The following is a 57,671-nucleotide window of genomic DNA, read 5'->3' on the forward strand; positions in this document are numbered from 1 at the left end:
TCCGGCCTCAAATTAGCCGATATTGATGCCGTGGCATTCACTCAGGGCCCCGGATTGGCTGGCGCCCTCCTGGTAGGAAGCGCTTTTGCCAAATCTCTGGCCCAAGGCCTCAATTTACCGTCTATTGGGGTACATCACCTCGAAGGACACCTACTTTCCCCACTTTTAGGGCAAACCACCCCTCAATTCCCCTTTATCGCCCTGCTGGTATCTGGTGGCCATACGCAACTTATGAAGGTCTCAGGGATTGGTCAATACGAGCTGCTTGGCGAAACCTTGGATGATGCGGCGGGAGAAGCCTTTGATAAGACGGCCAAATTACTTGGCTTGGATTACCCAGGTGGGGCATCTATTTCTAAATTGGCAGAAGAAGGTCGCCCGGGTATTTTTGATTTACCTAAACCCATGCTGCACTCTGGCGATTTAGATTTTTCTTTCTCGGGATTAAAGACGGCCGTCCTCAATCAAGTGAAAAAGTTTGCAGAAAAAAATATTACGAATCCTTCAGAGGTCACACAATTTCATGCGGATCTTGCTAGAAGCTTTGTTGACTCCATCGTGGCAGTTCTTGTCAGTAAATCGGAGAAGGCTCTTAAACAATCAGCTTGCAAACATTTGGTGCTTGCAGGCGGTGTTGGCGCCAATTTGCAACTGCGTGCTGCGCTCAATGACAAAGCGCAACGAAATAGCTTTGAGGTGCATCACCCACCACTTGAACTCTGCACAGATAATGGCGTGATGATTGCCTTTGCTGGAGCGCTACGTATGATCGAAAAAAATAATGGCTCCACAACATTTGGAGCCTTTGATATCAAACCCCGCTGGGATTTGCAAAGCAATAATCTGAAATAGATTTATTGCTTGTTATTTCTGATGGCTGATTCTGGCAAATGCACTGTGGTTGTGAATAGATTCAAAATTCTCAGCCTCCACTACAAAAGAGCGAATACGCTGATCAGCCTTGAGATTGCCGGCCACATCACGCACTAAGTCTTCTACGAACTTCGGGTTGCTATAAGAATGCTCAGTCACCCATTTTTCGTCAGGGCGCTTGAGCAATCCCCATAACTCGCTAGAAGCTTCACTTTCAGCGGCGGCAACTAAATCTTCTACCGTCATCTGCGTTTTGGAATCTAACGCTACAGTCATAGTGACATGTGAGCGTTGATTATGCGCACCAAACTCAGAGATCTCTTTTGAGCAGGGGCATAAACTCATCACTGGAACTTGTGCACGTAAACCCAATTCAACATCAGCGCTGCCCGTTGAATTTTGCTTGACTGTTGCCATCCAAGTTACTTCGTAATCCATCAAGCTTTCTACACCAGAAACCGGTGCTGCTTTTTTAACGAAGTGCGTATAAGTAAATTGCACATGACCTTCTTTAGCATCGAGCAAAGGCAACATATCGCGTACTAAGGCAACAATGGTAGTGCTATCCACTGCCGCATCTTGTTTTTGGAGAAGCGCCATGAATCGAGACATGTGTGTACCCTTTACATGAGCAGGTAAAGCCACATCCATCTCAAAAGTTCCAACCGATGGAAAATTACCCGTCTTGCTGCGAATAGTCAGCGGGTGACGCACGCCACGAATACCAACTTGCTCAATAGGAAGTGCGCGCTCATCCAAGGTGGATTGCACGTCAGGCATAGCGCTGGCTTTCAGAAAGGCGGGATTCAAGTCATTCATCACTCTATTTTCAGGCAAAACGGGCTTATTTGCCTACCAGCGCTGAATTTACAGTCAATATTGCCGGAAAACGTTGTTTGATGGAGTTAGCAATACCCTCAACATCCAAGCCACACTTGGTCATCAGCAGGCTGTAGTCACCATGCTCGATAAATTGATCAGGAAGACCTAATTGCAAGAGGGGTTTCTGAATACCAAGATTCGAGAGCGCCTCTAAACAAGCGCTACCTGCGCCACCGGCAATAGCCCCATCCTCAATCGTCACAAAATAATCATGATCAGCCGCTAACGATTGGATGAGATCTACATCGAGCGGCTTTACAAAGCGCATATTGGCCACCGTTGCATTAATCCCTTCAGCCACTTCGAGTGCCGGGTAGAGCAAAGTGCCAAAAGCCAATATCACCACACGTTGACCAGCAGGCGCAGTGGATTTACGACGAATCTCACCTTTACCAAATGGCAGAGTACGCAATTCTTTAGATGGGATAGCGCCAATACCTGCACCACGCGGGTAGCGAACTGCGCTTGGGTGTGGCTGATGAAAGGCAGTAGTTAACAAGTCACGGCATTCAGACTCATCTGCCGGTGTCATCACCAGCATATTTGGAATGCAGCGCAAGAATGGAATGTCATAAGCACCTGCGTGGGTGGCGCCATCAGCACCAACGAGACCAGCGCGATCTAATGCAAACAACACCGGTAAGTCTTGTATCGCCACATCATGAATCAGTTGGTCATACGCGCGCTGCAAGAAAGTGGAGTAAATCGCCACCACTGGCTTCATACCTTCGCATGCCATGCCGGCTGCAAAAGTGACCGCGTGCTGTTCCGCAATACCGACATCGTAGTAACGCTTAGGGAAACTCTTCTCAAACTCAACTAGGCCGGAACCCTCTCGCATGGCTGGAGTAATGCCAACCAATAAAGGATCTGCGTGCGCCATATCGCATAACCACTCACCAAATACTTGGGTAAATGTTTTCTTGCTAGCAGCTGATTTTTTAACGCCCTCTTCAGGATTAAATTTGCTAGGGCCGTGATACAGAACAGGATCAGCCTCAGCCAACTCATAGCCCTGACCTTTTTTGGTCACGACGTGCAAGAACTGAGGTCCGCGACCCTCTAAGGCTAAGCGGCGTACGTTCTGCAGCATCGGAATCAAAGCATCTAAATCATGGCCATCAATCGGACCGAAATAATTAAAGCCAAACTCTTGGAAGATCGTAGATGGAGAAACCATGCCTTTGGCATGATCTTCAAGACGCTTAGCAAACTCACGTAAGGGTGGCGCAATTGATAAAACACTATCAATGCCTTTTTTAGTTGCTGAATAAATATTGCCGCTGAGTAATCTAGCCAGATGGCGATTAAGAGCGCCCACAGCAGGCGAGATCGACATGTCGTTATCATTCAAAATCACTACGAGTGGCAAGTCGTCATACACACCTGCATTGTTCATAGCTTCAAACGCCATCCCACCGGTCATAGCGCTATCGCCAATCACCGCTACAGCTACATGTCGCTCGCCTTTGGTCTGAAACGCGCGCGCCATACCCATCGCTGCAGAAATACTGGTTGATGAATGGCCGGTACCAAAAGCATCAAACTCACTTTCAGAGCGATGTGGAAAGCCTGATAGACCCTTGTGTTGACGCAAGGTACCCATACGTTCACGACGACCAGTCAAAATTTTATGCGGATAACTTTGATGGCCAACATCCCAAACGATACGATCGTCCGGGGTATCGAATACGTAGTGCAAGGCAATAGAGAGCTCCACCGTTCCCAGGTTGGACGAGAGATGGCCACCCGTCTTGGATACAGAATCCAAAACAAACTCGCGCAACTCATCAGCTAGAGCTGGTAGCTCTTCGCGGGAGAGTTTTTTGAGATCGTCGGGGGAGTTAATGGAATGTAAAGTCATTGAACCTAAATAATCTGTACTGATGAATTTCTCTTATTACTCTGATTGATCTCTTACTTGCCGCGATTGACAACCAAGAGAGCTAAATCTTTTAATGCTTGTGCAGCCGCACCAAAACTATCTAAGCTAGCGATTGCGGTTTCTTGTAACTCTTTAGCCTGCTTCTGTGCATAGTCTAAACCCATCAAGGTCACGTAGGTCGGCTTATTAGCAGCAGCGTCCTTGCCAGCTGTCTTACCCAAGGTGTGACTATCCGCAGTGGCGTCCAGCACGTCATCCACAATCTGAAACGCCAATCCTAGGGACTTTGAGTAATTTCCCAAATGCACCATTTGCGTTGGATTTAGGTGGGCAGCAATACCGCCTAATTCCACAGCGCATGACAACAAAGCTCCTGTTTTCATAGCATGCATTTGCTTTAGACCATTCAGGTCTAATTTCTTGCCAACACTTTCCAAATCAATTGCCTGACCACCCGCCATACCGCGTGAGCCAGAGGCAGCCGCTAATACAGAAATCATGTTGAGGCGAACTTGCGCATCACCATTTGCATTGGCCAAGATTTCAAAAGCGCGCGTTTGTAATGCATCCCCAACGAGTAATGCTGTTGCTTCATCAAAAGCTTTGTGCACTGTCGGACGACCGCGACGTAAGTCATCATCATCCATGCATGGCAAATCATCATGCACCAATGAATAAGCATGAATACATTCAATTGCTACAGCCGCAGCATCCAATGATTCGCTACTTTCGGCATTATTGCCAAGTTGACCTGCGGCATAAACTAATAGGGGGCGAATACGCTTGCCGCCACCTTGCGCTGCGTAACGCATAGCCTCATGTAAACGATGCGGCGTAGTTTGCGCGGAATCGAGCAAGCGATCTAACGCCAACTCAGTTCGCTCAGAGTGAGATGCAATCCACTCCTGAAATTGAAAAGCAGCGCCCAATTAAGCCTCGAACACTCGAACTTGTTGCTCAACCTGGGCCAGCATTCCCTGACAATGTTTAAGCAAGGCTGCGCCACGTTGATAGGCCAACAAGGTTTCTTCTAGGGAAAATTTGCCAGATTCCATATCCGAAATGAGCTTTTCAAGCTCCTTAACGGCTTGCTCATAGCGCAAATCGGGGTCAATTTGGACCTCAAGACCGGGTTTTTGACTCTCTGACTTCTTGGCTGGCATAAGCTGGATTCCTTGGTATTTCCCACACAGATAGCCCTACATATTAAAGCGAGAAGCGGTTTGGATGGGTATAATCCACCCCTTCCTTTCCAATATCGATCCGTCGATGGTTGGATTGGTTATTCCGCTTAGCTTCGGCTGACGTTTTCGGGGGTGGGGAGAATGACTAATCTGGCTACCGCGCAGAAGCTTGCGCCGTCCAATTTGCAATTGCCGGTTTCGGCATATTTTGACGCTGACCTGTATCAGCGGGAAATTGAACTGCTTTTTAAGCAGGGCCCCGGCTATGTTGGTCACGAATTGATGGTGCCTGAAATGGGCTCCTATCAAACTTTAAGCGCAGAAAACGAAGGTCGCATACTTGTTCGCAATGAGTCTGGCGTAGAACTTCTTTCCAATGTTTGTCGCCATCGTCAAGCATTGATGCTCAATGGTCGCGGTAAAGCCGACAATATTGTTTGCCCATTACATCGCTGGACCTATGACTTAGGCGGTAATTTATTGGGTGCCCCTCACTTTGAAGATAAGCCTTGTTTAAATCTTGGTAAGTCCCCTTTACAAAATTGGCAAGGCTTGTTATTTGAAGGTCCTCGCGATGTGCGCACTGATCTTGCCAAGCTGGGCGTTGCCGATGACCTCAAGTTTGAAGGTTACGTTCTTGACCATGTTGAAGTACATGAATGTAACTACAACTGGAAAACATTCATCGAGGTTTATCTCGAGGACTATCACGTTGTGCCATTTCATCCAGGTCTTGGAAAATTTGTTTCTTGCGAAGATCTACACTGGGAGTTCGGTGATTGGCATAGCGTTCAAACCGTTGGCATTCACAAAGATTTACAAATTCCAGGCTCACCAACCTATCGCAACTGGCATGAAGCTGTACTTCGCCAATTTGACGGTAAAGCCCCACGCCATGGTGCTATTTGGCTTACTTACTATCCCAATGTCATGGTGGAATGGTACCCAGGCGTTCTATGTGTATCAACACTGCACCCAATGGGTCCTGGTAAAACGCGCAATATTGTTGAGTTCTACTATCCAGAAGAAATTGCTTTGTTTGAGCGTGAATTTGTGGAAGCAGAACGTGCTGCTTATATGGAAACTTGCATCGAGGATGATGAAATTGCTGAGCGCATGGATCAGGGCCGAGCAGCCCTACTTGCCCGCGGCATTAATGAAGTAGGTCCATATCAAAGCCCAATGGAAGATGGCATGCAACATTTTCATGAGTGGTATCGCCGCGTCATGAACTTCGAAGGCGCATAATCAAAACAGACTTTACGGTTTTATTAATACCCTTTATTAATAACCCTCATCACTAAAAATAGGAAGCATCATGACTCCTCTAATCTCAGCTAACCAGTTAGAAGAAATCATTAATAGTGGTGAAAATGTATTGCTCTGTGACTGTCGCTTTGATTTAGTCGACCCACTGATCGGCAAAAAATCCTACGAAGAAAGTCATATTCCTGGTGCCATTTATGTAGACCTCGATAAAGATCTTTCAGGAAGCAAGACTGGCACGAACGGCAGACATCCCTTGCCCAGTCCAGAAGCCTGGGCTCAAACTAAAATGCGCTTGGGCATCAACCCCAATACCTTAGTAGTTGCCTATGACAAACAAGGCTCTGTGTATGCCAGCCGTTTGTGGTGGATGCTCAAGGCAACAGGGCACGCCAATGTTCGGGTGCTAGATGGCGGCTTAGATTCTTGGAATGGTCCTATGGGTTCTATTCCAAGAGCGCCTACCCCTTGCGCCGAAGCCATTGGAGTGATGCCTTATGCGGGGCTGGTTCTAGTTGATGAAGTGGTGGCTAATCTAGAGACAAAGAAAAACAAAATCATCGATGCACGAACTGAAGATCGCTTTCATGGTCAAAATGAAACACTGGATCCAGTTGGTGGACATATTCCGGGGGCGATGAATCGCTTCTTTAAAAATAATCTCAATGCGACTGCATTCAAAACTCCTGAGCAGTTATTCAAAGAATTTTCAGAATTCCTCGGGACTACTAAAGCCTCTGAAGTCATTCATCAGTGCGGATCTGGCGTCACTGCTTGCCATAATCTTCTGGGGATGGAGCTTGCTGGCTTTAAAGGCTCACGCCTGTATGCAGGTAGCTGGAGCGAATGGTGCGCAGACCCCAAAAGGCCTGTTGAACTGTAAAGCTTGTTAGTGCAGTAGAGACAGTAGGATCACAAACCCTACGCCACAAGCAATCAAGACCGTCTGACGTAAAGACTCGACCCAGTGTGGGCGACGGTGCATTTGCGGGATGAGATCACTCACCGCAATATAAATAAAACTGCTAGAAGCGACCACCAATAAATATGGCATCGCTGCATGCGCTTTTTCCAAGAAGAAATAAGCCAACACGCCACCCACTACCGCTGATAAACCGCAGATAAAGTTGTACAACAAGGCTCGTGTGCGGGAAAAGCCAGCATTTAACAGGACAATGAAATCGCCGATCTCTTGCGGGATTTCATGGGCAATGATGGCAATGGCAGTGAAGATACCCACTTGATAGTCGGCCATAAAGGCTGCAGCAATCAAGATGCCATCTACGAAGTTATGAATGCCATCCCCAACCAAAATCATCCAGCCACTACGCCCAGCATTTTCTGCATCATGCCCATGGTGGTGGTGGTGACCATCACCTTCGTGATGATGGTCGTGTCGCAATAATGCGATCTTCTCAAGCAAGAAGAAACCCAATAACCCAGCAAGCAAAGTAGCAAATAAGAACTGAGGTTTTGCACCTTCCATGCTAAATGCCTCAGGCAAGGAGTGGAGCAAAGCGGTTGCTAGCAAAATGCCGACCGATAGGCTCACCATATTGTTGACCATCTTGGAGAGCATGGCCAAAGAACAGCTTGCAGCCACCAAGACGCTAGCAGTTCCTGCTAACGCAGTCACTAGGAGGATGCTTTGTAAAACAGTCATCGCGCTTACACCACTCCGTTTTTCTTAAACCAGGCCAAACATTTTTCCCAACCATCTTTCGCAGGACCTTCACGATAGCTAGCGCGGTAATCAGCATGGAATGCATGGGGGGTATCTGGATAAACCACAAATTCACAAGCCTTGGCAACAGGATTCTTAGGAGCGGCCTGCGCCAAAGCGGCGCGCATTTGATCAATACTCTCCAAAGAAATTCCGGTATCAGCGGCGCCATACAAGCCGAGTACTGGCGCCTTTAAATCAGCAGCAATATCTATAGGATGGTGAGGATTGCCCTCAGTCTTCTCGCCGATCAGACGACCGTACCAAGCTACACCGGCACGCACCTGCGGCAAGGTTGCGGACAACCAAGTAATACGACCACCCCAACAGAAGCCAGTAACACCGACGCGCTTCAAGTCCCCGCCATTTTTGCCAGCCCACACTAAAGCAGCTTGTAGATCGTTCAAGACTTGAGCATCCGGAGTCTTCGCCACAATATTAGATTGAATTTCGGCAATGGTGCCGTAAGTATTGGGGTCGCCTGCGCGAGTAAAGAATTCTGGGGCAATCGCAAGATATCCCAACTTTGCAAAACGTCTGGTGACATCAGCAATGTATTCGTGCACACCAAAAATCTCGCTCGCCACAATAATGATGGGCAAAGAGCCTTTCGCTTTTTCAGGTCGAGAGACATACGCTGGTAACTGAAAGCTACCAACGGGGATCATCTGCTCACCAGCTTTAATGCCTTTGAAATCCGTTTCAATAGCTGCAGCCATCACAGGCTCAGAGGCCCCCACAAATCCAACCCCAATAGCAGTTGCGCCAATTGCAGATGTTTTTATAAAATTGCGTCGACTATTTTGAATGTCTTTACTCATTACCTTGTCTCCTGGCTTGCATTTCTCATTGAATAGTTAGTGCGCTTCTTCCCAATTATCGCCAATCCCAATACTAACCACCAAAGGCACCTTTAACTGGGCGACATTGCACATCAAACCAGGTAATTTAGCCTGTACTAGTTCAAGCTCATCAAAAGGCACATCTAGGACCAACTCATCATGAACCTGTAGTAGAAGCTTAGTCTTGAGCTGCTCTTTTTCAAGCCAATCCTCAACGGCGATCATGGCCAATTTGATTAAGTCAGCTGCGGTACCTTGCATTGGGGCATTAATTGCTGCCCGCTCAGCACCTTGGCGTCGCGGACCATTAGAGCCCTTGATCTCTGGCAGCCAAAGACGTCGCCCAAAAACTGTTTCTACGTAGCCATTCTCTCTTGCTTCAAGACGTGTGCGCTCCATATATTGAGCCACCCCTGGATAACGATCGAAGTATTTAGCGATGTAGTTTTGTGCAGCAGAACGCTCAATACCCAGATTACCGGCTAAGCCAAAAGCACTCATTCCGTAGATCAGCCCAAAGTTAATGACTTTGGCGTAACGACGCTGCTCAGAATTGACATCATCTAATGGGACACCAAAAATCTCTGCTGCAGTGGCTTGGTGAACGTCTTTACCTTCTTTAAATGCCGTTAAGAGATTTTCATCTTCGGCAATATGCGCCATGATGCGCAACTCAATTTGGGAGTAATCCGCCGACAACAACTTACATCCGTCTGCTGGAACAAAGGCCTCACGAATACGACGACCCTCTTCTGTGCGCACTGGAATATTTTGCAAGTTTGGATCGCTTGATGCCAGGCGACCTGTGACTGCAGTAGCTTGAGAAAAGTTCGTATGAACGCGACCCGTCTTGGGATCGGCCATGCGAGGAAGCTTCTCAATATATGTGGACATTAGCTTTGCCAAACTGCGGTAATCCAAAATGCGCGCAGGCAAGGGATAGTCTTCCGCTAACTTCTGCAACACTTCCTCATCGGTAGAGGGTGCACCTGAGGGCGTCTTTTTAATTACCGGAAGCTCAAGTTGTCCAAATAAAATTTCTGCGATCTGCTTAGGTGACTGAATATTAAAAGGCTGACCTGCTAGCTTGTGAATTTCGCCTTCTAACTCAAGCAAACGTTTGCCCACCTGCTGGCCTTGTCTGGACAACAATGCTGAATCAATCCGAATGCCGTTACGCTCCATGATGCCGAGCACACGCATAGCGGGCATCTCTACCTTTTCATAGATATAGAGCAGGCCTGAGTTTTCCTGAATCTGTGGCCACAACTCCAAATGCAGACGCAACGTAATGTCGGCATCTTCTGCCGCATAGTCTGTTGCAATTTGGAGATCGACTTGATCAAAACCAATCTGGTGGACACCTTTACCGCACACCTCTTCATAGCGAATGGTTTTCATGCCCAAATGACGTTCAGCCAAGCTATCCATATTGTGGGGCATGTGTGACTCAAGCACATAAGACTCCAGCAAGGTGTCAAATGCAACACCCTTTAGGGTAATGCCATAGTTTGCAAAGATATGGGCGTCGTACTTTAAGTTTTGACCTACTTTTAAATGCGTTGCGCCTTCCAACCAGGGCTTCATGCGCGCAAGCACTAAGTCACGATCAAGTTGTACTTCACCGTTGCGGTGAGCAACTGGAATGTAACAAGCTTCACCCGGCTTTACTGATAAAGAAATTCCAACCAGTTCTGCAGCAAGCGCATCAAGACTAGTAGTTTCCGTATCAACTGCTGTTAATTCAGATGCCTCAATCTTCTTTAGCCACTTCTCTAAACTTGCTTCGTCCACTACGCATTCGTAGTGACGCTCGACCGCATCTTGTGAATCTCGAGTTTCTTGTGACAAATCTCTAGTCGGCGAACTAGCAATCACGCGCGTCTTTTTTTCTTTATCTGCCCCGCCCTCAGAGGAAGAAATTGGGCCACCCGCCAAATCAAAGCTTGCTGGCTCAGCCTTACTATCCGGGCTTGTGAGCTGCTTTTCTACGTCACGCAACCAAGTCTTAAATGCATAGCGCTCAAATAATTCACGTAATAAAGGCGCGTCTTCAGACTTGGCATGCAAGTCATCTAAGCTTGGTAAATGGGGTGATAAATCACAATCGGTTTTTACCGTAATGAGTTGACGAGCTTGCGGCAACCAAGGAAGCGTAGCGCGCAAGTTTTCACCAACCACGCCTTTAACTTGATCGGCATTTGCCATCAAGTTATCGAGATTACCAAATTCCGCTAGCCATTTATTGGCCGTCTTTGGTCCCGCCTTTGGAACACCTGGCACGTTATCAACGGTATCGCCGATGATGGACAAATAATCCACAATCAATTCTGGTGGTACGCCAAACTTTTCTTTGACACCTTCAATATCTAACTTTTCATTTGTCATCGTATTGATGAGGGTGACTGAAGGATTGACTAATTGCGCCAAATCTTTATCACCCGTGGAGATGATGGTTTCCCAACCCGCTTGCGTAGCTTGGCAAGCTAAAGTCCCAATGACATCATCCGCCTCAACACCGGAGACCATCAATACGGGCCATCCTAAAGCCTTCACCATGGCATGAATTGGCTCAATCTGTTTAACCAAATCCTCAGGCATGGGAGAGCGATGCGCCTTGTATTCTGAGTACATTTCGTCGCGGAAGGTCTTCCCCTTGGCATCAAAAACACAGGCAATATGGTCGGCCTTGAGCTCAGATCGGGCCCGGCGCATCATATTCACCATGCCATAAATAGCCCCAGTAGGCTCTCCAGCCCCATTTCTGAGGTCTGGCATGGCGTGGAAGGCGCGATAGAGGTAGCTAGAACCGTCTACCAACAAGAGTCTATGTTTAGTCATACCGCAATCGTACAATCTAGTTGTGAATTGCCTACAGGTCTGGTTAAGGAACCGCCCGAGAGTAGGCTTAAAAAGGTGAAAAAATGCATTATTTAACGAACTTAATTAGCCACTCAATGAGTCAAAGCCTAACCCTAATGAGTTTTTTGGTGGTTTTTGGACTTTTTGGTACCACTTCAGCCCAAGCTCAGAATAACAGCCAGGCTCTGAGTCCATCGGAATTAAACCGCATCAATAGTCAGCCACTCGCACCTGCGGTGAGCGCAAGTGGCGCGACATCCAACCCTGAGCAACGCAAGCCAAACTATCAATACCGAGATAAAAACGGCACCACCGTTACCGAATACAAAGATGTCAATTCTCCAACACAGGTAGATGTAAAAACGCCGTATACCAGTTATGAAATGGCGCCACCCACATCCGTGATGCCAGGACCTCCAAAAGATACCGATCTGATCAGCGTTCCTAGCGTCAGCATTCCCTTTTAATTTAAAAAGTATTTACTGATTTATGGCTGTATTTACCCCGATCGAGCTTGAAGATATTTCTCAATGGATTACTCAAGACTTTGATATCGGCCAAGCCACTGAAATTCGTGGCATTCATGGTGGTATTGAAAACTCTAATTTTTTCTTAGATACCACCAAGGATGGCAAGAAGCAGGAATATGTTTTAACAATCTTTGAAAGGTTATCTGCGCAGCAACTGCCTTTCTATTTAGAGTTAATGCGCCACCTAGCAAACAAAGGTGTACCTGTTCCGAAGCCGATTGAGAACAAGCAGGGCAACATTCTGTTTACTCTCAAAGGCAAGCCGGCAGCCATTGTTACCAAGCTACCAGGCCTTTCCAGACTCCAACCAGAAGCCAATCATTGCGCTCTTGTTGGCGAGATGCTGGCGAAGATGCATTTGGCTGGAAAAGATTTTCCGAAGTCTCAAGAGAATCTTCGTAGCCTTGCTTGGTGGCAGAAAACAATACCTTCGGTATTGCCACACTTAAGCACGCCCCAGAAAGAACTCATTACTCATGAGTTAAAAACTCAAGAGGAATTTTTTGCCTCAGGCACCTATGATGGATTGCCGCAAGGGGCGAGTCATTGCGATCTCTTTCGCGACAATGTTTTATTTGATCCCAAAGGATCCGATATCTCTCAAGATCATTTGGGTGGCTTCTTTGATTTTTACTTTGCTGGCACTGATAAATGGCTATTTGATATCGCCGTGACTGCCAATGATTGGTGTCTTGCAGATAACAAGCAAGATTTAGATCCTGTTCGCTTAGATGCGTTCATGAAAGCCTATCAGTCGGTTCGCCCTCTCACCAAAGAAGAGCAAGCTAGCTGGCCACTCATGTTGCGTGCAGCAGCTTTACGCTTCTGGGTTTCAAGACTCTGGGACTTCTATTTGCCGCGTGATGCGCAGATGCTAACCCCGCATGACCCTACGCACTTTGAACGCATTCTTTTAAGTCGCCGCTCACTATGAAACTGAATTCCGTAGCACCCAAAGAAGGCTACACCTGGATTAGACAAGGCATTTGGCTCTTTAAACAAAATCCCTTGGGCTTTTTAATGCTGGTCTTTATGTACGTCTTTGCAGCGCAGCTAGCAGTCGTTATTCCAGTGATTGGCGTCTTTGCAGTTCTTCTGCTCACGCCAACTCTTTCTGTTGGATTCATGACCGCTTGCCGCCAAGGCATTCAAAAGGAGCGCATTAGGCCGATGGTCTATTTGATAGCCCTGCGGTCTAGCCCTATCGTGCGAAAAAGAATTCTGCAATTAGGCCTGGTGTATGCCGGCATGATTTTGTTGCTCAGCTTCATCTTGAGCCTTTTAGTTGACTTTGAATTGCTGCTGCCGCTAATGACTAGCGATAAACCCATCACCCCCGAAGCGCTGCGCCAGATTTACTTAGTGCTTTTCTTTGGCGCCATACTCTACATACCAGTAGCGATGTTGATGTGGTTCTCCCCAGTGCTAGTTGCTTGGGCAGATATGCCCGTCCCTCAAGCCCTCTTCTCAAGCTGCTTAGCATGCTGGGCTAATAAAGCAGCATTCTTTTTGTATCTATCTATTTGGGGTGCGATTCTGATTGCCATTCCGCTAACAGTAGGAATGATTTTTGATGCGCTTGATCTGGGGCAAGCAGCCTCATTTATCATCGCCCCTATTTCCATGGCGGGTTTGACGATAATGCACTGCTCTTTTTATGCGACTTGGAAAGCTTGCTTCACAGAAGATGAAGTGGTGTTGCCTGTTTAATTGATTTATCAGTCAATCGCAGCAAGCTTCGCAATACTCAGCTGTAACCACTTGATGCCATGACGCTTGAAATTAACCTGCGCCCTTGCATCAGCATCTACACCCTCTAAACCAGTCACGCGTCCTTCACCGAACTTCGTATGAAAGACATTCTGCCCAATGGTGAATGGGTAATTTCCACGAGGTGGGGAAGCTAGCCTTTTCACTTCCATAGAAGCTGAGCCAACTCGCTTCGCTGGTCTTTGGCGCTCAGAGCCTGAATCAAAAAAGTCATTCGACTCATATTCGCGTTGACGGGTATAACCATCTTGCCAAGTAGATCCTGATCTTGAGTTTCCGCCGCCCCAGCGTGCATCTCTTGCTTTGGGAGTAAGCCATTTCAATGAATCGGATGGAAGCTCCTCTAGGAAACGAGAAGGCATGTTGTAACGCACTTGGCCATGCAGCATCCGCGATTGAGTATGCGAGAGATAAAGCCGTTCCTTAGCCCGCGTGATCGCCACATACATCAAGCGACGCTCCTCCTCTAAGCCGTTTTGCTCATTCACACTGTTCTCATGCGGAAATAAACCTTCCTCAAGGCCGGTAATAAATACCGAGGTGAACTCTAAGCCTTTGGCTGAGTGCACTGTCATCAGCTGGACGGCATCTTGCCCCGCTTGGGCTTGATTGTCACCAGCCTCTAATGAAGCATGGGATAAAAAGGCTGCCAAAGGTGAAACTTCGACAACACCTGGAGCATTCTCACCTGGCAACATCGCAGCGGCGGTATCCTGACCATAGCCTTCCTCGGCAATAAATGCAGTGGCTGCGTTAATCAATTCTTGTAAGTTCTCGACGCGATCCTGTCCTTCGCGCTCAGAGAGGTAGTGTTGAATCAAGCCACTATTCTGAATTACAAATTCGACCGTTTCCGGCAAAGTGTTGTGACGCGTAGCTTCACGCATATGATCTACTAAACGCACAAATCCACTAAGTGCAGCGCCGGCTTTGCCCTCCAAAGTAGAGGCAGCTAAATATAAAGAGCATTGTTGCGCTCTGGCGGCATCTTGCAAGGCCTCAATTGATCTTGCTCCAATTCCACGGGTTGGAAAATTCACCACTCGAGAGAACGAAGTGTCGTCATTTGGATTCTCGAGCAAGCGTAGGTAAGCGAGTGCATGTTTAATTTCAGCACGTTCGAAGAAGCGCAAACCGCCATACACACGATACGGAATACCCGCAGAAAATAATGCGTGCTCAATAATGCGTGACTGTGCATTGCTGCGATAGAGTAAAGCTACTTCAGTGCGCTTGATGCCACTATTGACTAAAGCCTTGATCTCGTCCACCAGCCAAGCTGCCTCGGCATGATCACTAGGCGCCTCATAAATACGGACTGGCTCGCCATGACCAGCATCGGTTCGCAGGTTTTTACCAAGGCGCTCGGAGTTATTCGCAATGAGGTGATTAGCTGTATCTAGAATATGGCCGTGTGAGCGATAGTTCTGCTCTAACTTCACCATCAATGGGTGGTATTGCTTTTCATAGAGACGCATATTTTCAACATCGGCGCCACGGAATGCATAAATACTTTGATCATCATCGCCCACCGCAAAAACGGAACTACTACCCATGCCACTGACATTGATGCGACTTACGTCATGACCAGACAATAATTTAAGCCATGCATACTGCAAGGCGTTGGTATCTTGAAACTCATCAATCAAAATATGACGGAAGCGCTCTTGATAGTGAGTCCGAATCGCTTCGCTATGCTTGAGTAATTCATAGCTGCGCAATAAGAGTTCAGCAAAATCCACCACGCCTTCGCGTTGGCATTGTTCATCATAAGCCGCATACAGTTGCGCCATCTTGGCTTGGAAGTCATCGCCAAGCGCTAAATCTTTTGCGCGTTGACCGCGCTCCTTGGCGTGGGCAATAAAGTATTGCAACTGCTTTGCAGGATATTTTTCATCATCGACTTTTAAACCCTTCAACAGGCGCTTAATTGCCGATAGTTGATCTTGGGTATCTAAGATTTGGAAAGTCGACGGTAAACCCGCTTCCTTGTGATGAGCGCGCAATAAACGATTACAAAGACCATGAAAGGTACCAATCCACATCCCCCGCGTATTGATTGGCAGCATGGCACTGAGACGAAGCATCATCTCTTTGGCGGCCTTATTGGTGAAGGTCACCGCAAGGACGCCAATAGGGGATACCTGGCCGGTCTGAATCAACCAGGCTATACGGGTGGTGAGGACGCGGGTCTTGCCGCTCCCTGCCCCAGCCAAAATCAAGGCTGATTGGGCTTGGCCATTTTCGTGGACGGGCGGGAGGGTCACTGCCTCGCGCTGTTCTGGATTGAGGTTCGCGAGCAAGTCTGAGTACATCAGCCCAATTATAATTTGCCTCTTATGCCAAATGCCTCAAATACCCCTAATTCACCAGCGGCCAGCTCAGCGGACGAGCTCGCCAAATCCTACGAACCCGCCCCGATAGAGGCCTACTGGGGTCCAGAGTGGGAACGCCGAGGTATCGCCGACTCCACCATGGATGAGGGTAAGAGGGACTTTGCTATTCAGCTGCCACCGCCTAATGTGACCGGCACCCTGCATATGGGTCATGCATTCAATCAAACCATCATGGATGGCCTGGTACGTCATGCTCGTATGACAGGCAAAAATACCTTATGGGTACCTGGCACCGATCACGCCGGTATTGCGACTCAAATTGTTGTGGAGCGTCAACTCGATGCGCAAAAAGTGTCTCGCCACGATTTGGGCCGTGACAAGTTTTTAGAAAAAGTATGGGAGTGGAAAGAAACTTCCGGCAACACGATTACCCGTCAAATTCGTCGCCTAGGCGCTTCGATTGATTGGAGCAAAGAATATTTCACGATGGACAGCAAGATGTCCAAGGCAGTTGTCGAAGTCTTTGTCCGCCTACATGAACAAGGTTTGATTTACCGCGGTAAACGCTTGGTGAACTGGGATCCTGTTTTGGGTACGGCAGTTTCTGATTTAGAAGTAGTGAGTGAAGAAGAAGATGGATCAATGTGGCACATCCGCTATCCATTGACCGATGGCTCTGGCCACCTCACTGTTGCCACTACCCGCCCAGAAACCTTATTAGGCGACGTTGCTGTCATGGTGAACCCAGAAGACGAGCGCTACAAACACCTCATCGGCAAGTCGGTAAATTTACCTTTGTGCGATCGCCAGATCCCCGTGATTGCTGATGACTATGTTGATTTGAACTTTGGCACAGGCGTTGTGAAGGTAACTCCTGCGCATGACTTTAATGACTATGCAGTGGGTCAACGTCATCAACTACCCATGATCAACATCCTCACTTTAGATGCCAAGATTAATGAGAATGCTCCAGCTGCCTATCAAGGCATGGAAAGATTCACTGCACGTAAGCAAGTAGTTTCTGATTTAGAGGCTGCTGGTTTATTGGATAAAGTTCAGCCACATAAATTAATGGTGCCACGCGGTGATCGCACTCAAACCATTATTGAACCCATGCTCACTGACCAATGGTTTGTGGCGATGTCCAAACCTAGTCCAGATAATAAATATCAACCTGGCTCATCGATTGCAGGCGCAGCATTAGATGCTGTAACCAAGGGTGATATCAAACTCGTTCCAGAAAACTGGATCAATACCTATACTCAGTGGTTGGAGAATATTCAAGACTGGTGCATCTCCCGTCAACTCTGGTGGGGCCATCAAATCCCCGCTTGGTATGGCGATGATGGACAAATTTTTGTAGGGCGCTCTGAGGAAGAGGCTAAAACGAAAGCCGCTGCCGCTGGTTACACCGGCAAACTCAACCGTGACCCTGACGTTCTAGATACTTGGTTCAGCTCTGCGCTCGTACCATTTAGCTCTTTAGGCTGGCCTGAAGAAACGCCTGCCTTAAATCACTTCTTACCTTCATCTGTTTTGGTGACTGGCTTTGACATCATCTTCTTCTGGGTAGCACGCATGGTGATGATGACCTGCCACTTCACTGGAAAAGTACCATTCCACACTGTCTATGTGCATGGCCTAGTGCGCGATGCTGAAGGTCAGAAGATGAGCAAGTCCAAAGGCAACACTTTGGACCCAATCGATTTGATTGATGGCATCAAGATTGAGGAGTTGGTAGGCAAGAGAACTACCGGCCTCATGAATCCAAAACAAGCCGAGAGTATTAGCAAGAAAACAAAGAAAGAGTTTCCGGATGGTATTCCTGCGTTTGGAACTGATGCACTGCGCTTTACTTTTGCCTCTTTAGCTTCGCTGGGTCGCAATATTAATTTTGATCAAAAGCGTTGTGAAGGCTATCGTAATTTTTGCAACAAGCTTTGGAATGCCACTCGCTTTGTGCTCATGAATTGCTCTGGTGGCGATGAAGACAATGGCTTTGCGCCTTGTGATCATCAGTGCGGCCCTCATGGCTATTTGGATTTTTCGCCGGCTGATCGTTGGATAGTTTCTCAACTACAAAGGGCTGAAGCCGAGGTAGCTAAAGGCTTTGAAGCTTATCGCTTTGACAATATTGCCAGCAGCATTTACCAATTTGTTTGGGATGAGTATTGCGATTGGTATCTCGAGCTTGCTAAGGTGCAATTACAGACCGGTACGCCAGCACAGCAACGTGCCACTCGCCGTACCCTCTTGCGTGTCCTGGAAACCATTTTACGCATGGCACATCCTTTAATTCCATTCATTACCGAAACACTTTGGCAGACTGTTGGCCCTAAATCTGGAAAAGCTTTAGCACAGCAAGAAAAACAAACCATTGCGCTCCAACCTTATCCTGTTGCTCAGCCTGAAAAGATTGATGAGAAGAGTGAAGCCTGGGTTGCGCAGATCAAAGCAATCGTGGATGCCTGCAGAAATCTTCGTGGCGAGATGCAGGTTCCTCCCGGTCAAAAGGTGCCGCTCTGGATCTGCGGTCCAAAAGAGTTTCTGGAAAAAGCGACCCCTTATCTCATGGCGCTTGCTAAATTAACTGAGGTCAAAATCTACAGCGATGAATCTGCTTTAGAAAAAGATGCTCCAGGCGCGCCAATTGCCTTGGTGGGCGATATCAAGCTCTTACTCAAGATTGAAGTGGATGTTGGCGCCGAAAGAATCCGTCTAGGCAAGGAAATTGAGCGCTTAGCCATTGAAATCAATAAAGCCAAGGGCAAATTAACCAATGAAAGCTTTGTGGCACGCGCCCCAGCCGAGGTTGTTGCCCAAGAAAAGCAGCGTCTTGCAGGGTTTGAGCAAAATCATGAGAAGCTTGTTGCACAATTAGAGCGTCTTAAATAAAAACGGTAAGAACGGACCACCCATGTCAATCCATTTCGGCTCCAAAAAAGTAACTAAGGCTGTATTTCCTGTTGCGGGATTTGGTACGCGCTTTTTGCCCGCCACTAAAGCCAGCCCAAAAGAAATGCTCAATGTGGTGGACAAGCCGCTGATTCAGTACGCGGTAGATGAGGCTGTTGCGGCCGGTATTACAGAGCTCATTTTCGTGACGGGCCGTAGCAAACGCGCTATTGAAGATCACTTTGACAAAGCTTATGAATTAGAGGCGGCGCTAGAAGCCAAAGATAAACAGGATCTACTCCGATTGGTTCGTAGCGTTAAACCCGATAATGTTGACTGCATCTACATTAGACAAGCTGAACCATTGGGCTTGGGTCATGCGGTTTTATGTGCCGCCAGAGTAGTTGGTGATGAACCATTTGCAGTGATATTGGCCGACGACCTTTTGGATGGTCAGCCACCAGTACTTTCACAAATGCTCAAAGTATATGAAGAGCAAGAAGGATCGGTATTGGCTGTAGAAAAAATCGACCCCACCAAAAGTAGCTCATATGGAATTGTCTCGGGGGATGAGGTTAGCAAAGGTATTTATCGCCTCAATGGCATTGTCGAGAAACCGAAGCCAATAGATGCGCCTTCTGACCTGGCGGTAGTTGGGCGCTATGTGCTCTCAGCAAAGATTTTTGATCACATTCGTAATGTGAAGCCTGGCGCCGGCGGAGAAATTCAACTCACCGATGCCATTGCTGCATTACTAAAAGAAGAGCCTGTATTCGCTTACGAATATGATGGCGTTCGCTATGACTGCGGTAGTAAGTTGGGCTACCTCAAAGCTTCTGTAGATTTTGCTCTACGGCACAAAGAAGTTGGCGAAGAATTCGCTGAGTATTTAAGAGGCTGGTCTTTAAAGTAACCCTCCGAGGCTAGATATGCAAAAGGCAGAGATGAGTCTCTGCCTTTTTGTTTAGTCCCCTACCAAGAAGTATGAACGCCAGACTATTTCTTACCTACGCTTCATAAAGAAAACCAGTACATCACCTTCCGTAGTGCTTGCAAGCAACTCATTTCCAGTTTGCTTGGCAAATGCAGGGAAGTCATGAGCGGCGCCCGCATCGGTTGCCTTAATCTTTAAGACTTCACCTGACTGCATCGTTGCCAATGCTTTTTTAGTACGCAAGATAGGCAATGGGCAGTTCATACCAATCGCATCTACCTCTGCATTAAAAGCAATATTCACTGGCTCACTCATTTGCTTGCTATCCAGTCTTTAACGCCACTTAAGGCCACACCCAACTTGCTAGGATCAGTTCCGCCGGCCATTGCCATTTCCGGTTTGCCGCCACCTTTACCGCCCACTTGTTGGGCAACAAAGTTCACGAGATCGCCTGCCTTTACTTTGCCAATCGAATCAGCAGTCACACCAGCAATCAAACTCACCTTGTCGCCCTGGACCGAAGCCAACACAATAGCAGCGGTTTTCAGCTTTGCCTTAAGAGCATCCATTGTTTCGCGCAATACCCCTGCATCGGCGCCATCAAGTCGTGCAGCAAGGACTTTGATGCCATTCACATCAATGGCTTGACCCGCCAACTCATCTCCCTGGCTTGCCGCTAACTTAGAGTTCACTTTTTCTAATTCGCGCTCCGCTTGACGCAGGCTTTCTTGAAGTTGCGTAACGCGATTAACCAAATCACCAGGATGGGTTTTGAGAATCGCCGCAGCTTCATTAATTTTGTCTTCTAAACCTTGCAAGAAATGCAGCGCGTTATTACCAGTAACAGCCTCAACACGGCGGATGCCGGCTGCAACACCGCCCTCCGAAACAATCTTCAAGCTACCGATATCACCAGTACGTCCTACGTGAGTACCGCCACAAAGTTCTTTAGAAGAACCTATCTCCAGTACTCGCACTTCTTCGCCGTACTTCTCGCCAAACAACATCATGGCTCCAGTCTTTTGCGCATCATCCAAAGACATGACTTTGCCTGAAGTGGCTGTGTTTTCCAGAATCTCTTGGTTTACGATATCTTCAATACGGCGAATTTGCTCAGCAGTAATAGGCGCATTGTGCGTAAAGTCAAAACGGGTCTTAGTGGCATCTACCAGTGACCCTTTTTGTTGCACATGATCTCCCAGTACTTCACGCAAGGCTTTGTGCAAGATATGAGTAGCACTATGGTTGCGCATCGTATCGGTTCTTTGCTGGGTATCTACTAGAGCATTGATCGCATCACCTACTTTGAGCTCACCCTCAAGCACTTCACCCTGATGACCAAATACATCAGCCTGAATCTTGAAGGTATCTTCCACTGCAAAACGAATACTTTCGTTGCGCAGCTCACCTTTGTCCCCTACTTGGCCACCAGATTCAGCATAAAAAGGGGTGTTATCCAAAACAATCACGGCCGCATCGCCCGCCTTCAGTGACGGAACGGCAGAACCATCCACATAAAGCGCAGTCACTTTGGCGCCATCATGCTTTAAGGTGTCATAACCATGAAACTGCGTAGATTGGCCCTTGTAATCTAGGCCCTGAGCCACCTTGAATTTGCCTGCGGCTCTTGCTTGATCGCGTTGCTTCTGCATCGCTATTTCAAAGCCATCTGCATCAACAGTGACACCACGTTCACGACAAACGTCAGCCGTTAAATCCAACGGGAATCCAAAAGTGTCATGTAAACGGAAAGCAGTTTCTCCGTCGACTACTTTTGCGCCGCCAGCTAAAGCACCATCCAAAATTTCCATGCCATTGGCAATCGTTTGGAAGAAGCGCTCTTCTTCTTGCTTAATAACTTCGCTGACTTTATCTTGTGCGGCGCGCAACTCCGGATAGGCTTCGCCCATCTCTTTAACGAGCGCAGGAACCAACTGATAGAAGAATGGTTTACGTGCACCTAACTTATAACCATGACGAATCGCGCGACGCGCAATGCGACGTAATACATAACCACGACCGGCATTACCTGGAATGACGCCATCGACCACTATAAAACTACATGCACGGATGTGGTCAGCAATGACCTTCAATGAAGGACTTTGTGCATCACAGTTTTCGCCACCCGCCGCATCAACCGCATCCTTAGAAGCCTTAAGGAGATTGACGAAAAGGTCGATCTCATAATTGGAGTGAACATGCTGCAAGACTGCTGCAATGCGCTCAAGACCCATGCCTGTATCAACACTAGGCTTAGGTAGCGGATGCATTACACCGGCCTCGTCACGGTTGTACTGCATGAAGACGTTATTCCAAATTTCGATGAAGCGATCACCATCTTCATCAGGACTTCCAGGAGGGCCGCCGGGAATATGCTCACCGTGATCGTAGAAAATTTCAGTACAAGGTCCACAAGGGCCCGTGTCACCCATCATCCAAAAATTATCCGATGCGTAACGCGCACCCTTGTTATCTCCAATGCGAATAATGCGATCGGCGGGCACACCGATTTGCTTATTCCAAATCTCATAAGCTTCGTCATCTTCAGCATAGACAGTGACTAGGAGTTTTTCTTTTGGCAACTTGAAAACTTGGGTCAATAAATCCCAGGCAAATTGAATAGCGTCCTTCTTGAAATAATCTCCAAAAGAGAAATTTCCCAGCATTTCAAAAAAGGTATGGTGACGCGCGGTGTATCCAACGTTATCCAAATCGTTGTGTTTTCCACCGGCCCGGATGCACTTCTGGGCAGTCGTCGCGCGGTTATAAGGGCGCTTATCAAAGCCCAAAAACACATCTTTGAACTGATTCATGCCTGCATTAGTAAATAGCAGGGTTGGGTCATCCCCTGGCACCACTGGGCTGGAAGGGACGATTTGGTGGCCTTTTTGGGCAAAGAAGTCCAGATAGGCCTGGCGAATTTGGGAGACTTTCATGGCAATAATTATCGCATTGGCACCTCTCTAGGGCAAACCCTAGACAAGATCCCCATATCCTGCCTTACAATCGCTCAACATCAATAAATCGACAAATAAGTCGGTAATTAAGGAGCGCAACTTGGAAATCCGCAATCAAAAAGATTTTGGGGCTGGCCTAATGTATATGGTCATTGGTCTCTTTTTCACCTTCATGGCTACCCAGTATCCAATGGGAACTGCCGCCAAAATGGGGCCTGGATACTTTCCCTTCTGGCTCGGCCTAGTAATGACAGCCTTGGGATTACTCATCCTAGTGAAGTCACTCAGCGCTAAAGCGGCGATTGAAAAAATCCCTCCTTTCAATTGGAAGGTTATTGGCCTCATTACTGGATCCGTCATTGCATACGGCATCCTCTTGCCAACGATGGGCTTTATCGTAGCCGTATTCGTTTTGGTATTTATGTCAGCCAGCGCAAGTCATGAATTTCATTGGAAAGGCACTTTAATCAATGCCACATTTCTGATTGTTTTCACTTACTCGGTATTCGTTATGGGTCTGAAATTACAGTTCCCATTACTGCCTTTCTTCTTACAATAACGAGCCGGGATACTAAAAAATGGATTTATTTGCTAACTTAGCCCTCGGTTTCGATACCGCGTTTACCTTACAAAATCTTCTTTACTGTCTGATCGGCTGTGTATTGGGAACTTTGATTGGTGTTTTGCCAGGTCTTGGCCCTATCGCGACTATCGCGATGTTGTTGCCAGCTACCTACGCCTTGCCTCCAATCGCTGCATTGATTATGTTGGCTGGTATTTACTACGGCTCACAGTACGGCGGTTCTACAACAGCGATTCTGTTGAACATCCCAGGAGAGACGTCCTCGGTGGTGACGGCGATCGATGGCTACCAAATGGCCAGAAATGGTCGAGCTGGTGTTGCATTGTTCACCGCCGGCATGGGCTCATTCTTTGCGGGTTGCGTAGCAACTTTAGTGTTGGCCGCATTTGCTGCACCACTCTCACAGTTGGCATTTAAGTTTGGTCCAGCTGAGTACTTCTCTCTGATGATCTTGGGCTTGATCGGTGCGGTTGTATTGGCATCCGGCTCTTTGATCAAAGCAATTGGCATGATCGTCTTGGGCCTTCTAATGGGCTTGATCGGTACTGATGTTAACTCTGGTGTTTCGCGCTATGCGTTTGATATTCCTGAGTTGAGCGATGGTATTGGCTTCGTTGCAGTTGCGATGGGTGTCTTTGGTTTCGCAGAGATCATGGGTAACCTTGAGAAAACTGATGAGGACGAAGGCTTCCTCAACAAAATGACCACGATGATTCCTACCAAGGAAGACGTCAAGCGCATGATTCCTTCCATCTTGCGCGGCACAACTATTGGTTCGATTCTAGGTATCCTACCGGGCGGTGGCGCAGCACTTGCTGCTTTTGGCGCTTACTCGGTTGAGAAAAAATCATCTAAGTACAGCCATGAGTTCGGTAAAGGCGCCATTGAAGGTGTTGCTGGTCCTGAATCAGCTAACAATGCTGCTGCTCAAACCTCATTCATTCCATTGTTAACTTTGGGTATCCCGCCAAACGCAGTGATGGCATTGATGGTTGGCGCGATGACTATTCACAACATTCAACCAGGTCCTCAGGTAATGACCAGTAACCCAGCCTTGTTCTGGGGTCTGATCGCTTCCATGTGGATTGGTAACGTCATGTTGATTCTCCTGAACTTGCCCTTGATTGGTATCTGGGTAAAGTTACTGAAGATTCCTTATCGCTTCATGTACCCAGCCATTCTGGTTTTCTGCTGTATCGGCGTCTATACCGTAAACAACACCGTGTTTGACGTATACGTGACCGCTGCCTTCGGCATCATTGGTTACCTCTTCTTCAAACTGGGTTGCGAACCGCCTCCATTGCTTTTGGGCTTCGTACTTGGACCAATGATGGAAGAGAACTTCCGTCGCGCGTTATTGTTATCTCGTGGCGATTTCACCACCTTCCTAACTCGTCCACTTTCCTTGGGATTGCTCATTGCATCAGCCCTCTTGGTGGTGATCGTGGCCCTGCCTGCGGTTAAGAAGACTCGCGAAGAGGCTTTCGTCGAAGACTGATAGTTTTACGCCTCACAGAAACGAGCCCGCAGCTGTTTGCGGGCTTTTTCTTTATGGGCTGGGGGTTTTCTCTACAATGTGGCTATGTCCCAAGATAGCAAACCTTCCAAAGCAAATACCGGCGCTGTAGCCGAACCGTCTAATTTCTTGCGCCAGATCATCGATCATGATTTGGCAAGTGGGGCTTTTGCACAGCGCACCAATTCAGCTGGGGAGCCTATCCCATCGATCATCACCCGCTTTCCACCAGAGCCTAATGGCTACTTACATATTGGTCACGCTAAAAGCATTTGCCTGAACTTTGGATTGGCTGCTGATTACAACAATCAAGCTGGGGGTGCGCGCTGCAATATGCGTCTAGATGACACCAACCCAGTTAAAGAGGATGTGGAATACGCCGACAGCATTTTGGATGCAGTGAAGTGGCTAGGTTTTGATTGGGGAACCCATCTTTATCACGCAAGCGACTACTTTGACAAACTCTATGAGTTTGCTGAAATTTTGATTCAGAATGGCAAAGCATATGTCGATAGCCAAAGTGCTGATGACATTCATACCAATCGAGGTAACTTTGGCCAAGCTGGAAAAAATAGCCCTTACCGCGATCGTAGCCCAGAAGAAAATCTCTCCTTATTTCGCGAAATGCGTGATGGGAAGTTCAAAGATGGTGAGCATGTACTGCGCCTGAAAATTGATATGGCGCACCCCAACATTGTGATGCGTGATCCCGTGGTTTACCGTATCCGCCATACCGATCACCACCGCACGGGGAGTAAATGGTGCATTTACCCTTTATATGACTTCACACATTGCATCTCTGACGCATTAGAGAATGTCTCTCACTCCATCTGCACGCTAGAGTTCGAGAACAATCGTCCTTTGTACGATTGGATTGTGAATTCATTAAAAGAATTGGGTGTCTTTAAAGACCCTGTGCCACATCAATATGAGTTCGCACGCCTCAACCTGACTTACACCATCACCAGTAAACGTAAGTTACTACAGCTTGTAGAAGAAAAGCATGTTGAGGGTTGGGATGACCCGCGGATGCCAACCATCGTAGGCATCCGTCGCCGTGGCTACACTCCTGAAAGTATTCGTTTGTTCTGCGAGCGCATTGGCGTCTCTAAAGCCGATAGCTGGATTGATATGAGCACCCTTGATCAAGCATTACGTGATGATCTTGAAGTTAGGGCTCCACGTGCTACTGCAGTGCTTAAGCCACTCAAGCTCGTCGTTGAAAACTTTGATGCCTCAGCAAAAGAAGTATGCTCTGCGCCGCGCCATCCCAATCATCCAGAATGGGGCAATCGTGAATTTCATTTCACACGCGAACTGTGGATTGAGGCAGATGACTTTATGAAAGAACCTATCAAGGGATTCTTCAGACTTTATCCACCGATTGGAGATCAGCCTGGTAGCCGAGTTCGCTTACGCCATGGCTTTGTAGTGGAATGCACTGGTTTTGAAACCGATGCACAAGGGAATATCACCCAAGTCAACGTGACACACTTTCCAGATAGCAAGAGCGGTACTGCTGGCTCCAATAACTACAAGGTCAAGGGCAATATTCACTGGATCAGCGCAGCTGAAGCGATTCCTGCAGAAGTGCGTCTATACGATCACCTGTTTAGCGACCCCCATCCTGATAGTGGTGACAAGAACTTCTTAGAATCGATCAATCCAAATTCAAAGCAAACAATTGCTGCTTACTTAGAACCCTGCATGAAAGATGCCAAAGCAGAAGATCAATTCCAGTTTGAGCGTCACGGCTACTTTGTTGCCGACAAGAATGACTCCAAACTTGGTAAGCCAGTATTCAACCGTACGGTTGGCCTCAAGGATTCTTGGAAATAGTTTTTAGAAAATGTCCTACGCTGGGATAGCGTAGCGGTGTTTTTAATTCTGGTAGGCGCTGATTGGTAACCCTGCGTGACTCGCGCATAAAGGACCAAAGCATCGGACTAACAATTTTTTGCAACTCGCCGCCAGGTAATCTAGCTGGTCTTTCCAGACCAAAAGCATCCGCCACTTCATCAAAGTAGTCACCCATTTTGGTCTCGCCACCATCACAGGCATTAATGATGCGCTGAGGCTTGCCATGGAAGACCGCTGCGCAGACTAGCCTCGCTAAATCATCGCTGTGAATATGATTCGAATAAGCATCCTCCTCCGGCAGTAATGCAGGCGTTTGCGCCTGAAGCCTCTCAATCGGTAAGCGGTCGGCTGCATAAATTCCGGGAACGCGCAGAATCGTCAAAGCCACTCCATGGGCAGGAGCCCATAAACGGAGAATCCTTTCAGCGTCTACCCTTCTTTGCGCACGCTCACTTTGGGGGTTTACTGGGGTAGCCTCACTCACCTTTCCACCCCTATGATCACCGTAAACACCGGTGGTGCTGATATAAATCAGGCGCCTGACGGCATTGGAGCCTTGGGCTAAAATTCGGAGAAGGTTGCGGGTTCGGCAATCACGATTTCCACCATTTTGCGGTGGCGCTAGATGAATGATGGTTTGAGCTAAACCGCTAAGGCGCCATAAAGACTCTGGATGATCCAGATTACCCAAAATAGGAGTCGCGCCAACCGCCCTCAACTCCTGAAAGCGATTTTGTTGAGAGGTAAGCGCAAAGACACGGTGACTTCGCGAAAGTTGTTTAGCTACCCGAAGACCAATGTCTCCGCAGCCAATAATCAGGATTGAAGGCTTACCAAAAGATTGCATAAGTAACATCGTAACGATTTATTGAAAGGAATGAGAGTGTCTTATCAGGTCACGCTCAAAACGAGCGGCAAACAATTTACCGTCAATCCAGATGAGAATCTCCTGGAGGCCGCTCTTCGTCAAGGCATCAACCTGCCCTATGGCTGCAAAAATGGTGCTTGTAGCTCTTGCAAAGGTAAAGTTTTAGAAGGTCAAGTCACTCATGGTCAGCATAGTGAAAGCGCCCTGAGCAAGGCCGATGAGACTGCGGGTGGCATTCTGTTTTGTTGCTCCCACCCCCAATCAGATTTGCTAATTGAGGCTCGTGAAGTCCAAGGAGCGGGCGATATTGCGATTCGCAAGGTGCCTTGCCGAGTCAACGCAATTACCAAACCCAGTGAGGATGTCGCCATTCTCAAGCTTCAACTACCTGCTGCAGAACGCTTTCAATTCTTGGCTGGGCAGTATTTGGAGTTTCTACTCAAAGATGGTCAACGCCGTGCTTACTCAATCGCCAACGCGCCTGAGCAAGAAGGTCCACTTGAGTTGCATATTCGTCATTTGCCAGGCGGCCTATTTACTGACTTTGTGTTTGGTGCCGTCACGCCCGCATTAAAAGAAAAAGATATTCTTCGTTTTGAAGGTCCCTTGGGTAGCTTTTTCTTAAGAGAAGATTCTAAGAAACCAATTATTTTTGTTGCAGCTGGCACGGGCTTTGCCCCAATCAAATCAATCATCGAACAAATGCGGGCGAAAAAGATTCATCGGCCCATTCATTTGTACTGGGGTGGCCGTCGCCCTAGTGATCTGTATTTAGATGATTTGTGCAAAGCCTGGGAAAAAGAAATTACTGACTTTAAATATATCCCCGTGATTTCAGATGCCTTAGCGGAAGATGAATGGCAGGGTCGCACTGGCTTTGTGCATCAGGCTGTGATGGCTGACCATCCTGATATGAAAGGTTTTCAGGTGTATGCCTGTGGCGCCCCAGTCATGGTCAATGCTGCCAGAAATGACTTCTCAGCCAAGTGTCAACTGCCTGAGGAAGAGTTCTTTGCTGATTCCTTTACCAGCGCTGCTGATTTAGCCACCGCATAAGTCTTGCGCCATAAAACGCATTCGGTTAGATAATAGAAACTTCATTTCACCCCGTCACTCTCACCCCTTAAATCAGTATGAATAAGCCAACGCAGACGATCGATACACACTCAGTCATGTTTATTACCCCGCGCCCTGATGTGATCATGGTCGAAGGTAAGGGTTCATGGCTCACTGATAACAATGGGAAACGCTATTTGGATTTCTTGCAAGGCTGGGCCGTTAACTGTTTAGGTCACTGCAACCCAGGAATGATTGAGGCGCTCAATAAGCAAGCGAAGACACTCATTAACCCTAGTCCGGCATTCTTTAACGAGCCGATGATTGGCTTATCGAATCTACTGACTCAGAACAGCTGCTTTGACAAAGTCTTCTTTGCCAATAGCGGGGCTGAAGCCAATGAAGGTGCGATCAAGTTAGCGCGCAAATGGGGTCAACTCAATAAATCTGGTGCATTTGAGATCATCACGTTTGATCACAGCTTTCATGGCCGCACATTAGCCACAATGAGCGCTTCTGGAAAGCCAAACTGGGACACGATGTTTGCTCCGCAAGTAGCGGGCTTTCCTAAAGCGGATTTAAATGATTTAGAGTCAGTTAAGAAACTTGTGACCGACAAAACCGTTGCAGTCATGCTTGAACCTGTTCAAGGCGAAGGCGGCGTGATTCCAACTACTCAAGAATTTATGCGTGAACTACGTAAGTTCACTAAAGAAAATAATATTCTATTAATTGCTGATGAAGTACAGGCTGGTTGCGGCCGTACCGGCGCGCTCTTTGCTTACCAAAACTACGGCATAGAGCCAGACATCATGACTTTGGGCAAAGGTATTGGTGGAGGCGTTCCTCTAGCAGCCCTATTGGCAACAGATGCGGTAGCTTGCTTTGTGCCTGGCGATCAAGGCGGGACCTATAACGGCAACCCACTCATGACAGCTGTTGGTATTAGCGTCATTGAGCAACTATTAGCCCCAGGATTTTTAGATAGCGTCAAAGCTAAAGGTGAATTGCTCAAGTCTGAATTACTCAAGCTTTGTGCAGAATTTAATCTTGAAGGTGAGCGTGGCGAAGGATTACTGCGCGCATTGATGCTTGGAAAAGAGATTGGCCCAAAACTGGTTGATCTTGCCAGAGATCGTGGCCCAGAAGGTTTGTTGATTAATTCACCAAGACCAAACTTGTTACGCTTTATGCCTGCTTTAAATGTATCGGACGATGAAATTCGTCAGATGTGCAATATGCTGCGTGAGCTACTAAAGCAAGTCGACTAACTCTACCCAATTAGGTTTTTGGGTAGAGAGAAAGTCACTTCCTCTATTACCCCATCAAGCGCCCGTACCTGCCTAGGGCCAAACTCCTGAATGCGGCTAACAATCGATTGCGCCAAGCTCTCTGGCGCCGATGCGCCCGCAGTTAAACCTACCCGTTTTTTACCAGCGAACCATTCTGGCTTTAACTGATCTGGTGAATCCACCATGTAAGACGGAACACCGAGCTTTTCAGAAAGCTCACGCAAGCGATTAGAGTTCGAGCTTGTCGCACTTCCCACCACAATAACGACTTCAACCTGAGGCGCCATAAATTTCACAGCATCCTGACGATTCTGAGTGGCATAACAAATATCTTGTTTGCGGGGCTGAACAATATTGGGAAACTTCATCGTTAGCGCATCGACAATTTCTTTTGTCTCATCTACCGAGAGTGTTGTCTGGGTAACAAATGCAATCTTTTCATCGGCCGGGAAAGGCAAGGATCCCGCATCACCAACTCTCTCGATTAAGAAGACACCCTCTTTCACCTGCCCCATCGTTCCTTCAACTTCAGGATGTCCAGCGTGACCAATCATCAATACCGTGAAGCCGTCTTTACACATCTTGACAACTTCAAGATGAACTTTAGTTACCAAGGGACATGTAGCGTCATATACCTGCAAACCCCGCGCCTCGGCATCCTTGCGAACTTCCTGAGAAACCCCATGAGCACTAAATACAACAATGCCGCCTTTGGGAACCTCATGCAATTCATCTACAAATACCGCGCCCTTATCGCGCAACTCATTGACTACATAGGCGTTATGAACAATTTCATGGCGCACATATATTGGTGCGCCAAAACGATTGAGCGCCTCATTAACGATGTTGATGGCACGATCTACGCCTGCGCAAAAACCACGCGGCTGAGCCATCAAAATTTCCGGTTGATTAGAGTCGCTCATGATTTACAAAATCGCCACAATCTCTGCTTCAAAGGTAACCGGTCTGCCAGCCAATGGATGGTTAAAGTCAAACCAAGCACCCTCTTCATTAATCGATTGCAGCACGCCTGCATATTGAGCGCCACCAGGCGCATTGAACTCAATCACATCCCCAGGATTAAATTCCACATCATCATCGCGACCTTCTTTAAGCGCCTTCAAAGATACCCATTGCACCAAATCTTCTTTGCGCTCACCAAAACTTTCTTCCGGCGCAAGCAGCGCACTTTTTTTCTCACCAACACCTAAACCTAGCAATACATTCTCAAAGCAAGGAGCAAATTGTCCAGACCCCATCAAAACCGTCGCAGGACGATCGACAAAAGTGTTGATGTAATCCTCCCCACTGGGCAAAGTGAGCCGATAGTTGAGGGTCAGATAGGAATTAGGCAAAACAGTAAGCTTAGTCATAAGGTGATTGTATCTAGGCCTGCGCTGGCTGTGCACTCCCCCATTACGGGCTGGCCAAAAAATGAGCAGCCTCGAGAAAAACTGCGCTTAAATGGCGCAGGGGCACTTTCTGATGCAGAACTACTTGCCATCTTTTTGCGGGTTGGGGTTAAGGGCAAAAGTGCTGTTGCCCTTGCCAAAGATTTACTGCATCACTTTGGGAGCCTCCCCCGACTATTAGCCAGCACTCCCGAAGAATTCACGCGCCTCCATGGCATGGGTCTTTCTAAATGGTCTCAAATTCAGGCGGCATATGAGCTGGTTAAGAGAAGTCTAGAGGATGGCTTGACCCATGACCCCATATTTTCATCGCCTAATCACGTCAGAGAGTTCTTGCAGGCCAAAATTGGCCGCCTCCCCCATGAGGTCTTTCTGTGCCTCTACCTAGACTCCCGGCTCCACCTGATTGAATGTGATGAGCTTTTTAGGGGGTCTATTGCCCAAACAGCCATCTATCCCCGTGAGATCCTAAAAGAAGCCCTTGCTAAAAATGCTAGCGCCCTAATCGTGGCCCATAACCACCCCAGCGGCAATCCATTACCGAGCGAAGCAGATCAAAAACTCACCAAAGTACTAGCAAATGCCTTGCAACTGGTAGATATTCAGCTCCTGGATCACTGTATTGTGAGTGGCAGCGGTTTTTTCTCCTTTTCTGATTCTGGGCTTATGGATATTGGACTTAAAGGATAGTAAATGCTAACTTGATAGGCAATTTTCTACCTAGATACCCCCTTTATGCTCAATTCCCCTCAAACAAAGCTATTTAGGGCTAGCCGAAAATAGGCTGAGACTGATACAATCTTCTTTTTTCGCAATTAATGGAGTTATGTCATGGCAAAAGTTTGCCAAGTCACTGGGAAGAAGCCGATGGTTGGCAACAATGTATCCCATGCAAACAATAAAACGAAGCGTCGCTTTTTGCCGAATTTGCAAAATCGTCGTTTCTGGGTTGAATCTGAAAACCGTTGGATTAGCTTGCGCTTAACCAATGCTGGTTTGCGCGTAATCGACAAGAACGGCATCGATGCTGTGTTGTCTGATCTTCGTGCACGTGGCGAAATTTAAGGAGCGCAGAAATGGCTAAAGGCGGCAGAGAAAAAATCAAGTTAGAGTCATCAGCAGGTACTGGTCACTTCTACACAACTTCAAAAAACAAGCGTACAAAGCCTGAGAAAATGGAGATCATGAAGTTTGATCCAACTATTCGCAAGCACGTTGCTTACAAAGAAACAAAGCTGAAGTAATTACTTCTTTCAGCAAATAAAAAACCCGCTACATCAGCGGGTTTTTTATTGTCTAGAAATTCTTCTAAGCACTTGGTATAAATTTTTCCTTTAGGCGTAACGACGCAATCTCAAAGAAAACTCACGTAGGCTTGTTAAGCCACTTTCTTCAGCGCGCTGACACCAAGCGTGCAACTGAGAAAGTAATTGCTCTTTGGTGGCATTAGAGCGGCCCCAGATAGCTTGAAGATCGCGGCGCATCTCAATCATCTTGCGTAGCTGAGCATTGCTAGCCATGAGCTCCTCAAGCTTTGCTTTTTCTTCCTCGGTCAAGCGGGACTCATCTTTAGCCAACCAGGTGCGAGCATCACCTAAATGGGATGCCAAGACCTGCATATGCTGCACTTCATTACTAAAGAAGTTGCGCAATGTCTTGCTATAACGCGCCATAATTTCGTAGCGGTTTGCAATGATGGCCTCTAAAGTGCTCTGATCAGCAGGGCGTAAGTCGCTTAGTACTGGCTTGGGTGGAGTCTTCTTTACAGTAGCCAAGCCAACTGCACTCATCATCTGGATATACATCCAACCAATATCAAACTCATACCATTTGTTTGACAGCTTCGCACTCGTTGCAAAGGTGTGATGATTATTGTGCAACTCTTCGCCACCAATCAAAATACCCCAAGGCACAATATTTCGGGAAGCATCTTCGTAATCAAAATTACGATAGCCCCAATAGTGACCGATACCGTTAATAATGCCGGCCGCAGTAATCGGAATCCAAAGCATTTGCACTGCCCAAACTGTTAGGCCAATCGCGCCAAACAAAAACACATCGATGATGAGCATAATGGCAACGCCCTGCCAAGAAAACTTGGAGTAGATGTTGTGCTCGATCCAATCATCTGGAGTGCCGTGACCAAACTTGTCCAAAGTCTCTTGATTGGCTGCTTCTTGTTTATAGAGTTCCGCTCCACGAGAGAGTACTGTATTAATACCCAAAACCTGTGGGCTATGAGGATCATCAACAGTTTCACATTTAGCGTGATGCTTGCGATGAATCGCCGCCCACTCTTTGGTAACCATGCCGGTTGTTAGCCAAAGCCAAAAACGGAAGAAGTGAGAAACGATCGGATGCAGATCCAATGCCCGGTGCGCTTGGCAGCGGTGTAAGAAAATGGTCACCGCAGCAATCGTGATGTGCGTAACGATTAAGGTGAAAACAACTATCTTCCACCATGACCAATCCAAATATCCATTAGCAAGCCAATGGAGGAACAAATCAAAACCTGAAGCTGTATTCAAAAGGGAATCCCTAAAGAGGTCTAAAACTCTATTTTAGTTCTTTAGGAGTCTTCTTGTTTTTGACCTTAGTCTCTTTTTGGGCGTCTTTTTCTGATTCGGCAACTGGGGCAGCAGCTTTCTTCTGGAATACAGCACCAAAGAAGCCATCTGTTCCATGAATATGGGGCCATAACTGCCACCAAGGATTGTCCGAACTACAACCTATCGGTAATTTATCCTTAGGAAACAATGGTTTAAGAACTTCAGCTGCTGGAACAGCCTCAAATTGAGGATGTTTTGCCAGAAAATCTTCTGCAATGGCTTGATTCTCCTGGGGTAACAGGCTGCAGGTGGCATAAACCAAGCGTCCGCCTGGTTTTAACAAGCGCGCAGCCGAGGTCAAGATATTCATCTGCTTCTGATTGAGCTCCAAGACTCCAGCAGGGGTCTGGCGCCATTTCAAATCAGGATTGCGTCGCAAGGTACCCATACCACTACAAGGGGCATCCACTAGGACACGATCAATCTTGCCGGCCAAGCGTTTGATCTTGGCGTCATTCTCACTATCAATCCACACTGGATGCACATTAGAAAGGCCACTACGTGCCTGCCTTGGCTTCAAATTCGCTAAACGACGCTCTGATGTATCTAAAGCATATAAACGCCCTGTAGAGCGCATGATCGCTCCGATGGCCAAAGTCTTGCCGCCAGCTCCAGCGCAAAAGTCGACAACCATCTCACCACGTTTAGGTGCGAGCAAGTAAGCCAAAAGCTGACTACCTTCATCTTGAACTTCAAACATACCCGCTTTAAAACCAGCAGTATTTTGCAGAGCAGGTTTGCCCATAATGCGCACGCCATCAGGCGCATAAGGAGTTGGAATTGCTTGATAGCGACCACCCAATGCATTCATCTGCACAAGCAGTTCTTCGCGATTGGTTTTCATGGTGTTCGCACGTAAATCTAACAGTGCTGGATGCATTAATGACTTAGCTAAATCTTCTCGAGCTTCTTCACCGGGATATTTTCCAAATGCATCCCACAACCACTCTGGCAAATTGTTGCGCACGAGAGGATTTAATGCCGCAGGATCAACCGTTGCAAAACGTTGCAGCCACTCATATTCACCGGGCTTAAGAACGTGCGCCAAGTCGGCGATAGCGCTCTCTGCACGATTAGCAGAACCCAATCCGCCTTCAGACAGAGCGGACAGCAAACCCAATAGGGCTAAGCGTCTAGGCTGAGAGCCTTCGCCGCTCGAAGCAAATTGAGAGAACTCATTTTTACGACGCAAAATGGCGAACGCACTCTCAGCAATCAAAGCACGATCGCGATTTCCGAGTTGTTTTTCTTCTCTGAAATAACGGCTGACTACTCGGTCAGCTGGCTGCTCAAAACTCAGCAATTCGGGAAGTAAACGCTCCAGATGGATTGCATGCTGCGGTAATGCTTTTGCATTGGAAAAATTCTTTTGACCTTCTGGTGCAATTAAATTACCACTGGCATTACGACGCTCAGGACGACGCAATGGATCTTTCGATTTAGTCGCGTAACTTTTGTGTGGGGCTAGTCTGCTGCCAGATCTGCGGGGTGGACGTTCTGCACTCATAATTTAAAAAATTGCGACTCCGGGGGTTGTAACTTCACTTGATTACCTTCTATTCGCAATCGTCCATCGAGGAACCATTTTACGGCCCGTGGGTAAATTTGATGCTCGGCAGCCAAAACACGGGCTGCCAAGGTGTCTGCATCATCACTTTTCAGCACTGGAACTGAGGCCTGACAAATAATCGGACCCTCATCCACACCCTCATTCACAAAGTGCACGGTGGCACCATGCTCCTTCACACCAGCCTCCAGAGCCCGCTCGTGGGTATGTAAACCGGGGAAGGCGGGCAACAAGGCTGGATGGATATTGATCAAGCGACCCTCAAAATGGCGAATAAAGCCTGGAGTCAAAATTCTCATAAAGCCTGCAAGAACCACCAAATCAGCCCCTAAGGCATCAATCTGCGCAATTAAGGCAGCATCAAAGGATTCTCGGGTTGCATGCTCTTTATGCTCAATGGTAAAGGCCGGAATACCCTGCGAGCGAGCAAAATCAAGGCCCTTAGCCGCCGAGTGATTCGCTATAACCCCAGCAAAAGTGACTGGCCATTGCTCTTTTTGAGCCATTTTGACGATGGCCTCGAAATTAGATCCGCGGCCGGAGATTAAGGTGACGATAGAAGGCATGCCCACAATATAATTGATGGCTACCCTGAAAGCGATTTTGTGAACGTATTCCGTGGCCCCACCCAGTTTTCTGCAGGACCTGCTTGTGCCCTAACCATCGGTAATTTCGATGGCGTGCACAGGGGTCATCGCGCCCTGCTCAAGGAGTTGGTTGATGGCGCCAAGGATCAAGGTCTGGTCAGTTGCGTAATGACCTTTGAGCCACATCCAAAAGAATTCTTTTCACCCGAACAAGCCCCTCCCCGCATTCTGAATTTGCGCGACAAATTAGCCGCACTTGCCGAGCTTGGAATAGATCGTGTTGTTGTAGAGCACTTCAACTCTGCTTTTGCCAAACTGTCGCCTGAAGAATTTGTTTCAGAAATTATTGTTAAACGACTGAACGCTAAATGGATTTTGATTGGTGATGATTTTTGCTATGGTGCAAAACGTGCAGGCAACTTTGCTAGCCTAAAAGCTGCTGGTGAAGAATATGGCTTTAAAGTCTCTAGCATCCAAACCATTCAAGAAAATGGTGAGCGTATTTCTAGTTCTGCACTTCGTACTGCGCTAGCTTCTGGTGACATGCAGTTAGCTGAAAAATTATTAGGACGTCCTTACGGAATATCTGGGCACGTACTTCATGGTCAGAAGCTAGGACGTCAACTTGGATTCCCCACTTTGAATTTAGCAGTTGCCAATCATCTCCACCATCGCAAACCGGCAACGACCGGAATCTTCACTGCACAAGTTTTAGGCTTAAGTGATCAGCCACTGCCTGCTGTGGCGAGCTTGGGTGTCAGACCAACAGTGGAAGATGAAGGCAGAGTATTGCTAGAAACCCACATCTTTGATTACAACGCGGATGTTTACGGAAAAATTATTACCGTAGAGCTATTAGAAAAAATCCGCGATGAGGCGAAGTACCCAGACCTCGAAACCCTTACACAGGCGATTGCAGCAGATGCAACGCATGCCAGAAATTATTTCCAGAAAAAAGCTTATGTCTGAAAAAGAAAACTCTTATCCCGTCAATCTACTAGATACTTCCTTCCCAATGCGAGGAGATCTAGCTAAGCGCGAACCACAATGGGTAGCTGGCTGGCAAAAAAACAAGCTCTACGAAAAGATTCGTGCGGCCCATGCCAATCAACCAAAATTCATTCTGCACGATGGCCCTCCTTATGCAAATGGCGATATTCATATCGGACACGCAGTAAACAAGATTTTGAAAGACATGATCGTCAAATCACGCTGGCTCATGGGCTTTGACTCTGTTTATGTACCCGGCTGGGATTGTCATGGCATGCCGATTGAAATTCAGATTGAAAAAGAATTTGGCAAGAACTTACCAACCGCTGAAGTGCAAGCTAAAGCGCGTGCCTATGCGCATGTTCAAGTGGAAAAACAGAAGAAAGATTTCGAACGCTTAGGTGTATTGGGTGATTGGAATAACCCCTACCTCACTATGAACTTCCGCAATGAGGCTGATGAAATTCGCGCCCTTGGGAAAATCTGGGAAAAAGGATATGTCTTCCGCGGATTGAAACCGGTGAACTGGTGCTTTGATTGTGGCTCCGCGCTAGCTGAAGCGGAAGTGGAATACCAAGATAAAACTGACCCAACGGTGGATGTTGGCTTTGCCTTTGATGATGCGCAGCGCCCACTGCTAGCAAAAGCATTTGGACTTGCCGAGCTACCAAATAAACCAGGCCAAATTGTTATTTGGACAACAACCCCGTGGACCATTCCCGCTAACCAAGCAATGAATGTCCATCCAGAACTCACTTACGCTCTAGTTGATGTTGGTGACAAGTTACTGATTCTGGCAAAGGATCGGGTTGAGATTTGTTTGCAAGACTATGCCCTGGAAGGCAAAGTGATAGCCACTTGCCAAGGCGCTCAATTGGCAAACATTTCTTTCTGGCATCCACTAGCTCCTTTGCACGAAGGTTATAAGCGTCTCTCCCCAATTTATCCTGCTGAGTACGTCACGCTCGATACCGGTACTGGCATCGTTCACTCAGCACCTGCCTATGGTGAGGAAGACTTTAAATCCTGCAAAGCCAATAAGCTTGCCGATAAAGACATTCTCAATCCAGTGATGGGCAATGGGGTGTACGCATCATGGTTGCCACTCTTCGCCAATGAATACATCTGGAAAGCAAATCCCAAGATTGTTGAAGCGATGCGCGAAGCAGGCAGCCTCCTGCGTGATAAAACGTATACCCACTCTTATATGCATTGCTGGCGTCACAAGTCGCCGATTATTTATCGCGCAACCTCACAATGGTTTGCCAGCATGGACAAGAAACCGTCCGATGGCAAAGCAAGCTTGCGTGAGACTGCATTAGCGGGCATCGATAGTACTGAGTTTTTCCCGGCATGGGGCAAACAACGTCTTAACAGCATGATTGCCAATCGTCCTGACTGGACTTTGTCACGTCAGCGCCAATGGGGCGTGCCAATGGCGTTCTTTGTACATAAGGAAAGTGGTGAGCCACATCCACGTACTGTTGAACTACTCGAAGAAATCGCTAAGCGTGTAGAAAAAGAAGGTATTGAAGCCTGGCAAAAATTAGAAGTTGCCGAGCTACTGGGCGAAGAAGCAGCACAGTATGAAAAGAACCGTGACACCTTAGATGTCTGGTTTGATTCTGGAACAACTCATTGGCATGTCATTCGTGGATCGCACCGTGATGAGTTATTAGCTACTGATGCAGAAACACCAAACGGTCGCTTGGCTGATTTATATCTCGAGGGTTCAGATCAACATCGCGGCTGGTTCCACTCCTCCTTGCTAACGGGCGCCATGCTCGATGGCAAGCCGCCCTATAAGGCACTCCTTACGCATGGCTTTACCGTCGATGGTCAAGGCCGCAAGATGAGTAAATCCGTGGGCAATGTGATTGCGCCTCAACAAGTTGCCGACAAGCTCGGTGCTGAGATCATTCGCCTCTGGGTTGCCTCTACCGACTACTCGGGTGAAATGACGATCTCAGACGAGATTCTCAAACGCGTTACCGAGAGCTATCGTCGTATTCGTAATACTTTGCGCTTCTTGCTAGCCAACCTATCTGATTTTGATCCTAGCAAGCACACGATGCCTGCTGAGCAGTGGCTTGAGATTGATCGCTACGCAGTTGCTCTTGCAAATCAATTGCAGAGTGATACTGAAGCGCATTACAAGGCATATGAATTCCAACCAGCAGTAGCTCGCATGCTGTCTTTCTGCTCCGAGGACTTGGGCGGCTTCTATTTGGATATTCTGAAGGACCGCCTCTACACGAGCGCACCCGACTCTCCTGACCGCCGCGCTGCTCAGAACGCCCTATTCCATATCACCCGAAACCTCTTAAAGTGGCTATCGCCATTCCTCTCCTTCACCGCAGAGGAAGCCTGGAAAGACTTCCCCCATGGCTCAGGCAGCAAGCCTGCAGAATCGATCTTTATGGAAGAGTTCGGCAAGTTCCCTAAGATTGCTCATGCTGAGGAATTGCTGGCCAAATGGAATCGTATTCGCGAAATTCGCTCCGAAGTGACTAAGGCAATTGAGCTTGAGCGCGAAGCAGGCAATGTAGGCTCATCGCTGCAAGCTGAACTCACGATTAAAGTTGGTGATGTTGATTTCGCCATCCTCCACTCATTAGAAGATGATTTACGCTTTGTAACCATCACGTCTAGCGCCAATATTGAACTCAGTAATGAGGGGTTAGAAGTTTTGGTACGCGGTAGCCAATATAAAAAATGTGGCCGCTGCTGGCATCACACCAAAGATGTAGGAAGCAATGCCGACCATCCAGAATTATGTGGTCGCTGTCTTAGCAACTTGTTTGGTGATGGTGATCACCGCCTCTTCGCTTAAGTAACAACCATATGAAAAGTCTTGCTCTCCCTCGTTATCTAGCAATTGCTGTCGTTGTGCTATTGCTAGATCAACTTAGCAAGTGGTCGGCGCTCAGTAATTTGCAAATGGGCGTGCCTGAGCCAGTCCTGCCTTTTTTGAACTGGTTGCTTCTCTTTAATCCAGGTGCAGCATTTTCATTTCTGGCGCAAGGCTCTGGTTGGCAGCGTTGGTTCTTCACCATTCTTGGGCTAGCGGCATCCGTTTACATTATTTGGATGCTATATAAAAACCAAAGCGATAAGCTACTCTGCACAGCCTTGAGCCTCATTCTAGGCGGCGCACTGGGCAACGTCTTGGATCGCGTGATGTATGGCGCTGTAGTCGACTTTATTGACGTGTATTACGGCAACTGGCATTGGCCTGCATTTAATATTGCCGATAGCGCCATCTGCATCGGTGCTGCCCTCATTATTTGGGGTGAATTACGCAAGTCATTTGGCAAATCCGCCCAATCCCATTAAGCTGGCGCCATGCAATCACTTATTAATAAGAAGATCGTTCTCGGAATCTCTGGTGGAATAGCGGCCTATAAAGCCCCTGAGCTTGCACGTCAACTCATGCAAGAAGGCGCATCAGTACAAGTAGTGATGACCGAGGCGGCACAGCAATTTGTGACCCCTGTAACCATGCAAGCCCTCACAGGTAATCCGGTTTACTTGAGTCAATGGGATAGCACCATTCCAAACAATATGGCGCACATTGAGTTATCACGTTCTGCAGATGCCATTCTGATTGCGCCAGCAAGTGCAGATCTCATGGCCAAGCTTTCTCTGGGCTTAGCTGATGACTTACTGACTACCTTATGTCTTGCAAGAGATTGCCCTCTATTACTCACGCCGGCCATGAACAAGCAGATGTGGGAGCATGCGGCTACCCAAAGAAGCGTCAAACGACTTGCAGACGATGGCATTACCCTTCTTGGGCCTGCCAGCGGCTTCCAGGCTTGTGGTGAAGTAGGTATGGGCAGAATGCTCGAGCCCGCTGAAATCACCGAGCAAGTTATTGCCTTCTTTCAGAAAAAATTATTGGCCGGTAAAAAAGTATTAATTACTGGAGGCCCCACATTTGAAGCAATTGATCCAGTGCGCGGCATCACCAATCACAGCTCGGGCAAGATGGGTTTTGCAATCGCAAGAGCTGCTGTTGAGGCTGGCGCCCAAGTCCATTTAATTGCTGGGCCTTGCGATCTCAATACTCCGCTTGAAGCTACCGGAAAAATTACCCGCACCAATGTCGTTAGCGCCAAAGAAATGCATGCAGCCACTCTGAACGTAGCTGACTGCGATATTTTCTTTGCAGTCGCCGCCGTCGCTGACTGGGGTATTGCCAAGCCTGCCAAAGAAAAGATGAAACGCCAAGGTAACCAAGCACCTCATTTAGAGTTTTCAGCTAACCCAGACATTCTGCTTGATGTTGCTAAGACAGTGAAAACTAAAGGTGGTAAGCCGCACCCCTATTGCGTAGGCTTTGCAGCAGAGTCAACCGATCTAGAAAAGCATGCCGATGAGAAGCGCCAGCGCAAAGGTATCCCAATGATTGTTGGCAACATTGGTCCCGATACATTCGGCAGCGACCTGAATCAATTACTGGTGATCGATGCCAGCGGTAGCAAAAAAATTGCTAAAGCAGAAAAGCTTCAGCTTGCACGTCAACTCATTGCGCTAGTTGCCAAGAAAATTTAATTCTCCGTTTTAGGAACATCATGCAATCTCTCCAAGTAAAAATTCTCGATGAACGTATGCGCGACCAGTTGCCAACCTATGGCACCTCTGGAAGTGCTGGATTAGATCTGCGTGCGTGTATTGATGAAGCGATCGAAATTGCCCCGGGTCAAACGGTACTTGTGCCTACTGGATTAGCAATCTATGTTGAAGATCCACGCTATGCTGCATTTATTCTGCCGCGCTCTGGCTTGGGCCATAAGCACGGTATCGTGCTCGGTAACTTAGTTGGCTTAATTGATTCAGACTATCAAGGTCAGCTCATGGTGAGCACCTGGAATCGCGGCTCCACTTCATTCAAACTCGAGCCGATGGAGCGTTTAGCTCAATTGGTTGTGATGCCTGTGCAACAAGTAGAACTCAAGGTGGTTGAGGAGTTCACTGAAAGTAGTCGTGGCGCTGGTGGCTTTGGAAGTACTGGCAGAACCTAAATACACAATAATATTTAGCCATAGAAAAAGCCACCCGTAGGTGGCTTTTCTTTTGATTGCGAATGACTTACTTGCGAATATGCGCTTTGCGAGCAGCATCTTGTGACATGCCAGCACCAGCGCCTTCACGAGACTCTTTTTCAGCAGTAATTTCTTTACGACGCTCTTTGCAAGAACCAGCAATTTCCTGCAAAGCCTTACGAGCGCGCGCCGCAGAAGCTTTAATACCTTTGCCTTGAAACTTTTCATTCTCAGCCTTGTAGTTTTCAAAAGCTTCTAGTAATTTATCGTGATGAGACATATCTTCCTTTTTTGGGTTGTTTTTATTTAAAAATGTTTGTTAATTAAATTTCTTCAGCAGGCATCACATCAGCTTTAGCACGCTTACCTGGCAATACAGGAGCTTCGAAGTTCAATAGAACTTTGCCATCAGCATCAATGTCGACATCCACGTGACCACCTTGAGCTAACTTACCAAACAGAAGCTCATCAGCAAGCGCCTTACGGACAGTGTCTTGAATGATGCGCTGCATCGGACGAGCACCCATCAAAGGGTCGAAGCCATGTTTAGCTAAATGCGCACGCAAAGCAGGACTAAAGGTGGCATCCACTTTCTTCTCATGGAGTTGCTCCTCTAGCTGCATCAAGAACTTATCAACCACGCGCATGATGATGGACTCATCCAGAGCTTTGAAGGAAACAATAGCATCCAAGCGATTGCGGAACTCTGGCGTAAAGAACTTCTTGATATCGGCCATCTCATCGCCAGACTCACGCGCATTGGTAAAGCCAATGGTCGATTTCTGCATTGCCTCAGCACCAGCATTGGTAGTCATGATGATGATCACGTTACGGAAATCAGTCTTACGACCATTGTTATCCGTCAAAGTGCCATGATCCATCACCTGCAAGAGAATATTGAAAATATCCGGGTGGGCTTTTTCAATTTCATCAAGCAAGAGCACACAATGTGGCTTCTTATTAACAGCTTCAGTAAGTAAGCCACCCTGATCAAATCCTACATAACCTGGGGGCGCACCAATCAAGCGACTCACCGCATGACGCTCCATGTACTCAGACATATCAAAACGGAGCAACTCAATACCCAGAATGTAGGCAAGCTGTTTAGCAACTTCAGTCTTACCAACACCAGTTGGACCGGAGAACAAGAATGAGCCGATTGGACGATCGATCTTACCCAGACCGGCACGCGTCATTTTGATAGCGCTGGCCAAGGCCTCGATCGCAGGATCTTGACCAAAAACCACACTTTTAATGTCACGATCCAAAGTTTGCAACTTGCTACGATCGTCAACAGTGACTGATTGCGGCGGTATGCGCGCAATCTTCGCTACGATTTCTTCAATCTCAGGGCGACCAATAGTTTTCTTCTGCTTAGACTTAGGCAAAATACGTTGAGCAGCACCAGCCTCATCGATCACATCAATCGCCTTATCTGGCAAATGACGATCATTGATGTAGCGAGCAGAAAGTTCTGCGGCAGCGACTAAAGCGCCAGCTGCATACTTCACACCGTGATGCTCTTCAAAGCGAGACTTTAAGCCACGCAGAATTTGCACTGTCTGATCTACGGTTGGCTCTACAACATCTACCTTCTGGAAGCGACGCGATAAAGCTGCATCCTTTTCAAAGATGCCACGATATTCCGTAAAGGTGGTTGCACCAATGCATTTCAGCTGGCCATTAGACAAAGCAGGCTTCAATAAATTGCTCGCATCCAATGTACCCCCAGAAGCGGCGCCCGCTCCAATCAGCGTATGAATCTCATCAATAAACAAAACACCATGGGTATGATCTTTAAGCGACTTGAGCACACTCTTCAAGCGCTGCTCAAAGTCGCCACGGTATTTAGTGCCCGCTAAAAGAGCTCCCATATCTAAAGAGTAAACAGTCGCGTTGGCCAAAATATCAGGCACGTCACCCTTCACAATTCTCCAGGCTAAGCCCTCAGCAATCGCTGTCTTACCCACTCCAGCCTCACCAACCAATAACGGGTTGTTTTTGCGACGACGGCATAGCACTTGAATAACGCGCTCTACTTCGCTCTCGCGCCCAATTAATGGATCAATCTTGCCTTGACGGGCCATCACATTGAGGTTCTGGGTGTACTGCTCAAGAGGGCTTTCTTTGCCAGATGAGGCAGATTCTTCAGCCTCCTGCGAAGGCTCAACGGGCTTTACATGCTCCGATTGATCTTTACGCACACCATGACTAATAAAGTTCACGACATCTAAGCGGGTAACGCCCTGCTGTTGCAAGAAATAAACCGCATGCGAATCTTTTTCACCAAAGATAGCAACCAGCACATTTGCACCAGTCACTTCTTTCTTGCCGTTTGATGTTGACTGCACGTGCATGATGGCGCGTTGAATCACACGCTGAAATCCCAGCGTGGGTTGCGTATCAACCTCATCATTGCCCGGCACTACAGGCGTGTTGTCGTTAATGAAATTTTTCAGTTGAGCACGTAGCTCAGCGATATTGACAGCGCAAGCCTTTAAAACCTCTACCGCAGTAGCGTTATCCAGTAAGGCCGCGAGCAAATGCTCGACCGTGATGAACTCATGTCGGGATGCCCTTGCGTCAACAAACGCCATGTGCAAACTCACTTCTAATTCTTGGGCAATCATGCTTCCTCCATAGTGCACTGTAGTGGGTGACCCGCTTCACGGGAGAGTTCAATAACTTGATGCACTTTCGTAGCGGCAACATCGCGAGTAAATACCCCGCAAACACCCTTGCCAACTAAATGTACTTGCAACATGATGCGTGTAGCTGTTTCATGATCCTTATTAAAATACTCCTGAATCACCATCACCACAAATTCCATTGGTGTGTAATCGTCATTCATTAATAAAACTTTATACATCGAAGGCGCCTTAACTTGCTCGATTTGCTTTTCGAGCAGAAGGGTATCTTCAACGTACGGATTCCTGGGGTTGCCAGTAGTGGGATTTTTGGGAGCGCGACTCATGAGAAACATTCTAAACACAGATCTCCAAACTTTAATTTACAGGGGTCATGTTGCGAAAAACACGCAAAAACCCCTCTTAAACCCATATTGGGGCATTTTTCTATAAAAAAAGGGGTAATTACTAGGGGGTAGGGGCATATAACTCCTTGACACCCCTTCAAAAAGGGCAAACAATCGGGGGGTAGGCTTCAAGAGAGGTTCTATTTAGGCGTGTTGTGGATTGAGACTGATTAAAAAGTATTTACCCTCATCACGGTTGTTTTAAGTTTATGTAATGGAGTTCGCATGGCGACCGGAATTGTTAAGTGGTTCAATGATGCAAAAGGTTTTGGCTTTATCAAACCTGATGATGGTGAAGAAGAGTTGTTCGCGCATTTCAGCGCAATTACTATGCCTGGGTTCAAAACCCTCAAGGAAAACCAAAAGGTAACGTTTGACATTACCCAAGGTCCTAAAGGCAAGCAAGCTACCAATATCCAAGCGGCTTAATAGTCCTTAGATCATTATTAAAAACCCAGGACTTGTTCCTGGGTTTTTTTTCGTCTGCAATTTCCCTCACTTAAAATACAAGGCATGTCTATATCAATGTCTAGCACCTCAACTTTATTGCGCCATGTATTTTCTACTGCGCTCTTTCTTTACTCCACCCTAACGCTCGCCCAGGTTAACGTCGGCCTACCCACTATTGAGTTAAAGACGGGCATCTACCGCATTCAGGCTGAGCTTGCCGATACACCGAAGGCTAGAGAGGTTGGCCTCATGAATCGCACCAGCATGCCAAGCAATTCTGGAATGTTATTTATCTTCGAACAAAAAGCTGGTCATTGCTTCTGGATGAACAACACCAAGATTCCGCTCTCGATTGCATTCATTGCGGATGATGGCAAGATTGTGAACATTGAAGAGATGCAGGCTGAAACCACCAATAATCACTGCCCTAAAGCAGCCGTGCGTTATGCACTGGAGATGAATAAGCAATGGTTCTCCGAGCGCGTTATCGTCCCGGGGACGGTTATCACAGGTTTACCAAAGAAATAATTTAGGCTTATCTAGAATCATTCATCTTGAGCCAACAAAAAACGCAGACCGAGGTCTGCGTTTTGTTTTACAGCATCTTTGATTTATTCAAAGTGGCAAACGTAGTGTACTGGTTGCTCAGCACGAATGATGAAGTAACCACCCTTTTCCACTTCCCAGCTTTGGCCAGCCTTGAACTCTTGCTCAGGGGCGCCGTTGATACTGACGAAAGCATTGCCATCAACTACTTCCATAATTTCACTAGTGCTTAAGTCAAAACGTAAGGTGCTTGGCAGTACCACGCCAACTGACTTACGAACACCATTGGGCAATGTCACAGTATGAGAAACACACTTGCCATCAAAAAATACATTGGCTTTTTTGCCTACGGAAACTTGATCAAATTGCATCTTGGTTCTTTCTTTTCTATTTGGTTCTAATCGTTTACTTCTAGTTATTTCTGAGCGCGTTTACGTCTAGCAGTTTCAGCAATACGCATACGCAAAGCATTGAGCTTAATAAAGCCACCAGCGTCTGCTTGGTTGTATGCGCCACCATCATCATCAAAGGTTGCAATATTTTGATCAAACAAAGTATTGGCTGAGTCACGTGAAATCACAGAGACAGAACCTTTGTAGAGCTTGAGGCGTACAACGCCGTTAACAGCCTGTTGCGTATGGTCAATCAAGGTTTGGAGTGCAAGACGCTCTGGCGCCCACCACAAGCCGTTGTAGATCAAGCTGGCATAACGTGGCATCAAATCATCCTTCAAATGCGCCACTTCACGATCCAAAGTAATACTTTCGATGCCGCGGTGGGCCTTCAGAAGAATTGTGCCGCCAGGAGTTTCATAACAGCCACGGCTCTTCATGCCAACAAAGCGGTTTTCTACTAAATCAAGACGGCCGATGCCATGTTTTCCACCAAGACGATTTAATTCAGCTAACAACTCGTGTGGCTTATAGGCTTTGCCATCAATTGCCACTGGGTCGCCAGCTTTAAATTCGATTTCGATAATTTCTGGGGCGTCCGGAGCCTTCTCCGGGGATACCGTCCAACGCCACATTGACTCCTCTGCCTCTGCGTTTGGATTCTCGAGGTGACGACCTTCATAGCTAATGTGCAAGAGGTTCGCATCCATTGAGTACGGTGAACCACCTTGCTTATGCTTCATCTCAACCGGAATGCCATGTTTTTCTGCGTAAGCCATCAACTTTTCACGTGAGAGAAGATCCCATTCACGCCAAGGAGCAATTACTTTAATTCCTGGTTCAAGAGCGTAGTAACCCAACTCAAAGCGAACCTGGTCATTTCCTTTACCGGTAGCGCCGTGCGATACAGAGTCAGCACCAGTTAAGCGAGCAATTTCAATTTGACGCTTAGCGATCAATGGACGGGCAATAGAGGTGCCTAACAAATATTCGCCTTCATAAATCGTATTCGCACGGAACATCGGGAACACAAAGTCACGCACAAACTCTTCACGCAAATCATCAATAAAAATGTTTTCAGGCTTGATGCCAAATTGCAAAGCCTTAGCACGCGCTGGCTCCAACTCTTCGCCCTGACCTAAGTCAGCGGTAAAGGTCACGATCTCGCAGCCATAGGTATCTTGAAGCCACTTCAAGATCACACTGGTATCTAGACCGCCGGAATACGCTAAGACTGCTTTTTTAATATCGGACATGTTTTTCTTATTCAATCAAAATTAATGAAAACGAATTGCTTGTTATTTGCTACTTATTTTATTGCTCAAGCTCTATTACTTAATCTAAACGACCGCAGAGTAAATACTCCATGAGGGCTTTTTGGACATGTAAACGATTTTCCGCTTCTTCCCAGACAATACTTTGGGGCCCATCAATCACTCCTGCCGAAACCTCTTCACCACGGTGTGCTGGCAAGCAGTGCATAAATAGCGCATTAGGCTTAGCCAAGGACATTAATTCTTCATCCACCATCCAATCCTGGAAAGCATTCATGCGTAAGGTATTTTCATCTTCATAACCCATGCTGGTCCAGACGTCAGTACTCACCAGATCAGCGCCTTTGCAGGCTTCCTTTGGGTCGGCGCAAATGGTTAAATGCTTGGCGGACTTCGGTGACAAACGTGTTGCATCCAACTGATAACCCTCTGGTGCAGAGAAGCTCAACTGAAAATCTAGGCATTCAGCAGCCTGGAGCCAGGTGTAGGCCATATTGTTGGCATCGCCTACCCAGGCTACCGTTTTTCCCTGAATTGGGCCGCGAGCCTCTACAAACGTAAAAATATCGGCCAATACTTGGCAAGGGTGAAATTCGTTTGTCAGGCCATTGATTACCGGCACCCGCGAATTCGATGCAAAACGCTCAATAATGTCTTGGCCAAAGGTGCGAATCATGATGATGTCCGTCATCCTTGAAATCACCTGAGCAGCATCCTCTACCGGCTCGCCACGACCCAATTGGGTATCTCGGGTGTTTAGGTACACCGCATGACCACCAAGCTGATGGATGCCTGCCTCAAAGGAGAGGCGAGTGCGGGTGGAATGCTTCTCAAAAATCATGGCCAAAGTGCGGTCATGCAGTGGATGCCAAGTTTCATAGCTCTTGAACCTGGCCTTGAGCCACGCTGAACGCTTGAGCAAATAGTCGTACTCTTCACGAGTCAGGTCAGAAAACTGCAGGTAGTGCTTTACCTGACCGGGCACTTGCGGCTTAGCCAGAGATGTCATAGTTGAGCTTTCTACTAAAGTTTTGGCTTGCATTTTTTTCTTCAAACATTCGGCTGCACGAAAATAGACCCTAAAGCCATCTTACGGCCAACTTGGGCTGTTAAGCTAGAGGACTTAGAACACTATTTCTACAACCATCATTACGCGAACTTGAACCACAAAAAGCTTTTCATTCAAGGCATTACCACTTCTGGCAAACCATTTCGGCCCAGTGATTGGGCGGAGCGTCTGTGCGGGGTGATGGCTACTTTTCGCCCTCCCGGTGACTCCGGGGACCCTCGCTTCACTTATTCGCCCTATGTCAGACCAGTGCTTATTGCAAAAGTGAAATGCGTTGTTATCGATACCAGACTGAGGGATCTAGATCCTCGAGCACTAGACTTTGTCATGAACTTTGCCAAAGACAACAGCCTACCAATCGAAGAGGCGTGTGAGTTCAACCCAACAACCCCATCCCAGCCTTAAAAACAAAAACCCGCTCTGATGAGGAGCGGGCTTAGGTCGAAACTACTTCGACCAGCCTAAAACTAAAACTGTATTACGCTGCCATCGCCTTGATAGCTGCAGACAAACGTGACTTCTGACGAGCTGCAGTATTTTTGTGGGCAATCTTTTTGTCAGCAATCTTGTCGATTGTTGCTTGAGTTGCCGCGAAAACTTTAGCTGCCGAAGCTTTATCACCAGTTTCAATCGCTTTACGAACTGCCTTAATGGAAGTGCGGAGCTTTGAACGCAAACTGGAGTTATGTTCGTTTTGTTTTACTGCTTGGCGTGCACGCTTGCGCGCTTGTGCTGTATTGGCCATCTTTAAACCTTGCCTCTATAAATTGCAAAATGCGATTAGTTAAAAATCTTGCGGACTTGCCAGATTCATAAGCAAGCTCGCCAAAACCCAAGATTTTACCTTAAAGGGGCAAAAAAGCCCAGCCGACCGATAAATAGGTGAAAATCGCCTCATGAATCTGCTTTCTGCCGCCGCCAAGGTCAGCTCTCTGACTATGCTATCCCGTATTACGGGCCTGCTCCGGGAGACCCTCATTGCCCGTAGTTTCGGGGCTTCCGAGTGGACAGATGCCTTTAATGTGGCTTTTAGGCTACCCAATTTGCTACGTCGGCTATTTGCCGAAGGGGCCTTTTCTCAAGCTTTTGTACCGATTTTGGGCGAAATTGCCACAAACGAAGATCAAACTAAGGCCAAAATCCTCATAAATGCAGTCGCCACGCTCTTATTTTGGGCTTTGTTGCTTACGGTACTACTGGGAGTCATTGGCGCCCCAGTGCTCATTCTGGTCATTGCCACAGGGTTTAAAGGTGGTCCAGCTTATGACGCCAGCGTCGTTATGACCCGAATCATGTTCCCTTATATTGGGCTGATTTCTATGGTCTCCCTCTCGGCGGGGATCCTAAACACCTATCACCGCTTTGCAATCCCGGCCTTTACGCCTGTCTTGCTCAATCTTGCCTTAATTGGTAGCGCTATCTTTTTGGCACCCCACTTAGAGCAACCAATTTATGCCTTAAGTATTGGTGTTTTACTTGGCGGAATACTGCAACTTGCCCTGCAAGTTCCAACGCTTGCTCGCCTCGGCCTATTACCTCGAATTGGTTTGTTACCTGGCGCCATCAAGTCAGCCGTCACCAATCCTGAAGCTCGGCGCGTCATGAAATTAATGGGGCCCGCAGTATTTGCGGTCTCGGTTGCGCAAATCTCCCTCATTATCAATACCAACATTGCTTCACGTCTGCAGGCAGGAAGCGTGTCATGGCTATCTTACGCAGATCGCTTAATGGAATTTCCAACTGCATTACTGGGTGTTGCATTAGGAACCGTTCTTTTGCCAAGTCTCAGTAAGGCCAATGCCAAAAACGATCTAGCACATGCTGGTGAGTTACTCATCTGGGGATTGCAACTCACCTTTTTGCTAGCTGCACCTTGCGCAATTGCACTCTTTATCTTTGGCGAGCCTCTAGCGGCAGTCTTGTATCACTATGGCAAATTCACTGCGCTTGATGTCGTGATGACGCAACGTGCATTGGCGGCTTATGGGGTTGGCCTCATTGGTTTGATTCTGGTAAAAATTTTGGCGCCCGGATTTTATTCACGCCAAGATATTCGCACGCCAGTCAAGATTGGCTTGCTCGTTTTGGTAGCTACCCAATTAGCTAATCTAGTATTTGTTCCTTGGCTTGGGCATGCTGGCCTTGCCCTCTCAGTTGGCACTGGCGCTTGCTTGAATGCCGCATTGCTCTGGGTTGGCCTGCATCGACGCGGGGCCTTGCCTAATTCAGGCTGGATCAAGTATCTCGGTCAGCTATTGCTCGCACTCGCCCCCTTCACAGCCGTACTGATTTATGCCGCCAGTACGCACAATTGGATCGCCCTCCAAGCGGAGCCTTGGCTGCGCATTGGCTTGGTAGGGGCATGGTTAGGTCTTGCTGCCATTGTTTACTTCGCATCCTTGGCCTTAGTTGGAATTCGCTGGCAAAAATTCTTGCGTCATGCAAAATAGCTAGCATGCCAACACAACAACTCGACTATTTCACTTCCCTAGTTGCTGAAGACGAACATCTTCCTTTAACGGAGGCTGCAATCGCTGTTGCACAGCACGCTTATCCTGATCTTGATGTTCAAGGGGTGCTCGATCAAATTGATGAGATGGGCAACAAACTCAAAACACGCATCACGCCCGATACCTCACCTGTTCAGCGCTTACAAATTCTGAAGCATTTCTTTTATACCGAGCTGGGTTTTGGTCCGAACCCAAATGATTTTTATGCTCCTGAAAATTCGTACTTGCATTACATACTTGAAAACCGTAGAGGGATTCCCATCTCATTGGCGATTTTGATGATGGAATTAGGCAATCAAATTGGCTTGAAAATTCGGGGCGTTTCATTTCCGAATCACTTCATGATGCGCATCTCTTTGCAACAAGGTGAAGTGATCATGGATCCCTTGACTGGTGAATCACTATCAAAGGCTCAGCTACAAGAAATGCTTGACCCCTACTTGGACGCTAAAGGCTATAGAGGTGAGTTGAGCCTGCCGCTCAACATCTTCCTGCGCGCCTCTAGCTCGAGAGAGATTCTGTCGCGCTTTCTGAGAAATCTCAAAATGATTTACTCAGAACATGAGCGCTGGGAGCGCTTATTGGGTATTCAAGAACGTCTCGTCATTCTGCTGCCAGACTCTATTGAAGAGATTCGGGACAGAGGTTTGATCTTTGCGCAACTAGAGTATTTGCGTCCCGCATTGGCGGATATGCATCGCTATCTCAGTGAAGTTCCAGAAGCTGAAGATGCCAGCGATATCCGTGAGCATATCGCCACCCTCGAAAGTCAGACTAAGCTGCACTAAAGCCAAATTGGCTTTAGTGGTGGCACTTTGGTTTTCAAACTTGTATTAGTTTTTCTTGCGTTGAAAAATTTTGTAGATAGCTGCGAATAAAACTGGCACTGCAGCCGCACCAACACCCACCAGGACGATCACATTGAGGTTCTGACGAATGACAGGGATATTGCCAAAGAAATATCCGGCAATTACCAAACCAAAGACCCACAGCGCTGCACCGGTGATGTTGAATAACTGAAAGCGTGAGAAGTTCATCTCGGATACACCCGCAATAAAAGGTGCAAAGGTACGAATAATTGGCAAGAAGCGGGCAAGGATGATTGTTTTGCCACCATGCTTTTCATAAAAAGCGTGGGTTTTTAATAAAGCGCCTTGATCAATCCAGCGCGATTGACTGCTGAATACTCGCTTACCAATCCACCGGCCAATGAAGTAGTTCACGGTATTACCAGCGACTGCAGCAATCAACAAACCAATACACAAGGTCCAGATATTGAAATGCTCGGTAGCGCAATAGGCGCCGGCAATAAATAAGAGTGAGTCTCCAGGCAAGAAAGGTGCAACCACTAAGCCTGTTTCTGCAAAAACAATAGCAAATAGGAGGCCATAGGCCCAAGGACCGTATTGCTGAATCACCACATCTAAATGTTTATCAATATGCAGCAATAAATCACTAATTTGCAAAAGGGTATCCATCAACTCGCTCTTTAACTTATGGGTTGTTGCGGATATTAACAGGCTCTTATAATCAGGTATGCAAACTGAACCCTACATTCAGCCTATGCATGCTCCAGATGAAGTCTCAACGCTTTGTATTGTTGGGCCCACTGGTGCAGGCAAAACCCATCTCGCCATGTCTTTGGCTGAGTATGCGAAATCCGTTGGCCTAACGATTGAACTTATCAGCATGGATTCTGCTTTGGTCTATCGGGGTTTAGATATTGGCAGCGCCAAACCAACTAAGTCAGAACAAGAAGCAGTTATTCATCATCTGATTGACATAATCGATCCTACTGAAGTGTATTCAGCGGCGCGTTTTGCTAATGATGCAAAACGACTTTGCACCGAGATTCGTGCGCGAGGCAATATTCCAGTGGTGGTAGGGGGAACGATGTTGTATTGGCGGGCGTGGGCGCATGGTCTCTCCTCGCTGCCTCCAGCAAACCCAGAGATTCGGGCTCGCTTAGATGAAGAAGGTAAAGCCATTGGCTGGCCAGCAATGCACGACAAACTTGCCGAGGTTGACGCCGAAACTGCGGCGCGCTTAAAGCCAAACGATTCTCAACGAGTGCAACGCGCCTTGGAGGTTTATGAAATTACCGGTAAACCCATGTCTGTGTTACTGGCTGACTCACCCAGCGAGGATGGCAGAGAAGGCTCAGCGATTCCATCTTGGATTACGTTAGTTTCACTTGAACCAAGCGATCGCAAGCGATTGCATTTGAACTTAGAAAAGCGTTTTGATGAAATGCTTGCCGCTGGATTTATGGATGAAGTCAAAGCACTGCGTAGTAATAGTGGCTTACATGCGGATCTTCCGGCCGTCCGTTCGGTAGGCTATCGCCAAGCCTGGGAATTTCTCAATGGCGAGATTGATGCTGAAGAAATGCGCTACAAAGCATTAGCGGCAACGCGCCAACTTGGTAAGCGTCAGCTTACTTGGCTGCGTGCAATAGATGGAAGAAATATATTTGACCCCTTCAACCCCGAAGAGTTGAAGGCGGCGCTAGATTACTGCAAAAGTAATCTAATCAAAAAATAATGGCAGATCGTTTAGATAACGATAGTTTGCGGCGCATCTTTTGGTCGCTCAACCACTTCGCCAACTGTCCAAGCCTTAAGTCCTTGCGCAGTCAATGATTTGATTGCTACATCCACTTGGTCGGGCGCAACAATCACAACCATACCAATGCCGCAGTTAAATACGCGCACCATTTCTGCATCAGCAACGCCGCCCTTCATTTGCAACCAACGGAAGAGGTCTGGCATTTGCCAGCTATCGCGATGCAAAACAGCTTGAGTATTTTCTGGGAGCACACGTGGCACGTTATCCACCAAACCACCGCCAGTGATATGCGCCATTCCTTTTACATTGATTTCAGAAATCAATTTGAGTAGTGGCTTCACATAAATCTCAGTTGGCGCCATCACGACATCACCCAATGGGCGGCCGCCTAAATCATCAGTAGGCTTTGCACCAGCACGCTCAATAATCTTACGCACTAATGAGTAGCCATTCGAATGCGCACCACTAGAGCCAATTGCTAATACCGCATCACCCGGAACAATCGTTGCGCCAGTAATGATTTTGGATTTTTCAACTGCGCCCACGGCAAATCCGGCTAAGTCATATTCACCTGGTGGGTACATACCCGGCATTTCTGCGGTCTCACCACCGATCAATGCGCAGCCAGATAATTCACAACCCTTGGCAATGCCGCCAACAACCGTTGCTGCTGTATCCACAGTCAACTTGCCGCATGCAAAGTAGTCCAAGAAGAAAAGGGGCTCAGCACCCTGAACCAGGATGTCATTCACACTCATGGCCACCAAGTCTTGACCGATGGTTTCATGACGATTCCACTCAAAAGCTAGCCTTAGCTTGGTACCAACACCATCCGTACCGGATACTAATACTGGCTCTTTATAGCGCTTAGGCACCTCAAAAAGGGCTCCAAAGCCGCCAATTCCGGCCAAAACACCCTCGCGCATGGTTTTCTTGGCAAGCGGCTTAATACGGTCAACCAGGGCATCCCCAGCATCAATATCAACACCAGCGTCACGGTAGGAAAGGCCTTTTGAGGAAGAATTAGTAGATGAGGTCATGTGAGCGCTGGAATATTAGTAAAAAATGCTACTAGGTCAGTAGAATCATTGAATTCTAGAGGATTACTCGTCATGGCTGAAATTTTTACCCCTTTTCTGGCTGCATTCATCCTTGCCTACATCCTGAGGCCTGCTTTTCTATGGCTGGAAAGAAGGCGCCTGCCCGCATCCTTGGCTGCAGCTCTCACCGTTGTTCTAGGTCTGGCAGTCGTAATTGCCATTGTGAGCCTATTTGTTGGCCTGCTTAAAACAGAAATTCCCCTAATTAAAGCCCAGCTCCCAGGATGGATCTCAAATACACAAGCATGGCTGGGACCTAAATTAGCTGAATTTCATATTGATGTTGATTGGGGTAGCTTAAAAAGCACCGCCTCTCAAAAGATTTCGGAACACATTAGCGACAATGCTGACTCCCTGATGAGCACTACGATAGATACAGTACTCATGTCGGGCAGCTCGGTCATCACTGGCTTTGTAAATTCCGTATTAATTTTATTTGTGATGTTTTATTTATTGATCGATTGGAATCAATTTTTTCAGTACGTCAAAAATTTAGTGCCTAAGCGCGCCCAAGAAACCGTACATCATCTTGCAATGCATACCGATGGACTGCTCTCTCAGTACCTCAATGGCATGGTGATTGTTGTTTCCATCATGTCCGCTTTTTATAGTATTAGCTTAAGTTTAATCGGCATTAGAGGCGCCGTTGCCTTAGGTGTATTTACAGCATTAATGATTGTGATCCCCTATATCGGCATTACACTGGGATTCACGCTTGCTATAGTTTCTGCCCTTCTTCAATTTGGTCCAGGCTCAGAAATCATCGGTGTACTAGTCATCTATGGAATTGGACAATTCTTGGAAGGATTCTTCCTGACACCGCGCCTAGTTGGTGAGCGCATTGGCCTGCATCCCGTTGCCGTCTTGTTTGCACTGCTTTTCTTTGGCAAGCTATTTGGCTTCTTTGGGGTATTACTCGCCCTGCCAATTAGTGCAGTCAGCTTAGTCTTAGTCCAGTACATATGGTCTATTTATACGCAAAGCTCTTGGTATCAAAAATAAATTTGGCAGTAATGAATACACCCTCGCTTCCAAAACAATTTGCGCTAGACATCAGTCACTCACCCATAGCTAGTTTAGAAAACTATCTTCCCGGGAAAGATCTTGCCTTAATTTCTGCTCTGCAAAATATCGAAAAAACTTGGGGCAAGGCCAACCCTCAAAGCTCTGATAACCCACTCAATCAGCGCTGGATTTATTGGTGGGGGCCAGAGGGTTCAGGTCGTACTCATCTACTCAATGCCATTGAAAATGCGGCAAAGCGAGCCGGCCTATTACACATTGCCCTCTCCCCCCTCGAGCCTACTGCTTGGGTTCGCCTAGAAGAAAAGATGAATGTAATGACTGAAAGTGATGCGCCCTCAGTCATTACCGTTGATGATGTTGACCAGCTAGATGATCGTCTTGTTAGCTCTCTATTTCGGATTCTGAATGGCGTTCAAGCAAGCAAAGCGATTCATATTTTTATGGCCGGAAACGCTGCACCAGCCAATCTCAAGCTTCGAGAAGACCTGCGAACCCGTCTGGGCTGGGGTTTGATCTTTCAAACGCAGCTTTTGGATGATGATGAGAAAATACAAGCACTAGAGGAAGCAGCCAAAGAGCGAGGGCTTGTTTTATCCCCCGATGTGTTGCCTTGGCTGTTAAGTCGCTTTTATCGCGATATGCCCAGCCTGATGGCATTGATGGATGCTTTAGACGCTTACTCCCTTGAAACAAAACGTGCTGTAACCTTACCCCTTGTTCGCGAGCTCTTGCAGCCCAAATAATTTATTAAATATCAATTCGTGACTCAGCTAGCCCTTTTCGATTTAGACCACACCCTTTTGCCTTGCGATAGCGATTACGAATGGGGTCAATTTTTGGCTCGCATTGGCGTTGTGGATAGCGAATACTATGCACGACAAAACGAGCGCTTTTATCAAGACTACAAAGAAGGTAAGCTGGATATTCATGAGTTTTTACGCTTTGCCTTGAAACCACTTTCAGAGCATTCGCGCGCGCAACTCAAAGATTGGCATGACGCCTTTATGAAAGAGGTTATTAATGGCCAACTCCGACAACAAGCCATCGATCTTGTGAAACGCCACCAAGATGCGGGCGATCTTTGCTGCGTGATTACTGCCACCAACAGCTTTGTGACACGCCCTATTGTTGAAAGCTTTGGCATTGAGCACCTGATTGCCACAGAGCCAGCCACTGCAGATAACCATCCATTAGGTAACTACACTGGGGAAGTCAAAGGCATTCCCAATTTCCGCGAAGGTAAGATTCAAAATCTACACGACTGGTTAGCATCTCAAAAACTGTCTTTAGATGCCTTGCCTTATAGTTATTTTTATTCTGACTCGATGAACGATCTTCCTTTACTCGAAAAAGTAAGTCATCCTGTTGCCACCAA

At 47.3% G+C, this 57,671-nt stretch carries 55 protein-coding genes (2 of these 55 only partly in view); 30 read left to right on the top strand and 25 right to left on the bottom strand.

The genetic code is table 11. The features are described from left to right. A protein-coding gene (tsaD, locus tag ICV90_RS08420) for a tRNA (adenosine(37)-N6)-threonylcarbamoyltransferase complex transferase subunit TsaD (protein WP_215358466.1) crosses the window boundary here: on the top strand, window positions 1–852 show its 3' portion. Its footprint begins 222 nt before the window's first position; 852 of the gene's 1,074 nt are visible here — the last part of the coding sequence; its start codon lies beyond the left edge, outside the window; it ends in the stop codon at window positions 850–852. Window positions 853–864: 12 nt separating this feature from the next. Here tsaD and folE2 read toward each other — a convergent pair whose 3' ends face one another. Genes folE2 through xseB form a run of 4 tightly spaced genes read right to left on the bottom strand, consistent with a single transcriptional unit; the run spans window position 865 to window position 4,803 of the window. Then, complete coding sequence (gene folE2 / locus ICV90_RS08425) at window positions 865–1,692, bottom strand: GTP cyclohydrolase FolE2 (protein ID WP_215358468.1); 828 nt, start codon at window positions 1,690–1,692, stop codon at window positions 865–867. A gap of 25 nt (window positions 1,693–1,717) precedes the next feature. Continuing rightward, window positions 1,718–3,619 carry a 1-deoxy-D-xylulose-5-phosphate synthase gene (dxs, locus tag ICV90_RS08430; protein WP_215358470.1) on the bottom strand — a complete coding sequence of 634 codons (1,902 nt, stop codon included), beginning with the start codon at window positions 3,617–3,619 and terminating at the stop codon, window positions 1,718–1,720. 53 nt (window positions 3,620–3,672) lie between these two features. Continuing rightward, the gene (locus tag ICV90_RS08435; RefSeq protein WP_215358472.1) at window positions 3,673–4,569 is read right to left on the bottom strand and encodes a polyprenyl synthetase family protein; all 897 of its coding nucleotides are present in this window, start codon (window positions 4,567–4,569) and stop codon (window positions 3,673–3,675) included. Then, window positions 4,570–4,803 carry an exodeoxyribonuclease VII small subunit gene (gene xseB / locus ICV90_RS08440; RefSeq protein ID WP_072582862.1) on the bottom strand — a complete coding sequence of 78 codons (234 nt, stop codon included), beginning with the start codon at window positions 4,801–4,803 and terminating at the stop codon, window positions 4,570–4,572. A 162-nt stretch (window positions 4,804–4,965) separates the two neighbouring features. Between xseB and ICV90_RS08445 the strand changes: the two genes are divergently transcribed. Both ICV90_RS08445 and ICV90_RS08450 read left to right on the top strand, forming a co-directional pair. Beyond that, window positions 4,966–6,072: an SRPBCC family protein gene (locus ICV90_RS08445; RefSeq protein ID WP_215358474.1), complete on the top strand. Its 1,107-nt coding sequence runs from the start codon at window positions 4,966–4,968 to the stop codon at window positions 6,070–6,072. Between the two features lie 70 nt (window positions 6,073–6,142). Next, entirely contained in the window at window positions 6,143–6,973 is an 831-nt protein-coding gene (locus tag ICV90_RS08450) for a sulfurtransferase (RefSeq protein ID WP_215358476.1), read from the top strand. Window positions 6,974–6,979: 6 nt separating this feature from the next. On the opposite strand, the gene ICV90_RS08455 is transcribed toward ICV90_RS08450, so the two are convergent. From ICV90_RS08455 to polA, 3 genes are read right to left on the bottom strand one after another with little or no spacing between them, the layout of a single operon-like run. Then, window positions 6,980–7,753 (bottom strand): ZIP family metal transporter, encoded by a 774-nt coding sequence (locus tag ICV90_RS08455; RefSeq protein WP_215358478.1) that lies wholly within the window; start codon window positions 7,751–7,753, stop codon window positions 6,980–6,982. A gap of 5 nt (window positions 7,754–7,758) precedes the next feature. Continuing rightward, a complete protein-coding gene (locus tag ICV90_RS08460) occupies window positions 7,759–8,634 on the bottom strand; it encodes a dienelactone hydrolase family protein (protein ID WP_215358480.1) in 876 nt (291 codons plus the stop codon). A gap of 36 nt (window positions 8,635–8,670) precedes the next feature. Beyond that, window positions 8,671–11,496: a DNA polymerase I gene (gene polA / locus ICV90_RS08465; protein ID WP_215358482.1), complete on the bottom strand. Its 2,826-nt coding sequence runs from the start codon at window positions 11,494–11,496 to the stop codon at window positions 8,671–8,673. A gap of 116 nt (window positions 11,497–11,612) precedes the next feature. Between polA and ICV90_RS08470 the strand changes: the two genes are divergently transcribed. From ICV90_RS08470 to ICV90_RS08480, 3 genes are read left to right on the top strand one after another with little or no spacing between them, the layout of a single operon-like run. Beyond that, complete coding sequence (locus ICV90_RS08470) at window positions 11,613–11,984, top strand: hypothetical protein (RefSeq protein WP_251367715.1); 372 nt, start codon at window positions 11,613–11,615, stop codon at window positions 11,982–11,984. Window positions 11,985–12,006: 22 nt separating this feature from the next. After that, window positions 12,007–12,981, top strand: a complete 975-nt coding sequence (locus tag ICV90_RS08475; RefSeq protein WP_215358486.1) for a homoserine kinase — start codon at window positions 12,007–12,009, stop codon at window positions 12,979–12,981. Continuing rightward, on the top strand, window positions 12,978–13,757 hold the full coding sequence (locus tag ICV90_RS08480) for a BPSS1780 family membrane protein (RefSeq protein WP_215358488.1): 780 nt from the start codon (window positions 12,978–12,980) through the stop codon (window positions 13,755–13,757). Before ICV90_RS08475 ends, ICV90_RS08480 begins: the two co-directional genes overlap by 4 nt. Window positions 13,758–13,765: 8 nt before the next feature. Here ICV90_RS08480 and ICV90_RS08485 read toward each other — a convergent pair whose 3' ends face one another. After that, entirely contained in the window at window positions 13,766–16,132 is a 2,367-nt protein-coding gene (locus tag ICV90_RS08485) for a UvrD-helicase domain-containing protein (protein WP_215358490.1), read from the bottom strand. Between the two features lie 24 nt (window positions 16,133–16,156). On the opposite strand from ICV90_RS08485, the gene ICV90_RS08490 reads away from it, so the two are divergent. Beyond that, the gene (locus ICV90_RS08490; protein WP_215358492.1) at window positions 16,157–19,048 is read left to right on the top strand and encodes a valine--tRNA ligase; all 2,892 of its coding nucleotides are present in this window, start codon (window positions 16,157–16,159) and stop codon (window positions 19,046–19,048) included. Window positions 19,049–19,070: 22 nt separating this feature from the next. Beyond that, window positions 19,071–19,961, top strand: a complete 891-nt coding sequence (gene galU, locus ICV90_RS08495) for a UTP--glucose-1-phosphate uridylyltransferase GalU (protein ID WP_215358494.1) — start codon at window positions 19,071–19,073, stop codon at window positions 19,959–19,961. Window positions 19,962–20,051: 90 nt separating this feature from the next. On the opposite strand, the gene ICV90_RS08500 is transcribed toward galU, so the two are convergent. Both ICV90_RS08500 and alaS read right to left on the bottom strand, forming a co-directional pair. Then, a complete protein-coding gene (locus ICV90_RS08500; protein WP_216860890.1) occupies window positions 20,052–20,297 on the bottom strand; it encodes a sulfurtransferase TusA family protein in 246 nt (81 codons plus the stop codon). Beyond that, on the bottom strand, window positions 20,294–22,918 hold the full coding sequence (gene alaS / locus ICV90_RS08505) for an alanine--tRNA ligase (RefSeq protein WP_215358496.1): 2,625 nt from the start codon (window positions 22,916–22,918) through the stop codon (window positions 20,294–20,296). The genes ICV90_RS08500 and alaS overlap by 4 nt, the downstream gene beginning before the upstream one ends. Before the next feature lie 121 nt (window positions 22,919–23,039). Here alaS and ICV90_RS08510 point away from each other — a divergent pair, with 121 nt between their 5' ends. From ICV90_RS08510 to ICV90_RS08520, 3 genes are all read left to right on the top strand, one after another. Then, on the top strand, window positions 23,040–23,498 hold the full coding sequence (locus ICV90_RS08510) for a tripartite tricarboxylate transporter TctB family protein (RefSeq protein ID WP_215358498.1): 459 nt from the start codon (window positions 23,040–23,042) through the stop codon (window positions 23,496–23,498). 19 nt (window positions 23,499–23,517) lie between these two features. Next, complete coding sequence (locus tag ICV90_RS08515; RefSeq protein ID WP_215358500.1) at window positions 23,518–25,020, top strand: tripartite tricarboxylate transporter permease; 1,503 nt, start codon at window positions 23,518–23,520, stop codon at window positions 25,018–25,020. 84 nt (window positions 25,021–25,104) lie between these two features. Beyond that, window positions 25,105–26,877: a glutamine--tRNA ligase/YqeY domain fusion protein gene (locus ICV90_RS08520; RefSeq protein ID WP_215358502.1), complete on the top strand. Its 1,773-nt coding sequence runs from the start codon at window positions 25,105–25,107 to the stop codon at window positions 26,875–26,877. Here ICV90_RS08520 and ICV90_RS08525 read toward each other — a convergent pair. Beyond that, window positions 26,858–27,754: an SDR family oxidoreductase gene (locus ICV90_RS08525; protein ID WP_251367716.1), complete on the bottom strand. Its 897-nt coding sequence runs from the start codon at window positions 27,752–27,754 to the stop codon at window positions 26,858–26,860. The two genes, ICV90_RS08520 and ICV90_RS08525, sit on opposite strands and share 20 nt — an antisense overlap. A gap of 27 nt (window positions 27,755–27,781) precedes the next feature. On the opposite strand from ICV90_RS08525, the gene ICV90_RS08530 reads away from it, so the two are divergent. Next, window positions 27,782–28,822, top strand: a complete 1,041-nt coding sequence (locus ICV90_RS08530; protein WP_215358504.1) for a CDP-6-deoxy-delta-3,4-glucoseen reductase — start codon at window positions 27,782–27,784, stop codon at window positions 28,820–28,822. 77 nt (window positions 28,823–28,899) lie between these two features. Then, window positions 28,900–30,093, top strand: a complete 1,194-nt coding sequence (locus ICV90_RS08535; RefSeq protein ID WP_215358506.1) for an acetylornithine transaminase — start codon at window positions 28,900–28,902, stop codon at window positions 30,091–30,093. Window positions 30,094–30,095: 2 nt separating this feature from the next. Here ICV90_RS08535 and ispH read toward each other — a convergent pair whose 3' ends face one another. Then, entirely contained in the window at window positions 30,096–31,037 is a 942-nt protein-coding gene (ispH, locus tag ICV90_RS08540; RefSeq protein ID WP_215358508.1) for a 4-hydroxy-3-methylbut-2-enyl diphosphate reductase, read from the bottom strand. A 3-nt stretch (window positions 31,038–31,040) separates the two neighbouring features. Then, a complete protein-coding gene (locus ICV90_RS08545; protein ID WP_072582845.1) occupies window positions 31,041–31,487 on the bottom strand; it encodes a peptidylprolyl isomerase in 447 nt (148 codons plus the stop codon). Between the two features lie 30 nt (window positions 31,488–31,517). On the opposite strand from ICV90_RS08545, the gene radC reads away from it, so the two are divergent. From radC to rpmG, 3 genes are all read left to right on the top strand, one after another. Next, window positions 31,518–32,216: a DNA repair protein RadC gene (gene radC, locus ICV90_RS08550; protein WP_251367717.1), complete on the top strand. Its 699-nt coding sequence runs from the start codon at window positions 31,518–31,520 to the stop codon at window positions 32,214–32,216. 141 nt (window positions 32,217–32,357) lie between these two features. Then, entirely contained in the window at window positions 32,358–32,591 is a 234-nt protein-coding gene (gene rpmB, locus ICV90_RS08555; protein ID WP_011903570.1) for a 50S ribosomal protein L28, read from the top strand. Between the two features lie 11 nt (window positions 32,592–32,602). Then, entirely contained in the window at window positions 32,603–32,770 is a 168-nt protein-coding gene (gene rpmG, locus ICV90_RS08560) for a 50S ribosomal protein L33 (protein WP_015421876.1), read from the top strand. Between the two features lie 90 nt (window positions 32,771–32,860). Here the strand turns inward: rpmG and ICV90_RS08565 are convergent, their stop codons facing one another. Genes ICV90_RS08565 through purN form a run of 3 tightly spaced genes read right to left on the bottom strand, consistent with a single transcriptional unit; the run spans window position 32,861 to window position 36,268 of the window. After that, window positions 32,861–34,054, bottom strand: coding sequence for a fatty acid desaturase (locus ICV90_RS08565; RefSeq protein ID WP_215358512.1), 1,194 nt, complete (start codon window positions 34,052–34,054; stop codon window positions 32,861–32,863). A 28-nt stretch (window positions 34,055–34,082) separates the two neighbouring features. After that, on the bottom strand, window positions 34,083–35,642 hold the full coding sequence (locus ICV90_RS08570; protein WP_215358514.1) for an RsmB/NOP family class I SAM-dependent RNA methyltransferase: 1,560 nt from the start codon (window positions 35,640–35,642) through the stop codon (window positions 34,083–34,085). After that, on the bottom strand, window positions 35,639–36,268 hold the full coding sequence (gene purN / locus ICV90_RS08575) for a phosphoribosylglycinamide formyltransferase (protein WP_215358516.1): 630 nt from the start codon (window positions 36,266–36,268) through the stop codon (window positions 35,639–35,641). The genes ICV90_RS08570 and purN overlap by 4 nt, the downstream gene beginning before the upstream one ends. 39 nt (window positions 36,269–36,307) lie before the next feature. On the opposite strand from purN, the gene ICV90_RS08580 reads away from it, so the two are divergent. The 5 genes from ICV90_RS08580 to dut are packed head-to-tail and all read left to right on the top strand — an operon-like array spanning window position 36,308 to window position 42,306. Continuing rightward, window positions 36,308–37,258 carry a bifunctional riboflavin kinase/FAD synthetase gene (locus ICV90_RS08580; protein ID WP_215358518.1) on the top strand — a complete coding sequence of 317 codons (951 nt, stop codon included), beginning with the start codon at window positions 36,308–36,310 and terminating at the stop codon, window positions 37,256–37,258. Continuing rightward, window positions 37,233–40,112, top strand: coding sequence for an isoleucine--tRNA ligase (gene ileS / locus ICV90_RS08585; RefSeq protein WP_371743895.1), 2,880 nt, complete (start codon window positions 37,233–37,235; stop codon window positions 40,110–40,112). The genes ICV90_RS08580 and ileS overlap by 26 nt, the downstream gene beginning before the upstream one ends. Before the next feature lie 11 nt (window positions 40,113–40,123). Continuing rightward, window positions 40,124–40,615, top strand: a complete 492-nt coding sequence (lspA, locus tag ICV90_RS08590; protein WP_215358522.1) for a signal peptidase II — start codon at window positions 40,124–40,126, stop codon at window positions 40,613–40,615. Window positions 40,616–40,624: 9 nt separating this feature from the next. After that, a complete protein-coding gene (gene coaBC, locus ICV90_RS08595; protein ID WP_215358524.1) occupies window positions 40,625–41,836 on the top strand; it encodes a bifunctional phosphopantothenoylcysteine decarboxylase/phosphopantothenate--cysteine ligase CoaBC in 1,212 nt (403 codons plus the stop codon). Window positions 41,837–41,856: 20 nt separating this feature from the next. Beyond that, window positions 41,857–42,306 (top strand): dUTP diphosphatase, encoded by a 450-nt coding sequence (gene dut, locus ICV90_RS08600; protein WP_215358526.1) that lies wholly within the window; start codon window positions 41,857–41,859, stop codon window positions 42,304–42,306. A 67-nt stretch (window positions 42,307–42,373) separates the two neighbouring features. Here dut and ICV90_RS08605 read toward each other — a convergent pair whose 3' ends face one another. From ICV90_RS08605 to clpS, 3 genes are read right to left on the bottom strand one after another with little or no spacing between them, the layout of a single operon-like run. Beyond that, the gene (locus ICV90_RS08605) at window positions 42,374–42,607 is read right to left on the bottom strand and encodes a hypothetical protein (protein WP_072582836.1); all 234 of its coding nucleotides are present in this window, start codon (window positions 42,605–42,607) and stop codon (window positions 42,374–42,376) included. A 43-nt stretch (window positions 42,608–42,650) separates the two neighbouring features. After that, entirely contained in the window at window positions 42,651–44,957 is a 2,307-nt protein-coding gene (gene clpA / locus ICV90_RS08610; RefSeq protein ID WP_215358528.1) for an ATP-dependent Clp protease ATP-binding subunit ClpA, read from the bottom strand. Then, a complete protein-coding gene (gene clpS / locus ICV90_RS08615; RefSeq protein WP_251367826.1) occupies window positions 44,954–45,310 on the bottom strand; it encodes an ATP-dependent Clp protease adapter ClpS in 357 nt (118 codons plus the stop codon). Before clpS ends, clpA begins: the two co-directional genes overlap by 4 nt. Before the next feature lie 276 nt (window positions 45,311–45,586). Here clpS and ICV90_RS08620 point away from each other — a divergent pair, with 276 nt between their 5' ends. Both ICV90_RS08620 and ICV90_RS08625 read left to right on the top strand, forming a co-directional pair. Next, on the top strand, window positions 45,587–45,790 hold the full coding sequence (locus ICV90_RS08620; protein WP_011903586.1) for a cold-shock protein: 204 nt from the start codon (window positions 45,587–45,589) through the stop codon (window positions 45,788–45,790). A 96-nt stretch (window positions 45,791–45,886) separates the two neighbouring features. After that, window positions 45,887–46,339 carry a DUF192 domain-containing protein gene (locus ICV90_RS08625; RefSeq protein ID WP_215358530.1) on the top strand — a complete coding sequence of 151 codons (453 nt, stop codon included), beginning with the start codon at window positions 45,887–45,889 and terminating at the stop codon, window positions 46,337–46,339. Window positions 46,340–46,422: 83 nt separating this feature from the next. Here ICV90_RS08625 and ICV90_RS08630 read toward each other — a convergent pair whose 3' ends face one another. From ICV90_RS08630 to argF, 3 genes are all read right to left on the bottom strand, one after another. Continuing rightward, a complete protein-coding gene (locus ICV90_RS08630) occupies window positions 46,423–46,728 on the bottom strand; it encodes a pyrimidine/purine nucleoside phosphorylase (protein WP_215358532.1) in 306 nt (101 codons plus the stop codon). 44 nt (window positions 46,729–46,772) lie between these two features. Next, window positions 46,773–48,005 carry an argininosuccinate synthase gene (locus tag ICV90_RS08635; RefSeq protein WP_215358534.1) on the bottom strand — a complete coding sequence of 411 codons (1,233 nt, stop codon included), beginning with the start codon at window positions 48,003–48,005 and terminating at the stop codon, window positions 46,773–46,775. A 79-nt stretch (window positions 48,006–48,084) separates the two neighbouring features. Then, window positions 48,085–49,032, bottom strand: coding sequence for an ornithine carbamoyltransferase (gene argF / locus ICV90_RS08640; RefSeq protein ID WP_215360445.1), 948 nt, complete (start codon window positions 49,030–49,032; stop codon window positions 48,085–48,087). Window positions 49,033–49,182: 150 nt separating this feature from the next. On the opposite strand from argF, the gene ICV90_RS08645 reads away from it, so the two are divergent. After that, window positions 49,183–49,497: a DUF3579 domain-containing protein gene (locus ICV90_RS08645; RefSeq protein WP_215358536.1), complete on the top strand. Its 315-nt coding sequence runs from the start codon at window positions 49,183–49,185 to the stop codon at window positions 49,495–49,497. Between the two features lie 73 nt (window positions 49,498–49,570). Here ICV90_RS08645 and rpsT read toward each other — a convergent pair whose 3' ends face one another. Beyond that, the gene (rpsT, locus tag ICV90_RS08650; protein WP_071466054.1) at window positions 49,571–49,837 is read right to left on the bottom strand and encodes a 30S ribosomal protein S20; all 267 of its coding nucleotides are present in this window, start codon (window positions 49,835–49,837) and stop codon (window positions 49,571–49,573) included. Between the two features lie 151 nt (window positions 49,838–49,988). Between rpsT and murJ the strand changes: the two genes are divergently transcribed. After that, complete coding sequence (gene murJ / locus ICV90_RS08655; RefSeq protein ID WP_215358538.1) at window positions 49,989–51,542, top strand: murein biosynthesis integral membrane protein MurJ; 1,554 nt, start codon at window positions 49,989–49,991, stop codon at window positions 51,540–51,542. A 5-nt stretch (window positions 51,543–51,547) separates the two neighbouring features. Next, window positions 51,548–52,390: a SirB1 family protein gene (locus ICV90_RS08660; protein WP_215358540.1), complete on the top strand. Its 843-nt coding sequence runs from the start codon at window positions 51,548–51,550 to the stop codon at window positions 52,388–52,390. 45 nt (window positions 52,391–52,435) lie between these two features. Here the strand turns inward: ICV90_RS08660 and ICV90_RS08665 are convergent, their stop codons facing one another. Continuing rightward, a complete protein-coding gene (locus ICV90_RS08665; protein ID WP_215358542.1) occupies window positions 52,436–53,080 on the bottom strand; it encodes a VTT domain-containing protein in 645 nt (214 codons plus the stop codon). A gap of 58 nt (window positions 53,081–53,138) precedes the next feature. On the opposite strand from ICV90_RS08665, the gene miaA reads away from it, so the two are divergent. After that, on the top strand, window positions 53,139–54,146 hold the full coding sequence (gene miaA, locus ICV90_RS08670; RefSeq protein ID WP_215358544.1) for a tRNA (adenosine(37)-N6)-dimethylallyltransferase MiaA: 1,008 nt from the start codon (window positions 53,139–53,141) through the stop codon (window positions 54,144–54,146). 11 nt (window positions 54,147–54,157) lie between these two features. Here miaA and purM read toward each other — a convergent pair whose 3' ends face one another. Next, window positions 54,158–55,210: a phosphoribosylformylglycinamidine cyclo-ligase gene (purM, locus tag ICV90_RS08675; protein WP_215358546.1), complete on the bottom strand. Its 1,053-nt coding sequence runs from the start codon at window positions 55,208–55,210 to the stop codon at window positions 54,158–54,160. Between the two features lie 72 nt (window positions 55,211–55,282). On the opposite strand from purM, the gene ICV90_RS08680 reads away from it, so the two are divergent. The 3 genes in view from ICV90_RS08680 to ICV90_RS08690 are tightly spaced (at most 18 nt apart) and all read left to right on the top strand, a layout consistent with a single transcriptional unit that may run on beyond the window. Then, the gene (locus tag ICV90_RS08680) at window positions 55,283–56,272 is read left to right on the top strand and encodes an AI-2E family transporter (RefSeq protein WP_215358548.1); all 990 of its coding nucleotides are present in this window, start codon (window positions 55,283–55,285) and stop codon (window positions 56,270–56,272) included. A gap of 11 nt (window positions 56,273–56,283) precedes the next feature. Beyond that, complete coding sequence (hda, locus tag ICV90_RS08685; RefSeq protein WP_215358549.1) at window positions 56,284–57,039, top strand: DnaA regulatory inactivator Hda; 756 nt, start codon at window positions 56,284–56,286, stop codon at window positions 57,037–57,039. Window positions 57,040–57,057: 18 nt separating this feature from the next. Then, a protein-coding gene (locus ICV90_RS08690) for an HAD family phosphatase (RefSeq protein ID WP_215358551.1) crosses the window boundary here: on the top strand, window positions 57,058–57,671 show its 5' portion. Its footprint extends 67 nt past the window's final position; only the first 614 of its 681 coding nucleotides appear in the window; the start codon lies at window positions 57,058–57,060; the stop codon falls past the right edge of the window.

The organism is Polynucleobacter sp. JS-JIR-II-b4 (assembly GCF_018687815.1).
GTDB lineage: Bacteria > Pseudomonadota > Gammaproteobacteria > Burkholderiales > Burkholderiaceae > Polynucleobacter.

Coding starts and splice junctions, on each gene's coding strand:
- dut (WP_215358526.1), top strand. CDS start 41,857: ATGCAATCTCTCCAAGTAAAAATTCTCGATGAACGTATGCGCGACCAG.
- ICV90_RS08445 (WP_215358474.1), top strand. CDS start 4,966: ATGACTAATCTGGCTACCGCGCAGAAGCTTGCGCCGTCCAATTTGCAA.
- ICV90_RS08665 (WP_215358542.1), bottom strand. CDS start 53,080: ATGGATACCCTTTTGCAAATTAGTGATTTATTGCTGCATATTGATAAA.
- folE2 (WP_215358468.1), bottom strand. CDS start 1,692: ATGAATGACTTGAATCCCGCCTTTCTGAAAGCCAGCGCTATGCCTGAC.
- hda (WP_215358549.1), top strand. CDS start 56,284: ATGAATACACCCTCGCTTCCAAAACAATTTGCGCTAGACATCAGTCAC.
- murJ (WP_215358538.1), top strand. CDS start 49,989: ATGAATCTGCTTTCTGCCGCCGCCAAGGTCAGCTCTCTGACTATGCTA.
- rpsT (WP_071466054.1), bottom strand. CDS start 49,837: ATGGCCAATACAGCACAAGCGCGCAAGCGTGCACGCCAAGCAGTAAAA.
- ICV90_RS08620 (WP_011903586.1), top strand. CDS start 45,587: ATGGCGACCGGAATTGTTAAGTGGTTCAATGATGCAAAAGGTTTTGGC.
- ICV90_RS08480 (WP_215358488.1), top strand. CDS start 12,978: ATGAAACTGAATTCCGTAGCACCCAAAGAAGGCTACACCTGGATTAGA.
- ICV90_RS08545 (WP_072582845.1), bottom strand. CDS start 31,487: ATGACTAAGCTTACTGTTTTGCCTAATTCCTATCTGACCCTCAACTAT.
- ICV90_RS08485 (WP_215358490.1), bottom strand. CDS start 16,132: ATGTACTCAGACTTGCTCGCGAACCTCAATCCAGAACAGCGCGAGGCA.
- purN (WP_215358516.1), bottom strand. CDS start 36,268: ATGCCTTCTATCGTCACCTTAATCTCCGGCCGCGGATCTAATTTCGAG.
- galU (WP_215358494.1), top strand. CDS start 19,071: ATGTCAATCCATTTCGGCTCCAAAAAAGTAACTAAGGCTGTATTTCCT.
- ICV90_RS08475 (WP_215358486.1), top strand. CDS start 12,007: ATGGCTGTATTTACCCCGATCGAGCTTGAAGATATTTCTCAATGGATT.
- ICV90_RS08605 (WP_072582836.1), bottom strand. CDS start 42,607: ATGTCTCATCACGATAAATTACTAGAAGCTTTTGAAAACTACAAGGCT.
- rpmB (WP_011903570.1), top strand. CDS start 32,358: ATGGCAAAAGTTTGCCAAGTCACTGGGAAGAAGCCGATGGTTGGCAAC.
- ICV90_RS08500 (WP_216860890.1), bottom strand. CDS start 20,297: ATGAGTGAGCCAGTGAATATTGCTTTTAATGCAGAGGTAGATGCGATT.
- ICV90_RS08630 (WP_215358532.1), bottom strand. CDS start 46,728: ATGCAATTTGATCAAGTTTCCGTAGGCAAAAAAGCCAATGTATTTTTT.
- argF (WP_215360445.1), bottom strand. CDS start 49,032: ATGACATCTCTGGCTAAGCCGCAAGTGCCCGGTCAGGTAAAGCACTAC.
- coaBC (WP_215358524.1), top strand. CDS start 40,625: ATGCAATCACTTATTAATAAGAAGATCGTTCTCGGAATCTCTGGTGGA.
- lspA (WP_215358522.1), top strand. CDS start 40,124: ATGAAAAGTCTTGCTCTCCCTCGTTATCTAGCAATTGCTGTCGTTGTG.
- ICV90_RS08525 (WP_251367716.1), bottom strand. CDS start 27,754: ATGTTACTTATGCAATCTTTTGGTAAGCCTTCAATCCTGATTATTGGC.
- ispH (WP_215358508.1), bottom strand. CDS start 31,037: ATGAGCGACTCTAATCAACCGGAAATTTTGATGGCTCAGCCGCGTGGT.
- ICV90_RS08660 (WP_215358540.1), top strand. CDS start 51,548: ATGCCAACACAACAACTCGACTATTTCACTTCCCTAGTTGCTGAAGAC.
- ICV90_RS08570 (WP_215358514.1), bottom strand. CDS start 35,642: ATGAGTGCAGAACGTCCACCCCGCAGATCTGGCAGCAGACTAGCCCCA.
- miaA (WP_215358544.1), top strand. CDS start 53,139: ATGCAAACTGAACCCTACATTCAGCCTATGCATGCTCCAGATGAAGTC.
- purM (WP_215358546.1), bottom strand. CDS start 55,210: ATGACCTCATCTACTAATTCTTCCTCAAAAGGCCTTTCCTACCGTGAC.
- ICV90_RS08450 (WP_215358476.1), top strand. CDS start 6,143: ATGACTCCTCTAATCTCAGCTAACCAGTTAGAAGAAATCATTAATAGT.
- alaS (WP_215358496.1), bottom strand. CDS start 22,918: ATGAAAGTCTCCCAAATTCGCCAGGCCTATCTGGACTTCTTTGCCCAA.
- xseB (WP_072582862.1), bottom strand. CDS start 4,803: ATGCCAGCCAAGAAGTCAGAGAGTCAAAAACCCGGTCTTGAGGTCCAA.
- ICV90_RS08535 (WP_215358506.1), top strand. CDS start 28,900: ATGAATAAGCCAACGCAGACGATCGATACACACTCAGTCATGTTTATT.
- ICV90_RS08520 (WP_215358502.1), top strand. CDS start 25,105: ATGTCCCAAGATAGCAAACCTTCCAAAGCAAATACCGGCGCTGTAGCC.
- ICV90_RS08680 (WP_215358548.1), top strand. CDS start 55,283: ATGGCTGAAATTTTTACCCCTTTTCTGGCTGCATTCATCCTTGCCTAC.
- rpmG (WP_015421876.1), top strand. CDS start 32,603: ATGGCTAAAGGCGGCAGAGAAAAAATCAAGTTAGAGTCATCAGCAGGT.
- ICV90_RS08470 (WP_251367715.1), top strand. CDS start 11,613: ATGAGTCAAAGCCTAACCCTAATGAGTTTTTTGGTGGTTTTTGGACTT.
- ICV90_RS08635 (WP_215358534.1), bottom strand. CDS start 48,005: ATGTCCGATATTAAAAAAGCAGTCTTAGCGTATTCCGGCGGTCTAGAT.
- ICV90_RS08625 (WP_215358530.1), top strand. CDS start 45,887: ATGTCTAGCACCTCAACTTTATTGCGCCATGTATTTTCTACTGCGCTC.
- ICV90_RS08490 (WP_215358492.1), top strand. CDS start 16,157: ATGCCAAATGCCTCAAATACCCCTAATTCACCAGCGGCCAGCTCAGCG.
- clpS (WP_251367826.1), bottom strand. CDS start 45,310: ATGTTTCTCATGAGTCGCGCTCCCAAAAATCCCACTACTGGCAACCCC.
- clpA (WP_215358528.1), bottom strand. CDS start 44,957: ATGATTGCCCAAGAATTAGAAGTGAGTTTGCACATGGCGTTTGTTGAC.
- ICV90_RS08460 (WP_215358480.1), bottom strand. CDS start 8,634: ATGAGTAAAGACATTCAAAATAGTCGACGCAATTTTATAAAAACATCT.
- polA (WP_215358482.1), bottom strand. CDS start 11,496: ATGACTAAACATAGACTCTTGTTGGTAGACGGTTCTAGCTACCTCTAT.
- ICV90_RS08515 (WP_215358500.1), top strand. CDS start 23,518: ATGGATTTATTTGCTAACTTAGCCCTCGGTTTCGATACCGCGTTTACC.
- ICV90_RS08455 (WP_215358478.1), bottom strand. CDS start 7,753: ATGACTGTTTTACAAAGCATCCTCCTAGTGACTGCGTTAGCAGGAACT.
- dxs (WP_215358470.1), bottom strand. CDS start 3,619: ATGACTTTACATTCCATTAACTCCCCCGACGATCTCAAAAAACTCTCC.